Genomic DNA, 55,480 nt, shown 5'->3' with positions numbered 1-55,480 from the left:
ACGTACCCGATGTGTCGCGCGAACGCGACGGCGTGGTCGCACATCCGTTGCCGCAGAGCGGGATCGAGGTTCGGTGCCGGTGCGATCTCGACCACCTTCTGGTGGCGGCGCTGCACCGAGCAGTCGCGCTCGTAGAGGTGGACGACGTCGCCCTGGCCGTCGGCGAGCACCTGCACCTCGATGTGCCGCGGCGACACCACGGCCTGCTCGAGGAACACGGTGGCGTCGCCGAACGCGCTCTCGGCCTCGCGCATGGCGGCCTCGATCGACTCGCGCAGGTCCTCGGCGCGCTCGACCCGCCGCATGCCGCGACCGCCACCGCCGGCGACCGCCTTGACGAAGATCGGGAAGCCGACCTGCTCGGCCGACGCCACCAGCTGCTCGACGTCCGTGCTGGGCGGCACGCTGCTCAGCACCGGCAGGCCGGCCTCGCGGGCGGCGGCGATGGCACGGGCCTTGTTGCCGGTGAGCTCGAGCACGGAGGCGGGCGGCCCGACGAAGGTCAGCCCGGCGTCCGCGCAGGCCTCGGCCAGCCCGGGGTTCTCGGACAGGAAGCCGTAGCCGGGGTAGACCGCGTCGGCGCCGGACTCGCGGGCGACGCGCACGATCTCGTCGACGTCCAGGTACGCGCGCACGGGATGGCCGGGCTCGCCGATGCGGTACGCCTCGTCGGCCTTGGAGCGGTGCTCGCTGCGGCGGTCCTCGTGCGCGAAGACCGCGACGGTCTGCGCCCCCAGCTCGGTGGCGGCGCGGAACGCGCGGACGGCGATCTCACCTCGGTTGGCGACCAGCACCTTGCGGAACACGCGGGACCTCCGTCAGACGGGCGCGGCGGAACGGCACCGAGCCTATCGAGGCGTCCACGAGCCGGGACAGCGGTCTCTCCCAGCGAGACGGCGCGACGGCGGGCCGCGCAGGGTGGAGGCTGGGGGCATGCCACGCACCATCGCCACGAACACCGGGGTCGACCGCGACGCGCTGCTGGACTTCGTGCGGCCGCGCCACCACTTCCTGCTGGTCACCCGACGCGCCGACGGCTCGCCCCAGGCCTCGCCGGTCACCGGCGGCATCGACGACGAGGGCCGGCTGGTCGTCTCGACGTATCCCGAGCGGGCCAAGGTCACCAACGCCCGGCGCGACGAGCGGGTCAGCGTGCTCGTGCTGTCGGACGACTTCGACGGGCCGTGGGTGCAGGTCGACGGCACCTGCGAGGTGATCGACCTGCCCGAGGCGCTCGAGCCGCTCGTCGACTACTACCGCTCGATCTCGGGGGAGCACCCCGACTGGGACGAGTACCGCGAGGCGATGACGCAGCAGGGCAAGAGCCTGCTGCGGATCACGCCCACCCGCTGGGGGCCGGTGGCCACCGGCGGCTTCCCGGCCCGCCTCGCCGACGGGTAGGCCTTGCGGGTGACGCGGGCGGTGCGGGCTTCGGGCTCGGGCCTGCGCTGACGATGCCTCGGGGTGGACGCAGGAGGCGTCCGCTGAACGAGGAGCACGGATGCCCGCCCGCACCACGTCGTCCCGCCCTGCCCGCCGGTCCACCGCGTCCGTCGCGGCCGCTGCGGGTGGGCTGCTGCTCGCCGTCCTGCTGACGGCGCCGGGTGCCGGGGCGGCGGGGCTGGGCCGGACGTCGTCCGGGCCGGTGGCGGTCGCCGACCACCACGACGAGGCCGCGGACGGTCACCACCACGACCACGGCGAGGGCTCGCCGGAGTGCGGCGGCGACGGCCAGCGGGTCGTGGTGCCGGGCGAGATCGGGCCGGTGCGCTGCGGCCACCTCGACGAGCCCCCGCCCGGGGTCGACGTCGGCGAGCGGGTCAGCACGGCCGAGCTGCGCGACCGCGACGGCGCCTCGGCCCAGGCCGCGCTCGCGGCGCAGGAGGTCGGCATCCCGTCGGCAGCGGCGAGCGGCGCGGTCGACCCGGCCGTGCCGTGCGACGGCGACGGGACGACGGGCTACCGCGTGCAGGCGATGTACGTGGTCGAGGCGGGCGTCACCAACCGCTACGCCGACCTGCTGCCCTCGATCCGGGTCTGGGCGGCCGGCGTGGACGACGTCGTGAACCGCTCCGCGGCGCTGACCAGCGGCGTCCGCCACGTCCGCTACGTGACCCGGCCGTCCGGCGGCGGGTGCGTCGCCGACGTCCTCAACGTGACCGTGCCGGTCGGCGCCACCAAGGACTTCGGCAGCACCATCTCGGCCGTGCAGGCGCTGGGGTACAGCGACCCGCACCGCAAGTACCTGATGTGGACCGACGCCAACAAGCTCTGCGGCATCGGGCTGCTCTACCGCGCCGACAACCCGGGGCAGGACAACGCCAACAACGGCAGCTACGCCCAGTACGCGCGGGTCGACAACGGCTGCTGGGGCTTCGGCGACGGCAGCACCGGCCACTCGGTCGAGGCGCACGAGCTGGTGCACACGCTGGGGTCGGTGTTCGCCGGGGCACCGCACGCCACGGCGAACGGCCACTGCTGGGACGAGTCCGACACCATGTGCTACTCCGACGGCACCTCGCACCCGATGGTCCAGGTCTGCTCGTCGGCGCTGGAGTACTTGCTGGACTGCGGTTCTGACGACTACTTCTCGACCTACCCCGACCCGGGCTCGTGGCTCGCGCTGCACTGGAACACGGCCAGCTCGCGGTTCCTGATCGGCGGCGGCGACGGCACCGGCGGCGGGTCGTCCGGCGCGCCGGTGCGGCTGGGCGCCACCATCGCCGTCAACAACCCCGCCGTCGCGGGGCTGCCGACCCAGGCCGAGGTGACACCGGCGCTGCCCACCGGCGTCACCGTCGCCAAGGTCGCGTGGAAGTCGGCACGCACCGACTGCAGCTTCGACGACCCCACTGCCCTCCAGGCCCAGGTCACCTGCGGCGCAACGGCTGCAGCGGCCACGACCGTGACGGCGACGATCACCGACAGCACCGGCGCGGTGAAGACCGTGACGAGCCCGCTGACGTTCAGCACCGCCAGCGGCCCGCGCGCGGTCACCGTGGTGACCACGCTCGTCGGCCAGTCGGGCGCGGCCCAGGACGTGTGCACCGGCACCACCACGCCGGTGCTCACCACGGTGCTGGACGTCGCCACCGGCCTGCCGGTCAAGGGTCTGCGCACCACCGTGGCCAAGAAGACCGCCTCGGGTGCCACGACCACGGTCGGTGCGCTCACCGACGCCTCGGGCGTCGCTCGGACCACGACCTCGACCTCGGCTCCCGTGAGCCTGCTCGGCGTCGCCGGCGTGACGGGCGCCTTCGCCACCGCCAGCGCCTCGGCCGTGCAGGTCACCCCGATCCGTTGCGCGGCAACGGTGTCGGCCGAGGCCAGCGCTGACGCGACCTACTACGGCGACCCGGTCGTGCTGTCCGGCTCCGTCGTCCGCGCCCGGGGCAACGGGTCGGTGCCGCTCGCCGGTGCGACCGTGCAGCTGCAGGAGGTCCTCGCCAGCGGTGCGGCGCAGACCCTCGGCACCGCCAAGGTCGCCGACGACGGCACGTTCAGCGGGACGGTCAAGCCGACGACGTCCGGGCTGCTGCGGGTGACGCTGCCGGCCACCACCGGCTGGCCGGCGGCCTACGACGTCGTGGGCTCGCTCGCGGTGAGCCTGCCGTCGACCGAGGTCACCGGCGCGGCCGACGCCCTCGACGTCGGCTACGCCTCCCCGCTGCCGGTGCACGGCACGCTCACGCGCGTCGCGGGCCAGGCCACGCGGCCGGTGGCAGGCGCCACGGTCACCGTGCGCGTGACGCCCTCAACCGGGCCGGCGGTGTCGCTCGGCACCGCGAAGACCGCGGCCGACGGCACCTGGCGGCTCACGACCGCGCCGAAGGTGGCCGGTCGCCTCTCGGCGGTGTTCGCCGGCGTCTCGGGCCAGCCCGCCGCGTCGGCCGACCTCGGCGCCCTGGTCGTCGGCACGTGGACCCCGACCGTCACCGTCACCTCGGCGCCGACGGCGCTGGTGTCGGGCAGCGGCGCCAAGGCGACCGGCCGCGTCGACCGCGCGTACGGCGGGATATCCGGCCCGGCGCCCGGCGTGGCGGTCAAGCTGGTGCTTCAGACCACGCTCGGCACCGAGGTGCTGCTGGGTACCGCGACGACGTCCAGCACGGGTACCTGGTCGCTGACCGTCGCGCCCAAGGAGTCCGGGACCCTCGTGGCGCGCGTGGCGGTGCCGGGGTACGTCGCCACCGACGCGGACGGCGTCGACGTCGCCGTCTCGACCCGGCTCTCGGTGTCGTACACGCGCACCGTGGCGGCCGGAGCGACGGTGCTGGTGACGGTCACCGTCGCCGTGCCGCGGGCGGTGGGGGTCGTGGTCGAGCAGCTCGTGAACGGCAGCTGGACCACGGTCGCCAGCGCGACGACGTCCGTCACCGGGACGACGAAGCTGGTCGTGCCCGCGGCGAGCTGGTCCCGCACGCTGCGGGTGCGCACGGACGGCGACGCGCGCGGCGGCGCGGCCACCAGCGCGAGCTTCGTGGTCACGGCGCCGTAGCGGGAAGGATGCGCGGCCCGCGCCTGTTGCGGCGGGCATGAAGGCCATCACCATCTCGTCCTACGGCGGTCCCGAGCGGCTGGAGCTCACCGAGCAGCCCGACCCGGTCGTCGGTCCCGACTACGTCCTGGTGCGGGTGCGCGCGTCGAGCGTCAACCCCGTGGACTGGAAGATCCGCGAGGGCTACCTGCAGGGCGGCTTCCCGCACCACCTGCCGGCCGTGCTGGGGTGGGACGTCGCGGGCGTCGTCGAGCGCGTCGGGCCCGCCGTCACCGACCTGGCGCCGGGTGACGAGGTGTTCGGCTACGTGCGCAAGGACTCCGTCGAGCACGGCACCTACGCCGAGCTCGTCGCGGCCCACGTGCGCCACGTGACCCGCAAGCCCGCGTCGGCGACGTTCGAGGAGTCCGGAGCGCTGCCGCTCGTGGGCCTGACCGCGCTGCAGAGCCTCGGCGCGGTCGGCGTGGGGGAGGGCGACACCGTGCTGGTCAACGCGGCCGCAGGGGGCGTCGGACACGTGGCGGCGCAGGTCGCGGTGGCCCGCGGTGCGCGGGTCATCGGCACCGCGAGCGCCGTGAACCACGAGTTCGTGCGGTCCCTCGGCGCCGAGCCGGTCGAGTACGGCGACGGGCTGGTCGAGCGGGTGCGCGAGCTGGCACCGGACGGCGTCACCGCAGCGGTCGACTACGTCGGCGGCGACGCGCTCGACGCGAGCTTCGCGGTGGTGGCCGACCCGTCGAGGGTGGCGTCGATCGTGGACGCCGAGGGCGTGCTCGGCCGTGGCGGCCGCTACGTGTTCGTGCGCCCGGACGTCGACGGGCTGGCCGAGCTCGCGGCGCTCGTCGACGCGGGGGAGCTGCGGGTCGAGGTCGCCGAGACGTTCCCGCTGGAGCGCACCGCGGACGCCATGACGCGGTCGCAGGACGGCCACGTCCGCGGCAAGGTCGTCATCACCGTCGGCTGACCGCGACCCCCACCCCGACCGGCCCGACCGTCAGGCGCCGGCGGCGTTGGGGTCGCGCCAGGCGCGCTCGAACGGCAGCCGCCACGCGGTCGGCGCCACCAGCTGGTGGATCTGGTTGGGACCCCACGAGCCCGGCGCGTACGGCCGCACCGGCGGCGGGTTGTCGAGCAGCGGCTGCGAGACCTCCCACAGCCGCTCGATGCCGTCGGCGGTGTTGAAGAGCGTGTGGTCGCCGCGCATGGCGTCGTAGATCAGCCGCTCGTACGCCTCGAGCGCGGCGCCGGCCCAGTTCGTCTCCTGCATCGCGAACTGCATGCTCAGCTTGTCGAGCTTCATGCCGGGCCCGGGTCGCTTGCCGTAGAACGACAACGACATCCGCGACTTGTCGGCGAGGTCGAAGGTCAGGTGGTCGGGGCCGAGCTGGCCGACGCCCGAGCCGGCGGGGAACATCGAGCGGGGCGGCTCCTTGAAGGCGATCGAGATGATCCGCGCGCCCTCGGCCATGCGCTTGCCGGTGCGCAAGTAGAACGGCACGCCGGCCCAGCGCCAGTTGTCGATCTCGCACTTCAGCGCCACGAACGTCTCGGTCTCGGACTCCGGCGCGACGCCGGGCTCCTCGCGGTACCCCGAGTACTGCCCGCGGACGACGTTGGAGGGGTCGATCATCGCCATCGACCGGAAGACCTTGTTCTTCTCCTCGCTGATGGCGAAGGGCTCCAGCGCGGTCGGGGGCTCCATCGCGGTGAACGCGAGCACCTGGAAGAGATGGGTCACGACCATGTCGCGGAACGCGCCGGTGGCCTCGTAGAAGGCGGCTCGCTCGTTGAGCCCCAACGCCTCTGGCACGTCGATCTGGATGTGGTCGATGTTGTTGCGGTGCCAGATCGGCTCGAACAGCCCGTTGGCGAACCGGAACGCCAGGATGTTCTGCGCCGCCTCCTTGCCCAGGAAGTGGTCGATCCGGAAGATCTGCTCCTCGCGGAACACCTCGTGCAGCGCCGCGTTCAGCGCGACCGCCGACGCGAGGTCGGTGCCGAAGGGCTTCTCCATGATGATCCGGCTGCGCTCGACGAGCCGGGCCTCCTCGAGCATGCCGACGACGGCGAGCGCCGCCTTGGGCGGTACCGAGAGGTAGTGCAGCCGCTGCACGCCCGGTCCGAAGCCGGCCTCGGCCTTCTCGACCGCGGCTCGCAGCCCGTCCGGCCCGTCGGCGCCGGGCACGAACTGCAGGCAGTCCGCGAACGCGTCCCACTGCTCGTCCGAGAGAGGGTGGTCGCTGAACTCCTCGACCGCGCCGCGGGTGAACTCCACGAAGGAGTCGCGGTCGTGCTCCTCCAGCGAGGTGCCGACGACGCACATCTGCGGCACCAGCCCGGACTGGAACAGGTGCAGCAGCCCGGGCAGCAGCTTGCGCTTGGACAGGTCGCCGGTCGCGCCGAACAGCACGACGACGTAGGGGTCGGCCATGCCCGCAGCGTAGGGACGTCGGGTGCACGGCGGCACCCCCTGACCTGCTCACGGGCACAAATCGGTGGTCGGCGACGTTAGGATGGGTGCCACAACTGCACAGCGGAGACTGGACGCACGGGACGCCACGGTCAGCTGGTCCACCCCCTCGGGGGCGATCGGTTTCGACGTTGGTCGTACTCCCAGGAGAAGCGGGTCGAGGACGCACGGTCATCTCGTCAACGCTCCGTGCAAACCCATAGGTGCCGATTCCAAGCGCACCGACTTCGCCCTCGCCGCCTGAGCGAGTCGCGTAAGTCCGTCAGCCCGGGAGTGCTCTCGGCCCGGTAGCTGGCGTCATCCAGAGAGCCACTGCTCGTCACCTGCGCCGCAGGGGTGACGGGGACTCCTTCTGCGGCTGGGCCTGGCGGCGACTTGCCTGCGTGATCGCCGGGGCCGAGAAACACCACAGCAGGCTGCACCCGGAGAAGTCCTGGTTCTGCGTCAGCGGACGCGGGTTCGATTCCCGCCGCCTCCACCACCGCGCCGTCCCGGCGTCCAGCTCCCCAGCAGTTGTGCGGCAACGGCGGTCACCTCGGTGACCGCCGTTGCCACGTACCCTCGGGTCGATGACGTCTCGCTCGACCGCCGCCGCGGTGGCCCTGCTGCTGCTCGCCGCCGCGTGCAGCAGCGACCACCCGGCGTCCGCACCGCCGCGGTTGGGGACGCCGTCGGGCACCTCGAACCCCAGCCCCTCGTCGTCCGCACCGGGACGCACCGTCGCCCCGCTCACCGGGCTGCCGGTCACGGCCGTCGCCCGCCGTCCGGCCCTGGTGGTCAAGGTCGAGAACTCCTCGGCCGCCCGCCCGCAGTCCGGGCTCGACCGCGCGGACGTCGTCGTCGAGGAGCTCGTCGAGGGCGGCATCACCCGCTTCGCCGCGGTGTTCCAGTCGCGCGACCCCGGCACGGTCGGGCCCGTGCGCAGCCTGCGGGACGTCGACGCCGCGCTCGCGAGCCCCACCCGCGGGCTGCTCGCGTCGTCCGGCGCCGCGGGCGTCGTGCTGCGCCGGCTGAGGAAGGCGCCGGTGCAGCTGCTGACGCCCTCCGACCCGTCGTCGGCGTACTTCCGGTCCGGCGCTCGCGACGCACCGCACAACCTCTACGCCCGCGCCGACCGGCTCTGGGCGGCAGCCGCCAGCGGCCACCGCAGCCCGCCGCGCGCCTACCTGCCCTTCGCGGCCGACGGCGCGTACGCCAGCACCACGCGGGGCGCGGGCGTCAGCGCCGCGACCCGGCTGGACCTGCGCTTCTCGCCCGCCGCCACACCGCGCTGGACCTACGACCGGCGCTCGCAGCGCTGGCTGCGGTCCGAGGGCTCGACGCCTTCGACCACCGCGGGCGGCAGCCGGCTCGGGGCCGCCAACGTGCTGGTGCTGCGCGTGCGCACGCGCGACGCCGGGTACCGCGACCCGGTGGGCAACCCGGTGCCCGAGACCGTGCTGACCGGCTCGGGGTCGCTGGCGCTGCTGAGCGGCGGCCGCCGGGTGGACGGCACCTGGCACAAGGCCGGCCGGGGCGCCGCGTTCGTGCTGCGGACGTCGTCCGGCCGGCCCCTGCTGCTCGCGCCGGGCACCACGTGGGTCGAGCTGGTGCCGTCGTCCGCGACCGTGCGGACCTCCTAGGAGCCCGACGGCCCCTGCTCGCGCACGGTGCGCACCTTCTCCATGGCCTCGCGCAGCTCGCCCAGCCACGCGTCGGCGTTGTCGCCGACCAGCCGCACGCACCACGCCAGCGCGTGGGCGCGCGAGCGGGCGACGCCGGCCTCGACGAGGGTGTCGAGCACCTGGCGCTCGGGCTGGCGCAGCCGCGTCATCACCGGCACGGCCAGGTGGGTGAAGAGCGTCGTCCCCTCGTCGGTGCGCACGCCCCAGGCGACCTTGCGGTCGAAGCGGTGCTCGGTCTCGCGGGCGACCGCGATGCGGCGCTCGCGGGTGTCCTCGCGCCAGCCCTGCACGCGGCCGGCGAGGGCCTGGGCGCGCTCGGCGTCCGTGGCGTCGTCGGCGAGCGCGGGAGCGGCCAGGGGGAGGACGACGGTGATCTCCTCGCGGTCGACGGTGACGGCGGTCTCGCCGTCGGCGGTCCAGTCCTGCGGCAGGCGCCCGGACAGCCAGGCGCGGACCTCTGCGGTGATGTCGTGGCTCATGCAACGATGATTACTCGCTTGCACGCGTAACACCAGCTCCGTTCGCCGAGGGCGGACGCCGATCGGGGGGACGGCCGGGCCCCCGGCTGGTGATCCGACACCGACGGCTGGCAGAGTCGCCGGATGATCCTGCGCCGCAAGCCAGCGCCGGTCCTGTCGCTCTGGTGCGTCGTGGGCCCGCGCGAGCTGCAGGCCCTGATCGAGGTGGGGTGGACCTCGTGGCCGCAGCTCGACCCTGCCGACCACCACGTCGAGGCCTTCAGCGTCCGGGCCGAGGCCGTGCACGTCGTCCGCGACGAGCTCGTGCTCGTCGAGGGCGAGGGCTCGGTGGTGGTGTTCGACGTCCCGGACGACGTCGCGAGCTGGCCCGGGGTCGAGCAGCGCGGCGACCGGCTGCTCATCCCCAAGGGGCGCCGGCTGACCAAGGCGATCGTCGGCGACATCAGCGAGGAGGCCCAGTACCAGCGCGGGGCCTCGGCGCCCGAGGTCGACGCCGTGCGCGACGCCTTCGGCGAGCTGGTGCCCGAGGCCTGGCGCGACATGGTGCAGGCGCCCGGCTGGCTGCGTCGGGGCTGGATGGCCACCGGCGCCTACGTCGACCTGCACCCGCCGGCCGACGCGATCCGGGTCACCCAGGACTGGACGCGGGAGATGCTCTACCACCCCGGCGTGCTGCTCATCGGCTCCGACGGCGCCGACCGCCGCCTCGCGATCGACCTGCGCGAGGACGACCCCCCGGTGCGCTCGCTCGACCCCGCGAGCACGGGCTGGGACGACACCGTGGTGCAGTCGGGCTCGGTGCGGGCCTTCGCCGACCAGCTCGAGGTCGGCGACTTCGCCTACGTGGGCTGACTGGCACGGGTCTCACAGGCGCGCCGCAGGGCCGCCCCAGGCGACCGCCGCACGCTCGTCGGGAGCGGCTCGACCGAGCCGCACGACGAGGAGGAGCCATGGACGACGACGACCAGCGGACGACGAGGCAGCGGCCGCGGTGGTACGCGCCGGCGGCGATCGGCGCGGCCGGCCTGGTGATGGGCGCGGTGCTCGCGGGCACGCTCAGCGCCAACGCGGCCGACACGACGACGCCGACGCCGGGCGCGAGCAGCAGCGCGTCGGGCGAGGGAGCGCCGCCCGGTGGTGGCGCGCGCGACGAGTCGAAGAGCCAGCGCCCGGACGAGACGCTGCTCACCGGCACGACCGCCGACAAGGTGCGGGCGGCGGCGCTCGCGAAGTACCCCGGGGCGACCGTGCTGCGGGTCGAGACCGACTCGGACGGCGTCTACGAGGCGCACCTGACGACGTCCGACGGGCAGCGCGTGACGGTGGAGGTCGACAAGAGCTTCGCGGTCACTGGCACCGAGCAGGGCGGCGGTCAGGGCGGCGGCGCACCCGGCGGCGGGGCGGCGCCGAGCGGGACCGCGACCTCGGGCACCTGAGCGCGGCGCGTCGGGGGACGGCGGCTGCGGCGTCCCCCGACGTGCGGCAGGATCACCGCATGGCCAGGGGGCTGCGGGTGGTCACGAACGGCGACCCCGCACGCCTGGACGCTGTCGCCGGCCCGTACCTGAGAGCACGGCCGGCGGTGCACAGCGTGCTGCTGACCAACCTGGCCAGGGCCCTGGTGCGGGCCGACCGGCCCGTCGAGCTGCCGGCCGACCTGTGGTGGTGGGTCGAGACGGCGGACGGCGAGGTCGTGGCCGTGCTGATGCACACACCGCCGCACGGCGCGTACCTCTCCGACGGCCCGGACGACGCGGTGGCGCTGCTGGCCCGCGAGCTGCACGCACGACGTCCCGACCTGCCGGGGCTCGGCGGGCCGGGCCTGGTGGCCGCGGTCTTCGCCCGGGCCTGGCAGGACGACGGCGGGGCGCCGGCGCAGGTCGGGATGCGGCAGGGGCTGTGGGCGGTCGAGCGGGTGGTGCCGCCGCCGGCCGCGCCAGGTCGCCACCGCCTCGCCACGGCGGGCGACGCAGACACGTTGCGGCAGTGGGCTTCCGCGTTCGTGCGCGAGGCCACCCCGCTGGGCACCCGCGGCGGCGGCCCGGACGTCGACCACGTGACCGACCGCCTGGCAGCCGGGTTGCTGCACGTCTGGGACGTCGACGGCGCGCCGGTCTCGATGTGCGCCGTCACCGTGGCGGTGGCCGACGTGGTGCGGGTGCAGATCGTGTACACGCCGCCTTCCTTGCGCGGCAAAGGATTCGCAGCGGCGTGCGTCGCGGCGGTGAGCGCCGAGCAGCTGGCGCACCCCGGCCGCACGTGCATGCTCTACACCGACCTCGCCAACCCGACGTCCAACGCGCTGTACCAACGGATCGGCTACCGGCGGATCGGCGAGGCGCTCGACCTGGTCTTCCCGGCGGCACGGACCGCTACCCTGGACCCGTGACCTGCACCGTGGAGCGCGCGTGGTGGCTGCCCTGACCGGCGGCCCCTGACGCATCCCTCCTGGCCGCCGTTCGGCGGCCCCGGTCTCTCGCAGGACCTCTCCCGGCTCGTCGTGCGGCGGCTCGACCCCTCGAACCGCACCGCACCAGACCGGAGAAGACCATGACCGTCCTGACCCAGAGCCCTCGCCCGACGTCCGTGCTCGCCGACCGCGACGACGTGCTCGCCCACCCCGAGCGGTACCGCGTGCTCACCGGCGACCGTCCCACCGGGGCGCTGCACCTCGGCCACTACCTCGGCACGCTGCGCGAGCGGATCCGCTTGCAGGACAGGGGAGTCGAGACGTTCGTGGTGGTCGCCGACTACCAGGTGGTGACCGACCGGGTCGACACCAGCCGGGTGGTCGAGCACGTGCACGAGCTGGTGCTCGACCACCTCGCCGTCGGGCTCGACCCGCAGCGCTCGACGATGTTCGCCCACAGCACCGTGCCCGAGCTCGGCCAGCTGATGCTGCCGCTGCTGTCGGCCACGACCCTGTCGGAGCTGCGCCGCAACCCGACGGTCAAGGCCGAGGCGGCCGAGCTGGGCAGCAGCGCCGTGGGCGGGTTGATGCTCACCTACCCGGTGCACCAGGCGGCCGACATCCTGTCGGTGGGCGGGACGCTCGTGCCGGTGGGCGACGACCAGCTGCCGCACCTCGAGCAGACTCGCGCCGTCGCGCGGCGGATCAACGAGCGGTACGGCGCGGGGCAGACGTTGCTGCAGCCGCCGCAGGCGCTCCTGACCGAGGCGCCGCGGCTGCTCGGCACCGACGGCCGCAAGATGTCGAAGAGCCGCGGCAACACCGTCGAGCTGCGCGCCACCGCGGACGAGACCGCGCGGCTGGTGCGCTCGGCCGTCACCGACGCCGAGCGGGTCATCACCTACGAGCCCGAGCGCCGGCCGCAGGTGGCGAGCCTGCTGCTCGTCGCCGCTCTGTGCACCGACCGACGTCCCGAGGACGTCGCCGCGGAGGTGGGTGCTGGCGGCGCGGCCCGGCTCAAGGCCGTCGTGACGGAGGCGGTCAACGACCACCTGGCACCGGTGCGGGCGCGGCGGGTGCAGCTGGCGCGCGACCCGCACCTGGTGCGCGAGGTGCTGGCCGAGGGAGCCCGCCGCGTGCAGCCGCTGGCCGCCGCGACGCTCGCCCGGGTGCACCGGGCGATGGGGCTGGACTACCTCTCGCAGTAGGGGAGCGAGCGCTCGAACCAGCGCACGTCCCAGTACCGGCCGAACTTGCGCCCGACCTCGCGGTAGGTGCCGAGCACGGTGAAGCCCATCGCCTCGTGCAGCGCCACCGACGCGTCGTTGGGCAGCGCGATCCCGGCGTACGCGCGGTGCAGGTCCTCGCCGTCCAGCGCGGTGAGCAGTGCGTCGTACAGCTGCCGGCCCAGTCCCAGCCCGACGACGTCCTCGCGGCAGTAGATCGTCGTCTCGACCGAGGTGTCGTAGGCGGGCTTGGGCCGCAGCGGGCTGCTGGTGGCGTAGCCGACGACCTCGCCGGACCGCTCGGCGACGAGCAGCCGGTGCCGGCCACTGGGGGAGTAGTGGTCGAACCACGTCCGGCGCTGCTCGACGCTGAACGGCGCCACGTCGAACGTCGCGTTGCTCGTCTCGACGTAGTGGTTGTAGATCGCGGTCAGCGCCGGCAGGTCGTCGAGGACGCCGGGCCGGACCGTCACGGAGGTCACCCGGGCATCATGCCGGGCGAGAACCGGTCTCGGCATGCGAGAACCTTCGTCTCGCGCCTTGGGTGGTCGACGGAGGTGCCGATACCGTCCTCGAAGGTCATGAGCGCCAGCGCCAAGCCCCGGCTCGCTGGCCGGCAACCCTCCTCCGCGGTGGGGTGCCCCGGGTGAGGACCTGGCGTCGGCGAGGTGTCGGCGCAAGCGCGGACCCGTGACGGGCTCGGCCGGCGACGGCGTGCCCGGGGTCCATGACCCACCGGAGAGCACCGTGCCCGTGCACCCCTTCAGCACCACCGAGATCCGTACCGCCGACGAGTTGTTCCCCGGCGCCGAGCCCCTGCTGCCCGTCGTCGGCGCCGAGCAGCAGGTGCCGCTCGTGCAGGGCGGCAGCGTCCGCTACGCCAACCTCGACCAGGCCGCCAGCGCCCCGGCGCTGGCGTCGGTCGCCGCCCACGTCGCCGAGGTGCTGCCGCTGTACGCCAGCGTGCACCGCGGCGCCGGCTACGCGTCCCAGGTGTCGACCGCGCTGCTCGAGCGCTCGCGCCGCACGATCGGCGAGTTCGTCGGCGCGCGACGCGGCGACGTCGTCGTCCTGACCCGCAACACCACCGACGCCCTGAACCTCCTCGCCGGCTGCCTGCCCGGCTGGGGCGACGTGGTGGTGCTCGACCTCGAGCACCACGCCAACCTGCTGCCGTGGCAGCGCGGTGCGCACCGGTACGTGCCGGCGCAGCGCTCGCTGAACGCCACGCTGCAGGCGCTCGAGGGCGCGCTGCGCGAGCGGCCCGCCGCCCTGGTGGCGATCACCGGGGCCTCCAACGTCACGGGCGAGGAGATCCCCGTCGACCGCGTGGTGCAGCTGTGCCACCGCAACGGCGCGCGGGTCGTCGTGGACGCGGCGCAGCTCGCCCCCCACCGTCGGATCGACCTCGACGCCACCGGTGTCGACTACGTCGCCTTCAGCGGCCACAAGCTGTACGCGCCCCACGGTGCCGGCGCGCTGGTCGGGCGCCGCGACTGGCTGGACCGCGGGACGCCGTACCTGGCCGGCGGTGGGGCGGTGCAGCACGTGACGCTCGAGCGCACCACGTGGGCCTGCGCCCCGGCCCGCCACGAGGGCGGCACGCCCAACGTCGTCGGCGCCGCCGCGCTGGCCGCGGCCTGCTCCGCGCTGGCCGCGCTGCCGGAGGCGGCGCTCGAGGTGCACGAGGCCGCTCTGCGCGACCGGCTGGTGCACGGGCTCGGCCAGCTGCCCGGCGTCCGGGTGCACCGCGTGTTCGACGACGCGCCGTCGTCCATCGGTGTCGTGACGTTCACGGTCGAGGACGTCGACCCCGGGCTGGTCGCGGCGTACCTGTCGGCCGAGCACGGGATCGGCGTGCGGGACGGGAAGTTCTGCGCCCACCCGCTGCTCGAGCGGCTGGGCCTGCCCGGTGGCGCCGTGCGGGCCAGCGTCGGCGTGGGCTCGCGCACCGAGGACGTCGACCGGCTGGTGGACGCGGTGGCCGCGCTGGTCGCCGACGGCCCGGCCTGGGACTACGCCCTGGTCGAGGGCCGGTGGACGCCGACGCCCGACCCGCGACCGCTCCCGGGGTGGGCCACCGGTGCGCCCGCCGGCGGCACCTCCCCCTGCGTGGAGGCCGACTTGTGAAGGGTTACCAACCCTTCAGGGGTGCCGGAGGGGTTGGAAACCCTTCACCAGTGGGCCGGCGCGAGCAGCGAGCGGACGGCGTCGACGACCACGTCCGGGTGCTCGTCGACGATCCAGTGCGTCGCGCCGGCCAGGTCGACGTGCCGGTAAAGCCCGCGGCACCAGTCGGCGCACCCGGCCGCGGCCGCGCGCCCGACGCCGAGGTCGTGCTCGGCCGAGACGTAGACCGTCGGGACGTCGACGGGCCCGACCGCGGCGAACTCCGGCCCGGTCATGGCGCGGTACCAGGCGAGGGCGCCCCGCAGCCGCTCGACGTCGCGCAGCGGGGCCACGTACCGCTCGACCTCGTCGTCGGCGAGGGCGCTGCCGCGGAAGAAGCCGCGCAGCCGCCGGGCGTCGTCGTCGAGCAGGACGCGCTCGGCCGTGTCCTCCTCGCGCAGCAGCCGCAGGTAGCGGGAGAGCTCGGCCTGCTGCGCGTCGTGCTTCAGCGCGTGGCCGTACGCCCGTGGGTGCGGCACCGAGAGCGCCGCCAGGCCGTGCACGCGTCCCGGGTGCGCGGCGGCGAGCGCCCACGCGACAGCCGCGCCCCAGTCGTGGCCCACCACCACCGCTCCCGGCGCGCCGACGTCGTCCAGCACCGCGACCGCGTCGGCGACGAGCTCGGGCAGCACGTAGGCCGCGACGTCGTCCGGCTGAGGGGTGGCTGAGTAGCCGCGCTGGTCGACCGCGAGCGTGCGCAGCCCGAGGTCGTGCAGCGCTGGCAGCACGCCGTCGAAGATGCCGTGGTGCTGCGGGAAACCGTGCAGCAGCACCGCGATCGGGCCGTCGGAGGGTCCGGAGTCGTGCACCTCGAGCGCGAAGGGCGTGCCCTGCCACGAACGGTCCAGGCGTCGGGTCGGCACGGGTGAGGTCTACCACGTCGCGGGCCGGGTTTAGGCTGCGGACGTGGCCTCCTCGACGGCTCACGAACGCTCCGCGGCCAGGACCCTGCGCGAGACGCACGGGTACCCGGCCGCTGTCGAGCGCCTGCGCGACGACTACCGCGCGCTGCCGCCCGGTCAGCCGGTGCGCCTCGCCAAGACGACGAGCAACCTGTTCCGCCCGCGCGAGCGAGGTGGGCGGGCCGGCCTCGACGTCACCGGGCTCGACCGGGTCTTCGCGATCGACGCGCGCGCCCGCACCGCGTACGTCGGCGGCATGACGACGTTCGAGGACCTGGTCGACGCGACGCTGCCGCACGGCCTGATGCCGTTCGTCGTGCCGCAGCTGAAGACCATCACCATCGGCGGCGCGCTGACCGGGCTCGGCATCGAGTCGTCGTCCTGGCGCGCCGGGCTGCCGCACGAGTCGGCGCTCTCGATCGACGTGCTCACCGGCGGCGGCGACCTCGTGCGCGCCACGCCGGACGGCCTGGACGCCGCGCTGTTCCAGGCCTTCCCCAACTCCTACGGCACCCTCGGCTACGCGGCGGCCGCCACGATCGAGCTGGCCCCGGTGAAGCCCTTCGTGCACCTGCGGCACGTGCGGTTCGACGACCTCGACGCGCTGGCCGACGCGATCGCCCGGCTGGTCGACGCGCGCGAGGGCGACCGCACCACCTGGGACGGCGAGCCCGTGGACTTCGTCGACGGCACGGTCTTCCCGCCGCGCGAGGACGAGCCGCACGCCCGGCTCGAGGGGTTCATCACCCTCGGCACGTTCACCGACGAGGCGCCCTACACCTCCGACTACACCGGCCAGCAGGTCTACTACCGCTCGATCCGCGAGCGCCGCGAGGACTGGCTGACGGTGCGCGACTACCTCTGGCGCTGGGACACCGACTGGTTCTGGTGCTCGCGCGCGCTGGGCGTGCAGAACCCGCGGATCCGCCGGTTCGTGCCGAAGCGCTACCTGCGCAGCGACGTCTACCAGAAGGTCATCGGCCTGGAGAACCGCTTCCACGTCAAGGCCCGCCTCGACGCGCGCAAGGGCCTGCCCGCCCGCGAGCGCGTCGTGCAGGACGTCGAGATCCCGGTCGAGCGCACGGCGGAGTTCCTGCGGTGGTTCGTCGACACCGTGCCGATCGAGCCGATCTGGTTGTGCCCGTTGCGGTTGCGGCGTCCGGCGCCGACGGACGACGGGCGCTGGCCGCTGTACCCGCTCGGCCCCGGGCAGACCTACGTCAACGTCGGTTTCTGGTCGACCGTCGCGATCGCCGACGGCGACGAGGACGGCGACGTCAACCGCCGGGTCGAGGCGAAGGTCGACGAGCTGGACGGCCACAAGTCGCTGTACTCCGACGCGTACTACGGGCCGGAGGAGTTCTGGGAGCTGTACGGGCACGCCGCGTACGACGAGGTCAAGCAGCAGTACGACCCCGACCGCCGGCTGCTCGACCTGTACGAGAAGGCGGTGGGACGACGATGACGGTGCTCGGGGGTTTCAAGACCGATCCCGGTCGGCACGGCATGACGATCGGCGAGGCGTTCGAGCTGCTGCTCGGGCCGGGCACGCCGCTCGCGTTCAGCGCGTACGACGGCTCCAGCGTCGGGCCGTCCGACGCGCCGCTGCGGCTGCGGCTGCTGAACCCGCGCGGCCTGGCCTACGTCGCGGGCGCGCCGTCGTCCCTCGGCTTCGCCCGCGCGTACCTGATGGGCGACCTCGAGGTCGAGGGCGTGCACCCCGGCGACCCGTACGAGCTGCTGCGGGTGGCCGAGACCCTGCTCGAGCCGCGGCGTCCGCACCCGGCCGACGCCGTGCGCGCGCTGCGGACGTTCGGCCGCGCCGCGCTGACCCTGCCGCCGCCCCCGCCCAACGAGGTGCCGAGCGGCTGGCACCGTGCGCTGCACGGCCTGCGCCACTCGCGCCGCCGTGACGCCGACGCGATCCACCACCACTACGACGTGAGCAACCGCTTCTACGAGATGGTGCTCGGCCCGTCGATGGCCTACACCTGCGCCTGCTACCCGGACGACGGCGCGAGCCTCGAGCAGGCCCAGACCCACAAGTTCGACCTGGTGGCGCGCAAGCTCGGCCTGAAGCCCGGCATGCGGCTGCTGGACGTCGGCTGCGGCTGGGGCTCGATGGTGCGGCACGCGGTCAAGGAGTACGGGGTCACCGCCCTCGGCGTGACGCTCTCGCGCGACCAGGCGCGCTGGGCGCAGGAGGCGATCGAGCGCGACGGCATCGCCGACCGCGCGCAGGTGCGCTTCCAGGACTACCGGGAGGTCACCGAGCAGGGCTTCGACGCCGTGAGCTCGATCGGTCTCACCGAGCACATCGGCGTCAAGAACTACCCGTCGTACTTCCGGTTCCTGCGCTCGCGGCTGGTGCCCGGCGGACGGCTGCTCAACCACTCGATCACCCGGCACGACAACCTGCACCCGGGCATCAAGCGGCGCGGGTTCATCGACCGCTACGTCTTCCCCGACGGCGAGCTCACCGGCGCCGGCACCATCATCACCACGATGCAGGACGCCGGGTTCGAGGTGCAGCACGAGGAGAACCTGCGCCGGCACTACGCGCGCACCCTCGCCGGCTGGTGCGCCAACCTGGTCGAGCACTGGGACGAGGCCGTGGCCGAGACCGACCTGTCGACCGCCAAGGTCTGGGGCCTGTACATGGCGGGGTCGCGGCTGGCGTTCGAGCGCGGCCAGATCGAGCTGCACCAGGTGCTGGGCACGCGCACCGACGAGGGCGGCGACCCGCACCTGCCGATGCGACCCGACTGGGGGGTGTAGTCCGGCGATCTTCGTGCCGACAACTGGGAGAGCCGGGAGCAGACCGGTCGACCCTGCCCGAGGAGCGCAGATGCCGCTGGACGACGCCGAGGACCTCCTCGGTGCCCGCGACGTGCTCGTGTTCCGTCGCGTGGGCGCCCGCTGGACCCACCTCGGCGGCCTCGGCCGCGGGGCCAGCTGGGCGGGCTGCATCGAGCTGCACGACCAGTCCGACGCGCGCCTCGGCACCGCGCTGACCCGCGGTCGTCCGGTGCGCCGTCATGGCCAGCGCCCGCACCACGTGATCGGCCCGTACTGGGCAGCCACCTCGGCCGTCGTCCGGGTCGACGACACCCACGCCGTCGTGCTCGGCGCGCCCGACCCGACCCCTGCCCTGCTGCGCGCGGACGACGACGAGCTGGTCGCCATCGCCGCGCGCGCTGCCGCCGAGGTCACCGCGGTCTCGCCGGCCAAGCACCTGGCCGACGAGCTCGAGGTCCTCACCGCCCTGCGCGAGCTGACGACCGGCGCGCCCGCCACGGTCGACGCCCTGCTGCTGCACCTCGCCGAGAACGCGGCCGCCGCGCTCTCGGCCGACCTGGTCGCGGTCTGGCTGGACGACGAGCACCACGCCGTCGTCGAGCCGGGCTGGCGCCCGCGCGGGGGAGCCCACCGCGCCGTCGTCGCGGCGCGCCAGCTCGCCCCGACCCTCGGTGCCGACGCGAGCGGGCCGGACTGGGTCGTCGTCCAGGACGCCGCGTCCCAGCCGTTGCCCGAGCCGGTCGGCGCCGACGACGAGGTCGCCTCCTGGCTGGCCGTGCCGCTCGACGTCGACGGCGAGCGCGGGTGCCTGCTGCTCGTGCACGCGGCGCACGCGGCCCGCGGCTTCACGGCCCTGTGCCAGAGCCTCGGCGTGCAGCTCGCCCAGACCGGTGCCCGGCTGCTCGAGGGCGCCTCGACCCACGACGAGCTGGTGCGCCAGCTCGACTCCACGCGGGTGCACGCGCTGAGCGACTCCTTGACCGGCGCGGCCAACCGCCGCGGCTGGGACGAGGCCGTCACGCGCGCCCGCGACCACGTGGCCGCCGGCGGCACGGTCACCGTCGTCACGGTCGACCTCGACGACCTCAAGGCCGTCAACGACACGCACGGGCACGGCGCGGGCGACGAGCTGATCATCGAGTGCGCGCAGGCCCTGCGCCGCAGCGTGCGCGGTGAGCCCGACGTCATCGCGCGGCTGGGCGGCGACGAGTTCGCGCTGCTGCTGCGCGGGCACGAGATCGACGCGGTCGAGATCAGCGACCGGCTGCGCACCTCGCTCGAGCGCACCCTGACCGCCCGGGGGCTGCCGCTGCGCACCAGCGTGGGGGCGGCCACCTGCGCACCTCGGGGCTCGATCGACGACGCCGTGCGGCGCGCCGACGCCAACATGTACCGCGACAAGCGGGCCCGCCGCCGGGCTGAGTGACGCGCCGCTGCGCTTGAATGGGTGCCGAACCCGAGGAGAGGCAGCCATGGCGTCCGCACCCAGCGTGTCCTACTCGATCACGGTCCGGCTCGAGCTCCCGGCGCGGCCGACGGCCGTCAGCGAGCTCACCACCGTGATCGAGCGCGGCGGTGGGCTGGTGACCGCCCTCGACGTCACGGCGTCCGGCGCCGACCGCGTGCGCGTCGACGTCACGTGCGCCGCCCGTGGCGTCGACCACGCGAACAGCCTGGTGGACGAGATGCGGGCCGTGCCCGGCGTCGAGATCGGCAAGGTCAGCGACCGCACGTTCCTCGCCCACCTCGGCGGCAAGCTCACCATCGAGTCCAAGGTGCCGATCCGCAACCGCGACGACCTCTCGCTCGTGTACACGCCCGGCGTCGCGCGGGTCTGCCTGGCGATCGCGAAGGACCCGGCCGACGCGCGCCGCCTGACCATCAAGCGCAACACCGTCGCCGTCGTCACGGACGGCTCGGCGGTGCTGGGCCTGGGCAACCTCGGCCCGCTCGCCGCGCTGCCGGTGATGGAGGGCAAGGCCGCGCTGTTCAAGCGGTTCGCCGGCATCGACGCCTTCCCGATCTGCCTCGACACCCAGGACGTCGACGAGATCGTCGCGGCGGTCAAGGCCGTCGCGCCGGTGTTCGCCGGCATCAACCTCGAGGACATCAGCGCGCCGCGCTGCTTCGAGGTCGAGATGCGGCTGCGCGACGAGCTCGACATCCCGGTGTTCCACGACGACCAGCACGGCACGGCCATCGTCACCCTGGCCGCCCTCACCAACGCCCTGCGCGTCGTCGGGAAGGCGCTCGCCGACGTCCGGGTCGTGATGTCCGGGGCCGGTGCCGCGGGGACGGCGATCCTCACCCTGCTGCAGCACGCCGGCGCGCGGGACGTCGTGGTGTGCGACGTCGAGGGCGTCGTCCAGCCCGAGCGCCCGGACGTCGCGGCCAACCCGACGAGCGCCCTGGCCGGGGTGGCGGCGTGCACCAACCCGCGCGGGGTCACGGGCAGCCTGCGGGACGCCCTCGTCGGCGCCGACGTCTTCATCGGCGTCTCGGCCCCGGGCATCCTCACCGGCGACGACATGGCGACCATGGCCGACGACGCCGTGGTCTTCGCGATGGCCAACCCCGACCCCGAGGTCGACCCGGTCGAGGCCGCGCAGCACGCGGCCGTGGTGGCCACGGGGCGCAGCGACTTCGCCAACCAGATCAACAACGTGCTGGCGTTCCCCGGCGTCTTCCGCGGCCTGCTGGACGCGCAGTCGAGCACCATCACCGAGGACGTCCTGCTCGCGGCGGCCGCGGCCCTCGCCGGGGTGGTCACCGACGACGAGCTCAACGCCACCTACATCGTGCCGAGCGTCTTCCACCCCGACGTCACGAAGGTCGTGGCGGCGGCGGTGCACGACGTCGCGGTGCCGGCCGGTGCGACCGCGCGCGGGGCCGACCGACCATGAACCTCACCGGGCAGCTGCTCGTCGCGACGCCGACGCTGCGCGACCCGACGTTCCACAAGACCGTCGTCCTGCTGCTCGACCACGGCGACGACGGCGGGCTGGGGGTGGTGCTCAACCGCCCGCTGGAGGTGCAGGTCGACGTCGTGCTGCCGCCGTGGCAGCCGCACGTGACCGCGCCGTCGGTGCTGTTCCAGGGCGGGCCGGTCGCGCTCGACTCGGCGCTCGGCTTGGTCGGCGTGCCCGGCGGCGGCTCGGAGCCGGCCGGCGTGCGGCGGATCAACGGCTCCCTCGGCCTCGTCGACCTGGACGTCGACCCGGTGGACGTCGTCCCCGAGCTGAGCGGGCTGCGGGTCTTCGCGGGCTACGCGGGCTGGTCGCCGGGGCAGCTCGAGCGCGAGGTCGAGGAGGGGTCCTGGTACGTCGTCGACGCCGAGCCGCGGGACGCCTTCACCGACACGCCGGACCTGCTGTGGCGCACGGTGCTGCGCCGCCAGCCCGGTGACCTCGCCCTGGTCTCGACGTTCCCCGACGACCCCGACCTGAACTAGGGCGCCGGGGGCGTAGAGGTGGTAGCACGGTGGTAGCACTGCGGTAGCATCACGGTATGAAGATCAGCGTCAGCCTGCCCGAGGAGGACGTCGCGACGCTCGACGAGTTCGCGCGGACGACGGGTCTGCGGTCGCGTTCGGCCGCGCTGCACCACGCCGTCCGGCTGCTGCGGGCGCCGGAGCTCGAGAGCGACTACGACGCCGCGTGGCAGGAGTGGGAGTCGTCGGGCGACGAGGCGGCCTGGGGTGTCACGGCGGCCGACGGGGCGGCCGATGCTGCGCGGTGAGATCTGGCTCGTGGACCTGGAACCGGTGCGCGGCAACGAGGCTGACAAGCGCCGTCCGGCGGTCGTGGTGAGCAACGACCGGGCGAACGCCGCTGCCGCGCGCCTCGGTCGTGGCGTGGTCACGGTCGTGCCGGTCACGAGCAACGTCGAGCGCGTCTTCCCCTTCCAGACGTTCCTGCCCGCGGCAGCGACCGGTCTGCGGCGCGACTCCAAGGCCCAGGCCGAGCAGGTCCGGTCGATCTCGGTCGAGCGGTTGGGCGTGGCGGTCGGGCGGGTGGCGGCCGCCGAGCTGACGCAGCTGGAGGCCGCCCTGCGTCTCCACCTGCAGCTGTAGTCGCCGGGTCCCGCCGACCCAGCATCGACCTAGGATGGCGTCCATGAGCACCGACGACCCGTTCGCCGACCCGGGACGGCCGCAGCCGTCGTCCGAGCCCTCGCACCAGCGCACGGCCGTGCTCGAGCGCGAGCTGGTCGAGGAGCAGCAGGTCGAGGCCGGCGACCACGAGCGCTTCGCGCACTACGTGCGCAAGGAGAAGATCCTCGAGAGCGCGCTGTCCGGCGAGCCGGTGATCGCGCTGTGCGGCAAGGTCTGGGTGCCCGGCCGCGACCCGAACCGCTTCCCGGTGTGCCCGGCGTGCAAGGAGATCTACGAGGGCCTGCGGGCCCCGGACGACGAGTGAGGGCGCCGCGTTCGCCCCGCTTCGTCGGTTTTACCAACATTTGACCCGTTCTCGGGCCTCAGCAGGGGCGGCGCAGACGTAGGTTCACCCTCACCGGTCCGGCAACCTCGCCGGTCCGAGCAGCTGCCGTGCTCACCCCAGCACGGCCGAGCTCCAGGGAGTCCCATGAGGTCCGCGTCCCGCTCCGTCCTCGCCCTCGCCGTGGCCGCCGGCCTGGCCGCCGTCCCGCTGTCGGCCGCCTCCGCCAGCGCGTCGGCCGCCCCCGCGGCCGGCGCCCGCCAGTGCGAGACCCACTCCGGTGCCGTGGGCGCGCGTGCCACGCACGGCCGGGCCGACGGCAACGAGCTCACCGCCGCGCAGGCCGCGCAGCTGGAGAAGCAGCTCACCGCGACCCTCGCCGCCAAGGGCAAGGACCGCTTCTCGACCCTCGCGGCCAAGAAGCCGGGTGGCTCCGGCACCTTCGCCGCCACCACCGTGCCCGTGTACTTCCACGTCATCACCGACGGCACGCGCGGCAAGATCACCAGCAGCCAGATCAGCTCGCAGATGTCGGTGCTCAACAACGCCTACAGCGGCAGCGGCCTGTCGTTCTCGCTCGCCGGCACCGACACCACGACCAACTCGTCCTGGTACAACGTCGGTCAGGGCAGCTCGGCCGAGAAGGCCATGAAGACCGCGCTGCGCAAGGGCGGCAAGAACGCGCTGAACATCTACACCGCCAACCTCGGCGGCGGCCTGCTCGGCTGGGCGACCTTCCCCTCGTCCTACCGCAGCCAGCCCTCGATGGACGGCGTCGTGATCCTCGACCAGTCGCTCCCGGGCGGCACCGCCACCAACTACAACCTGGGCGACACCGCGACGCACGAGGTCGGTCACTGGGCCGGGCTCTACCACACGTTCCAGGGCGGCTGCTCCGGCAACGGCGACTACGTCTCGGACACCCCGGCCGAGGCCTCGCCCGCGTACGAGTGCCCGACCGGCCGCGACACCTGCAGCGCGTCCGGCCTCGACCCGATCAAGAACTTCATGGACTACACGTACGACTCCTGCATGAACACCTTCACCGCGGGCCAGGTCGCGCGGATGCAGTCGCAGTGGACGGCCTACCGGGCCTGAGCCCGGCCGCTCGTCGTCCGACCCCTCAGGACGGGCGGACGGCGGCCCTCTCCCGGCCGTCGTCCGCCGCTCCTGCGGGTGTCGTCGGCCCGGCTCGAGAGCCCACCGACGACACGCCATAGCACGCCACCGAGGCCCCGCGTGACATCGCGGGGCCTCGGCATGTCGTTGCGCGCCAACGGTTAGGCTCGCCGGGCCGATGAGTACCTCCGCCGCCTCCCACCTCCCCCCCGCGTTCCCCGACCGCGCTCCGTGGGGCACCGCGGCGAAGCTGCGTGCCTGGCAGGCGGCCGCGCTCGAGCAGTACCTGCGCGAGCGTCCGCGCGACTTCCTCGCGGTGGCCACGCCGGGGGCCGGCAAGACGACGTTCGCGCTGCGGGTGGCCACCGAGCTGCTCGACCGCGGCGAGATCACCCGGGTCACAGTGGTGGCGCCCACCGAGCACCTGAAGCGGCAGTGGGCCGACGCCGCGCACCGCGTCGGCATCCGCATCGACCCCGAGTTCCGCAACGCGCACGGCACGCACGGCCGTGACTTCGACGGCGTGGCCGTCACCTACGCGCAGGTGGCGAGCCGCCCGATGCTGCACCGCGCCCGCACCGAGGCGGCGCGCACGCTGGTGATCCTCGACGAGGTGCACCACGGCGGCGACGCGCTCTCGTGGGGCGACGCCGTGCGCGAGGCGTTCGAGCCCGCGCAGCGCCGGCTGGCGCTCACCGGCACGCCGTTCCGGTCCGACACCGCGGCCATCCCGTTCGTCACCTACGTCGAGGACGGCGCGGGCGTGCGGCGCTCGCGCGCCGACTTCACCTACGGCTACGGCGACGCGCTGCGCGACGGCGTCGTGCGCCCGGTGATCTTCCTGGCCTACTCGGGCCAGATGCGCTGGCGGACCCGCGCCGGCGACGAGGTCAGCGCCCGGCTGGGCGAGCCGCTCACGAACGACATGACCGCCCACGCCTGGCGCACCGCGCTCGACCCCAAGGGCGAGTGGATCGGCTCGGTGCTCAAGGCCGCCGACACCCGCCTGCAGGAGGTGCGGCGCGGCGTCCCGGACGCCGGCGGCCTGGTGATCGCCACCGACCAGACCCAGGCCCGGGCGTACGCGTCGGTGCTGCGCGGCCTCACCGGTGAGCCGCCCGTCGTGGTGCTCTCGGACGACGCCGGGGCCTCGCGCCGGATCGAGGAGTTCGCCGAGGGCGAGCAGCGCTGGATGGTGGCGGTGCGCATGGTGTCCGAGGGCGTCGACGTCCCGCGGCTCGCCGTGGGGGTCTACGCGACGTCCACGGCGACGCCGTTGTTCTTCGCCCAGGCGGTGGGGCGGTTCGTGCGGGCCCGGCGGCGCGGCGAGACCGCGTCGGTCTTCCTGCCGAGCGTGCCGACGTTGATGCTGCACGCCGGGGAGCTCGAGGTCGAGCGCGACCACGCGCTCGACCGTCCGCGGACGTCGGACGACGGCGACCTGTGGTCGCCCGAGGATGCGCTCGTCGCGGCGGCCAACCGGCCCGAGCAGGCCTCCGGCGAGCAGGACCTGCTGCCGTTCGAGGCGCTGGAGGCCCAGGCCGAGTTCGACCGCGTGCTCTTCGACGGCGGCGAGTTCGGCACCGCCGCGCTGGTCGGCAGCGACGAGGAGCAGGACTACCTCGGCCTGCCCGGCCTGCTCGAGCCCGAGCAGGTGGCGGTGCTGCTGCGCCAGCGCCAGGACGCGCAGGCCAAGGGCCGCCGCTCGCGCGGCGAGGCGCCCGAGGCCGACCGGGCGACGCACCGCGAGGTCGCCGCTCTGCGCAAGGAGCTGCACCAGCTGGTCGGAGCGTGGTCGAAGCGCACGGGGCAGCCGCACGGCACCGTGCACGCCGAGCTGCGCCGCAGCTGCGGCGGGCCGGCGGTGCCGCAGGCGGGGGCCGAGCAGGTGCGCGAGCGGATCGAGACGCTGCGCCGCTGGTTCGTCGGCAAGCGCTAGCTAGCCGACGTACCACCAGCCGTCGCCCAGGTCGACGCCGTCGGCCACGCGGGTCGGGTCGCCCTCGAGGTCGTACAGGCCGTCGGGCGGGCGGTCAGGTCCGACGTACGTGAAGCCGGCCATGCCGTCGGGAATCCCGTAGGCCACGGGCAGCACCGGCAGGGCGTGCCCGCGCGCGTCGAAGACCGTCGTCACGCGGCCGGTGCTCGACAGCAGCGACCAGGGCAGCGGCAGAGCCGACCCGGCGACGTCCTGCGTGGCCCGTCCGCCCACGTGGGCGCCGGCAGCGGCGAAGGCCCAGCGGTGCGTGGCGTGGTAGGCCCGGGGCGACAGAGCAGCCCACGGCACGAGCGTGACGCCCAGCGCCAGGACGACGACCGCGGCCAGTGCGCGCCACGCGGCCCGGCGGCGGGCGGGGCGCACCAGCGCGAGCGTCCACACCAGCCCCACCAGCCACAGCAGCACGTGCACCGGGCCGGCGAGCAGCAGCCCGGACGTCGACCCGCGCCCGGGCAGCCGCAGCAGCGTCAGGGCCAGCACGACGACCCAGTAGGCGCCCAGGACGACGGACGCGGCGGACACCTGGCGCGGTGCGGTACGGGTCACGCCCCAGATCCTGGCTCACCCGCCGTCCGGACGTGGCGTGGACGCGGTGGGCGGCGGGTGGAGATCTGGTGCGGAACATCGGCGGCGGGGCCGGCGTTGGACCCTGCATGGCGACCACTGCACTGACCCCCGAGACCCATGACGCGACCGTCGAGGACGGCATCGTCCTGATCGACTTCTGGGCCGAGTGGTGCGGCCCGTGCCGCCAGTTCGGCCCGGTCTTCGAGACGGTGAGCGAGGCCAACCCGGACGCGACCTTCGTCAAGGTCGACACCGAGGCCGAGCCCGAGCTCGCCGCCCGCTACGGCGTCTCGTCGATCCCGATGCTCGTCATCTACCGCGACGGCATCCCGGTCTTCGGCCAGCCCGGCGCGCTGCCGCAGCCCGCGCTGGAGGACCTGCTCAAGCAGGTGCGCGACCTGGACATGGACCAGGTGCGCACGCAGTACGAGCAGCAGGTGGCCCAGCACGAGGCGCAGCACCAGGCCCAGCAGGCGTCGGCCGGCCGCAAGCCGAGCTCGGACCCGACGTCCTTCTGAGGCGTCCCTGACGTACCCCTGAGCGCCCCCGTCCGGATCGGACGGGGGCGCTCAGCGCGTCCGGCGGACGCTACCGCTCCGGTGGGGGAGTTCCGGTGCGGCGTCGGTGGTGCGCCGGCGTCGTCACCCGACCCCCCGGACTAGGGGGTCCCGAGGGGTCGGGCGGTCTGGCGGCGGTCGTGCGCAGCGTCACCGGCTGCTGCCGGCGTAGCGGACGACGCGCGACCCGATGTAGAGGACGACGAACAGCGCGCTGATCCAGTTGACCACCGGCTGGTCGAACAGCAGGGGGCTGATGGCCGCCACGACCACGACGGCGACGAGCATGAGCGCCTCGCGCGGCAGCTCTTGGCGGGTCGGTGTGCGCATCGGTCCCCCTCAGGAGCTGCAGGTGACGTAGTAGGAGTCGTACGCGGGGAGGCCGACCGCTCCCAAGGTGGACGGTAGCCGCATCTTCAGACACTTCTTGTGGGCGATCGCCGCGTCGGTGGTCGCGCGCACGTCGTTGACGAACAGCGCCCCGTAGTAGGCGCAGTACGGAGCGGCAGGTCCGGTGCGCGAGCAGAGCAGGGCGGTCGCGATCGCGCTCTGCGGGATGTGGTTCTTGATGTACCAGGTCTCGGACCACGTGTACTGGACGTACAGCACCGGGACGATGTGGAAGCCACCCTTGACGCTCGGGTCGGCGACGACCGGGAACGTCGCGCCGGTGGTGTCGACGTCCTGGACGACGGTGGTGCCCTCGATCCGGTAGCGGGTCGCGAGGTCCTTGCCCTCGGCGTCCTTGGCCCAGGGAGCGTCGACGGTCTTGACCACGGCGTCTCCCTGCACGACGACCAGACCGCCGTCGGCTGCAGGCTCCAGGCGCTGCCCGGCCTCGAGCAGCCCGTCGAAGCTCGCCGACGTCTGACCCTCGCGCAGCACCGCGATCACGGAGAAGCCGTCGCTGCGGTCCTGCAGGTACGTCTCGAGTGGTCGGCCGCCGGAGGTCGCCCGGCCGATCGTGACGCCGTCCACCTGCCGAGTGGCGACCAGCTCGCTGGCCGTGTCATGCGTCGCGTCGACGATGGTTGCCTGGACGGCGTCGCGGTGCGACGGCGACGCCTCCGCGGTCGCGGCCGGCGTGACGGCGAGAACCCCCAGCGCTGCGAGCGTCGCGGCGGCGAACCGCGTGCGTCGCCGGTTCGATGTGCTCCTGCGGTGTGCCCGACGTGCCATGAGCTGTCTCATCCGTGCCCCTCCGAGAGACCGCGGGGACGCCGTTCGTCCCTGCCGAGGTCGGGGACGCTAGGCGACAAGCTGGGCGGCCAGCAAGGGACTGGCGTGTCGCGTGTCATGCGAGTTCGTGATGGGTGCCGGCCCGCCGTTCCTGCGGTCTGCGCCGGTTAGGCTCCTGGGCTGTGACCGAGACCGTGAGCCCGCGCCCCGTCGACGAACGGGCCCGTCCTGACGTCGACCTCGACGTCCTCGACGCCGTCCAGCGGCGGGTGCTGTGGCTCGCCACGCGGGTCGTCGACAGCGCCAACCGCGAGCGTCCGGGCGGCGACGGCGTCAAGGTCGGCGGCCACCAGGCGTCCAGCGCCTCGCTGGTGTCGGCGCTCACCGCCCTGTACTTCGCGCACCTCGATGCCCCTGACCGGGTGAGCGTCAAGCCGCACGCGAGCCCGGTGTTCCACGCCATCCAGTACCTGCTCGGCAACCTCGACGCCTCGTACCTCACCCGCCTGCGCGACCGCGGGGGGCTGCAGTCCTACCCCAGCCGCACCAAGGACCCCGACGAGGTCGACTTCTCGACCGGCTCGGTCGGGCTCGGCCCGGTGGCGCCGCTGTTCGCGGCCGCCACCCGCCGCTACGTCGACGCGCACTTCGGCGAGCGACCGCGCAGCCGGTTCGTCGCGCTGCTGGGCGACGCCGAGCTCGACGAGGGCAACATCTGGGAGGCGGTCGCCGACTCGGCGACCAGCGGCCTCGGCGACGTCATGTGGGTCGTCGACTTCAACCGCCAGTCCCTCGACCGCGTCGTGCCCGGCATCCGCATCGACCAGTGGCGCTCGGCGTTCGAGGCCGCGGGCTGGCACGTGCTCGAGGTGAAGTACGGCCGCCGCCTGCAGCAGTTCTTCACCCGGCCGGGCGGCGAGGCGCTGCGCTCGTGGATCGACGCCATGCCCAACGAGCAGTACCAGTCGCTGTTCGGGCTGGCCGGCCCGGCGCTGCGCGAGCGGTTCCTCGACGGCGCGCCGGCCGAGGTCGCGCCGCTGGTGGCCGACGTCGCGGACGACGACCTCGCCGTCCTCGTCACCGACCTCGGCGGCCACGACCTGGGGGCCCTGCTCGAGGCGTTCACGGCGTGCGACGACGAGCGCAGCCGGCCCAGCGTCGTCTTCGCCTACACCGTCAAGGGCTGGGGCCTGCCGCTCGCCGGCAACCCGCGCAACCACTCGGCGCTGCTGTCCGGCGACCAGGTCGACGCGCTGCGCGCCGAGACCGGCCTGACGCCCGAGACCGAGTGGGACCCGCTCGACCCCACCACCGCGGCCGGGCAGTGGGTGGCCCAGCGCGCGCAGCACCTGCGTCGTCCGCCGCGCTCGCCCCACCTGGACGTCGTCGTGCCCGAGAGCACCGGCGTGCGGGCCGGCAAGCCGGTCTCGACCCAGGAGGTCTTCGGGCGCGTGCTGGTCGACCTCTCGCGCGACCCGGCCGTGGCGCCCTACCTCGTCACCACCGCGCCCGACGTCGCGACGTCCACCAACCTGGCCGGCTTCATCAACCGGCTCGGCGTCTTCGCCCCCGAGGACCTGCGCTCGTGGAACGAGGACCCGCTGCTGAAGTGGGCGCAGGGCCCCACCGGCCAGCACATCGAGCTCGGCATCAGCGAGATGAACCTCTTCCTGCTGCTCGGCCAGCTCGGCCTGTCGTGGGACCTGTCCGGCCAGCCGCTGCTGCCGGTCGGCACCGTCTACGACCCGTTCGTCTGCCGTGGTCTCGACGCCTTCCTCTACGGCACCTACTCGGGCTCGCGGTTCCTCGTGGCGGGCACGCCGTCCGGCATCACGCTCGCGCCCGAGGGCGGCGCGCACCAGTCGACCATCACGGCCTCGATCGGGCTCGAGCTGCCGGGCGTGACGTTCATGGAGCCCGCCTACGCGACGGCGCTCGACTGGTTGATGTGCCACGCGGTCGGTCGGATGGCGGCGGGCCAGGCCCCGACGACGTCCGCGGCACCGCTCGACGACGGCGCCTACTACCTGCGGCTCTCGACCCGCCCGCTCGACCAGGCGCCGTTCGAGGCGGCCCGACGCCGGCTCGGCGACGCGGTGCTGCGACGCCAGGTGCTGGCCGGTGCCTACCGGCTGCTCGACGCGCACCACGAGCACCCGGAGCTGGCCGAGCAGGGCGCGCCCGTCGTCCAGCTCGTCGGGTCGGGCGCGGTGCTGCCCGAGGTGCTGCAAGCCGCCCACGAGCTGGCCGACGAGGGCGTCGCGGCGCACGTCGTGGACGTCACCAGCCTCGACCGGCTCTACTCGGCCTGGCAGCGCACGCTGCGCCAGGGCGTCCGCACGGCCACCGCGCCGAGCGTCGCCGGGGCGCTGCGGACGGCGTTCGGCACCGACCGCGCGCCCGTCGTCACCGTGCACGACGCCGCCAGCCACGCCATGGCCTGGATCGGCTCGGCGCTCGGCGTCCCCGCGGTGCCGCTCGGCGTCGACGAGTTCGGGCAGTCCGGCAACGTGGCGCAGCTGTACGAGCTGCACGACCTGACGCCCGGCAGCGTCGTCAACGCGGCGCTGGCCGCCCTGAGCCTGCGATGACCGCCCGATGACCAACGGCCACCCGGAGACCTCGCAGACGCTCGACCGCGGGCTCCAGCTGCTCCTTCTGCTGAGCGAGGACGACAACGGCTGCACCGTCACCGAGCTGGCCGGTGCACTCGGCGTCGCGCGGCCGGTGGTCTACCGGCTGCTGACGACGCTCGAGCAGCGCCACCTCGCCACCCGTGGGCGCGACGGGCGCGTGCGGCTCGGTCTCGGCGTCCTGGCGCTCGCGGCCCGGGTGCAGCCGTTGCTGCGCGAGGTCGCCACCCCGCTGCTGCGCCAGCTCGCCGACGAGGTCGGCGCCACCGCCCACCTGTCGGTGGCGGACGGCGACGAGGCGCTCGCGGTGGTGGTGGTCGAGCCGCAGTGGACCCAGTTCCACGTGGCCTACCGCGTCGGCAGCCGGCACCCGTTGGAGCGCGGCGCCGCGGGTCGGGCCATCCTCGCCCTGCGCGCCGGCCGCGACGAGCCCGCCACGAGCGACGGCGAGCTGCAGCAGGGCGCCCACGGCGTCGCGGTCGGCTGGACGGTCGGCTCGCTGCAGGGCTCCGTCGGCGTCGTCTCCCTCACGCCGCTCGAGCTCGACGACGTCGGCCCCGCCGTCCGTGCCACCTGCGACCAGCTCGTCGCCCGCCTCGCACCCTGACCACCCCGTCGGGCGAGCCGGGTCGCACGGTCACGGCGGGGGGAGGGTGGCCTCGACGAGAGGCAGCACCCGGTGCTCAAGCACCTGCGCGAGGGCCACGACGGTCGAGGTGCGGGTGATGTCGTCGTCCGCGACGAGGTCGTCGATCACCCGCTGCAGGTCGTCGTTGTCGCGCGCCACCAGCCGGCAGAACAGGTCGCCCTGCCCGGTGATCGTGTGCACCTCCAGCACCTCGGGGATCGCCGCGAGGTGCGCGGTGACCCGGTCGCGCGCCCCCTGGCGGATCTCGAGGTTGGCGAACGCGGTCACCTGGTAGCCCAGCGCGCGCGGGTCGACGACCGGGGCGAACGAGCGGATCACGCCGCGCTCGACCAGCCGGTCCAGCCGGGCCTGCACGGTGCCGCGGGCCACGCCGAGCCGTCGCGACGCCTCGAGCACGCCGATGCGCGGCTCGGCGGTCAGCAGGGCGATGAGGCGCTGATCCAGGACGTCGATGGGCATGGTGCACAGTACCGCGGCCCGATCGCTGGGCAGGCTGCACAACCTGTGCACCCCGGCGAGGGCGACTTGATGGGCCGCGCGGACCTGCGGGAGGCTCGTCGCGACGTCCACCCACCGACCGGAGGTGCGCATGACCACCCAGGCCGACCCGAGCACCGGCGCCGAGCACATCAGCCTGACCGAGCAGGAGACCGACGCGGGCCTCGACCTGCACCAGCTCCAGCAGCTCGTCGGGCTCGTCGACTACGACGAGGCCAAGGACCCGTTCCCGGTCACCGGGTGGGACGCGATCGTCTTCGTCGTGGGCAACGCGACCCAGGCGGCGCACTACTACCAGACCGCGTACGGCATGGAGCTGATCGCCTACAGCGGTCCCGAGACGGGCAACCGCGACCACAAGGCGTTCGTCCTCAAGAGCGGCTCGATCAAGTTCGTGCTCAAGGGCGGCGTCACGCCCGACAGCCCCCTGCACGACCACCACCGCAAGCACGGCGACGGCGTCGTCGACATCTCGCTCGAGGTGCCGGACGTCGACAAGTGCGTCGCGCAGGCCCGCGCGGCCGGTGCCACGGTGCTGCAGGAGCCGACCGACGTCAGCGACGAGCACGGCACCGTGCGCGTCGCCGCCATCGGCGCCTACGGCGACACCCGGCACAGCCTGGTGCAGCGCGGCACCTACACGGGTCCGTACCTGCCCGGCTACGTCGCCCGCACCAGCGGCTACGTCAAGCGCCCGGGCGCGCCGAAGCGCATGTTCCAGGCGCTCGACCACGTCGTCGGCAACGTCGAGCTCGGCCGCATGGACGAATGGGTCACCTTCTACAACAAGGTCATGGGCTTCGTGAACATGGCCGAGTTCATCGGTGACGACATCGCCACCGACTACTCGGCCCTGATGAGCAAGGTCGTGGCCAACGGCAACCACCGGGTCAAGTTCCCCCTGAACGAGCCGGCCATCGCCAAGAAGAAGAGCCAGATCGACGAGTACCTCGAGTTCTACGACGGCCCAGGCGCCCAGCACCTGGCCCTGGCGACGAACGACATCATCGCCACCGTCGACGCCATGCGCGCCGAGGGTGTCGAGTTCCTCGACACGCCGGACTCGTACTACGAGGACCCCGAGCTGCGCGCCCGCATCGGCGAGGTGCGCGCGCCGATCGAGGAGCTGCAGAGCCGCGGCATCCTCGTCGACCGCGACGAGGACGGCTACCTGCTGCAGATCTTCACCAAGCCGGTCGGCGACCGGCCCACCGTGTTCTTCGAGCTGATCGAGCGGCACGGCTCTCTCGGCTTCGGCAAGGGCAACTTCAAGGCGCTGTTCGAGGCGATCGAGCGCGAGCAGGACCGCCGCGGCAACCTCTAGCCGCCACCCGCACGACCCAGCGCGCCCCCGGCCCATGCCGGGCCGGGGGCGCGTCCGCACCGACGAGGGGGAGACATGGCGAAGCAAGCCGACACCACGCCTGCGCTGCAGCGGGCGCTGGCAGCGGCCGGCAGCTTGAAGGCCGGCACCTGGGAGAGCGTCGAGGCGCTCGCCCTGCTGGCCGTGGAGGCGCAGGGACGCGCGGAGGGTGCCGGCCTGCTGGCCTCGGCCCGCGCCACGGCGTCCGGGCTGAAGCCGGGCACCTGGGACAGCGTGCGGGCCCTGGCGCTGCTGGCGCGCGCCGAGCGCGAGATCGCCGCGCAGGAGGACCCCCCGGCCTGAGTCAGCGCGCGAGACGCGCGTGCCGCCGGCCGTACCCGAGGTACACCACCAGCCCGACGACCATCCACACCAGGAACCGCAGCCAGGTCTCGACGCTGAGGTTCGTCATCAGGTACAGGCAGGCGAGCGCCGACACCACCGGCAGCACCGGCGACAGCGGCGTGCGGAACGGCCGCTCGAGGTCGGGCTTGGTGCGCCGCAGCACCGGGACGGCGATCGAGACCACCACGAAGGCGAACAGCGTCCCGATCGAGACCAGGTCGGCCAGCTCGGCCAGCGGGACGAGCGCGGCCAGCACCGCCACGAACAGCGTCGTCCCGATCGAGATGCGGTACGGCGTCCCGAAGCGCGGGTGCACCTGGCTGATCGACTTCGGCAGCAGCCCGTCACGGCCCATGGCGAACCCGATCCGGCCCATGGCGACGATGTCGACGAGGATCACCGACGTCAGCCCGGCCACCGCCGCGACCGACACCAGCGTCGAGGCCCAGCCGGCGCCCACGGCGTCGAACGCCTTGGCGATCGGCGCGCCCTCGTCGAGCTGGTCGTAGCGCACCATCCCCGTGACGACGAACGAGACGCCGACGTACAGCACCGTGGCGATGCCGAGGGTGCCGAGCAGGCCGAGCGGCAGGTCGCGCTTCGGCCGGCGGGTCTCCTCGCCGAGGTTCGCCACGGCCTCGAAACCGGTGTAGGCGAAGAAGACCACGGCCGCCGCGGTCAGCACGCCGCCGACGCCGAACGCCGTCGGCTCGATGCCGAAGAGGGCTCCGCTCAGGGTCTGCTTCACGCCGCTGCCGCCGCCCGCGCCCTGGGCCGGCGGCACGAAGGGCGTCAGGTTGCGACGGCTGACGAAGAAGGCGCCGGCCACCACGACGAACAGGCAGATCGCCACCTTGATGAACACCAGCACGTTGGTCACGCGGGCCGACTCGCGGATGCCGACCGTCGCGATCGTGCCGAGCACCAGGACGATCGCCGCCGCTCCGAGGTTGACGTGGGACGTCTCGCCGAAGGCCCACGTGGGCAGGCCGAACAGGTCCTGCAGGTACCCCGACCAGCCGCGCGCCACCACCGACGCGCCGAGGGCGAACTCGAGCACGAGGTCCCAGCCGATGATCCAGGCGAAGACCTCGCCGATCGTGGCGTACGCGTAGGTGTACGCGCTGCCGGCCGTGGGCACCGACGACGCGAGCTCGGCGTAGCAGAGAGCCGCGAGCAGGCTCACCACCCCGGCGACCACGAACGAGACGACGATCGCCGGGCCCGCGTGGTTCTTCGCCTCGACGCCGGTCAGGGTGAAGATGCCGGTGCCGATGACGATGCCGACCCCGAAGCCCATCAGGTCGACCGGGCCGAGGCGCTTGCGGAGCTTCCCGCTGGTGGCGCCGTGCTCGTCGCCGCTGCCCTCGTCGTCCGACTGCGCCAGCACGTCCTCAACCGGCTTGGTACGGGTGATGTCCATGTGCCGAACCTAGGGCCGGGCGGTCGGGGTGGCACGTCGAGCCTGGGACACTGACCGCGTGACGTCTCCCACCCCCGGCTGGTACCCCGATCCCTACGTGCAGCAGCAGATGCGCTGGTGGGACGGTGCCCGGTGGACCGAGGACACCTACGAGCGCACCGAGCCGGTCGGCTGGCCGGCGCCGGCCACGACCGCTGCGGCGTCCGGCGCCGACCGCCCCACCACGGACGACGGTGCCGCCCTCGCCGGCTGGTGGTCGCGCGCCGCGGCGCGGCTGCTCGACCTCGCCGTCACCGGGGTGCTGGCCTGGCTGGTCGGCTTCTCGCAGTCACGGGTCTTCCTCGGCTCGGTGGCCGACCAGCTCGACGCCGGCATGCGCGCGGCCGAGCAGGGCACCGACGCCCCGGCGTTCCAGTACGACCCCGCCACCATCAAGGCGCTCGCGATCCTGTCGCTGGTCTGGCTGGGCGTCACGCTCGTCTACGACCTGGTGTTCCTGCTCTGGCGGGCGGCCACGCCGGGCAAGCTGCTGCTGGGGCTCGTCGTCCGGCCGTGGGTGCCCGGACAACGGCTCACGGTGGGCGCCGTGCTGCTGCGCTGGCTCGGTTTCGAGGTCGGCACGTCGCTGCCGTACGTCGGCACGTTCTACCTGCTCGTCGACCTGCTGTGGCCGGTGCGCGACGCCCGGCGGCAGGCGTTGCACGACAAGTACGCCGGCACCTGCGTCGTCCGCAGGCGCTCGCCCGACGACAGGCGCTAGGGTCCGAGCGTCCGCTGTCCGTCGGGGGCGGCGACGGGACGCGAGGAGACGCACGTGCGGTTCGTGGGCAGGGGCAGGGGCGGGGTGCTCGCCGGGGGTGTCGCGACGGTCTCGGCGGTGGCGCTGGCCACGACGAGCGCGTGGGCGGCGGGTGCCACGGCGGGTTCGACCGGTGTCGGCGACCCGTACTACCCGACCTACGGCAACGGCGGGTACGACGTCGAGCAGTACGACATCTCGGTGCAGTACGAGCCGCGCACCGACGCGCTCAAGGGCCAGACCCGGGTCCTCGCCCGGACGACGCAGGCGCTCTCGCGCTTCGACCTCGACCTCGCGCTGCCCGCCAGCAAGGTGCTCGTCAACGGCGTGCCGGCGACGACGTCGACCAAGAACGGCACCGAGCTCGTCGTCACGCCGGCCCAGCCGCTGCGCAAGGGCGTCTACCTCACGGTCGACGTCACCTACGCCGGCCACCCGGGCTCGGTCGTGGCCGGCGGCTACGCGCCGTGGGTCAAGACCGCCGACGGCGCGGTGGCGGTCGGCGAGCCGCAGATCGCGGCCTGGTGGTTCCCGAGCAGCGACCACCCGCGCGACAAGGCGACCTACGACGTCCGGGTCGACGTGCCCAAGGGCGTCGAGGCGCTGAGCAACGGCTTCCTGCGCTCGCACACCAGCGGTCGTACCCGCGACGTCTGGTCGTGGCAGGAGACCAAGCCGATGGCGAGCTACCTGGCCTTCATGGCGGTCGGGCAGTTCGACATCACCAGCACCACCACCGCCTCGGGGCTGCCGGTCGTCACGGCCGTCGCGTCGCACGGCGGCAGCGAGGGCACGTACGCCAAGGGCGACCTCGCGCGCACCGGCGAGGTCATCGACTGGCACGCCAGCCAGTGGGGTCCCTACCCGTTCGACATCACCGGCGGCGTCGCCCCGGCCGCGGACTTCGGCTTCGCGCTCGAGAACCAGACCCGGCCGGTCTACACGCGCGGCTTCTGGCACGACGGCCCGAACATCTACGTGATCGTCCACGAGCAGGCGCACCAGTGGTACGGCGACTCGGTGTCGGTCGACGCGTGGAAGAACATCTGGCTGAACGAGGGGTTCGCCAGCTTCGCCGAGTGGCGCTGGTCCGAGACGCACGGCGACGGCTCGGCGGCCTCGCTGTTCGCGTCGTACTACGCCAGCAACCCGGCGTCCTCGTCCTTCTGGACCGTGAAGATCGGCGACCCCGGCCGCGACAACGAGTTCGACGGCGCCGTCTACGACCGCGGCGCCATGGCGCTGCAGGCGCTGCGCACCCGCCTCGGCGACACCGACTTCTTCCAGGTCATGCGCGACTGGCCGGTGCAGCACCGCTACAGCACCGGCACCATCGCGCAGTTCCAGGACCTCGCCGAGCAGGTGTCGGGCCAGGACCTCGCGTCGTTCTTCGACCACTGGCTGTACCAGCCGACGCGCCCCGCGGCCACGGCCGAGAACGGTTTCCCGTCGGCGCTGCAGGCCGCAGCGGCCCAGCGCTCCGACCGCTCGGTCGCGGCCCGCGCGCCGCGGTCGCGCGCGAAGATCGACGCCGTGCACCGCGAGCTGGTGCGCCAGGCGCGCGCCGCGGGCGTCGCGCGCTGATCGAGGACTAGCCGGCGCTGGCGGCCGGCCGGATCGTCCCGGTGACCTCACCGAGGGCGATCCGGCCGCCGCCGGTGCCCGGGGCGGTGGCCCGCAGGACGACGGTGTCGCCGTCCTCGAGGAACCCGCGGGTCGAGCCGTCGGCCAGGGTGATCGGCTCGGTGCCGTTCCAGGTCAGCTCGAGCAGCGAACCGCGCTGGTCGACGTCCGGGCCCGACACCGTGCCGCTCGCGAACAGGTCGCCCGTGCGCAGGCTGGCGCCGTTGACGGTCAGGTGGGCGAGCATCTGCGCGGGCGACCAGTACATCGTCGAGAACGGCGGGCGGCTGACCACCTGACCGCCGAACTCGACCTCGATCGCGAGGTCGTAGCCGGGCAGGTCGTCGCCGCGCAGGTAGGGCAGCGGCGGCGGCTGCTGCTCGGGCAGCGCCGTGCGGGCCGCGGCGAGCGCGTCGAGCGGCGTGACCCAGGCCGAGACGCTCGTGGCGAACGACTTGCCGAGGAACGGGCCGAGCGGCACGTACTCCCAGGCCTGCACGTCGCGCGCGCTCCAGTCGTTGAGCAGGACGACGCCGAAGACGTGGTCGGCGAACGCGTCGGCCGTCACCGGTGTGCCCAGCTCGCTCGGCGTCCCGACGACGAACCCGACCTCGGCCTCGATGTCGAGGCGCACGCTCGGGCCGAAGACCGGCGCGGCGTCGGACGGCGCCTTGCGCTGCCCGCTCGGCCGGACGACGTCCGTGCCCGAGACGACGACCGTGCCCGCGCGGCCGTGGTACCCGATCGGCAGGTGCTTCCAGTTCGGCGTCAGCGCGTCGCCGTCCGGGCGGAAGATGCGGCCGACGTTGGTGGCGTGGTGCTCGCTGGCGTAGAAGTCGACGTAGTCGGCGACCTCGAAGGGCAGGTGCAGCCGGACGTCGTCGAGCGGCAGCAGGTGGGTGCCGACGAGGTCGGCGTTGGCCTCCTGGCCGAGCAGGTCGACCAGCCAGGTGCGCACGGCGGTCCAGCGCGCGCGGCCCAGCGCCAGGAACGAGTTCAGCGTCGGCTGCGCGAAGACCGGCGCCTCCTCGAGCCCGTCGGCAGCGGCGACCGTCGCGACGTCCAGCACCTGGTCGCCGACGCGCACGCCGACCCGCGGCTCCTCGTCGCCGGTGGAGAAGACGCCGAACGGCAGGTGGTCGACGCCGTAGGGGGAGTCGGCGGGCAGGTCGACAGCGCTCACGGGGTGGCCTCCTGGTGCTGGTCGCGCGGGTGCGGGTCGTCGAGCAGGGCCTCGAGCTCGGTGATCGGGTCTGTGACGCCGCAGCAGCCGAACGACACGAAGGTCGCGCGCAGCGCGTCGACCTGGCCGGCGTCCAGCGCCCTCAGACCGCGACGCAGCACGTCGGCGTCGCGCTCGGCGAGCATCGCCGCGACGGCCTCTGGCGAGCCGCCGGACGTCGCCACCGACGTCGCCAGCGACGTCGCCAGCAGGACGCCCGCCAGCCCGTGCTGCAGCATCACGCCCTCGCCCGGCACGTCGACCTCGGTGCGCAGCGCGTGGTGCAGCCCGGCGGTCAGCTTGACCCGCAGCGCCCGCTCGCGCGCGCCCACGAGGAACCGCGCCAGGACGTCGTCGGCGGGCACGTCGTCCGGGGACAGGCCGCCGGTGCGCAGCTTGGCCCGGCAGCCCGCGGCCAGCACCGCGTCGAGGTCGTCGTCGAGGTGCTCGCGGCGCACCTCCAGCCAGACCGGCACGCCGACCTCGACGACGGGCCGCAGCGTGATCGGGTCGCTGACCGGCAGCTCGAGGCCGACCACCTCGGCGCGCTCGTCGCGACCGAGCTGCTCGACGGCGGTCGGCAGGGACGACGGGTCGCTGCCGGGGCGCACCACGAGCGCCACCCGCAGGCGCTCGCCCGGGCTCAGCAGCGCGGCGGCCGCGGCCGCGTCGGTCGAGCGCAGCAGCAGCGGTCCGACGCAGGGCGCGTACGGTGCGGCGCGGTGCTCGCGGTGCTCGGCGACCGCCTGCGGGAGCGGGGCGTTGCCCGGTGGGAACACCGCGGCGTCGTCGACCAGCGCGCGCAGCAGACCGGCGGCGGTTGACATGCCCGCACGGTAGCGCAACCGTGACGGGTGACAGGACGCCGACGTCCGGTTATCGGACGCGCGTGACCGGTGGGCCGGGTGCCCGCCGCAGAGAGGAGCCGGTCGTGGCGCACTACCGCAGCGTGGGCGAGATCCCGCCCAAGCGGCACACGCAGTTCCGTCGTCCCGACGGCCAGCTGTACGCCGAGGAGCTGATGGGCGAGGAGGGCTTCTCGTCCGACTCGTCGCTGCTGTACCACCGCGAGATCCCGTCGGCGATCGTCGACTCGCGGCCGTGGGACATGGCCGAGCTGAAGACGCACGCGAACTTCCCGCTGCGCCCGTTCCACTTCAAGCTCCACGACCTGTTCCCCGGCGAGGACGAGGAGGCGGCCTGGCGCGGCGTCGACGTCGTCCGCGGTCGCCGGCTGGTGCTCGGCAACGGCGACGTGCGGATCTCGTACGCGGTCAGCGACACGCCGTCCCCCTACTACCGCAACGCGATCGGCGACGAGTGCGTCTACGTCGAGTCGGGCGAGGGCGTGCTCGAGACGATGTTCGGCGAGCTGCCGTTCCGCGGCGGCGACTACGTGATGATCCCGCGCGCCACGGTGCACCGCTGGGTGCCGGGCGACGTCGCGCAGCACGGCCCGGTGCGCGCGTACTGCATCGAGGGCAACAGCCACATCGCGCCGCCCAAGCGGTACCTGTCCAAGTACGGCCAGTTCCTCGAGCACAGCCCGTACTGCGAGCGCGACCTGCACCCGCCGACCGCGCCGCTGCTCGTCGAGGGCACGGACGTCGAGGTCTACACCAAGCACCGCGGCCACGGCGCTCACGGCATCGTCGGCAGCGTCGTCGTCCACGCCACCCACCCGTTCGACGTCGTGGGCTGGGACGGCTGCATGTACCCGTACACGTTCAACGTCGAGGACTACGAGCCCATCACCGGCCGCATCCACCAGCCGCCGCCGGTGCACCAGGTCTTCGAGGGCTGGAACTTCGTCATCTGCAACTTCGTGCCGCGCAAGGTCGACTACCACCCGCTCGCGGTGCCGGTGCCGTACTACCACTCCAACGTCGACAGCGACGAGGTGATGTTCTACTGCGGCGGCGACTACGAGGCCCGCAAGGGCAGCGGCATCGGGCAGGGCTCGATCTCGTTGCACCCCGGGGGTCACAGCCACGGACCGCAGCCCGGCGCGGTGGAGCGCGCGCTCGGCAAGGAGTACTTCGACGAGCTGGCCGTGATGGTCGACACCTTCCGTCCGCTCGAGCTCGGCGAGGGGGCCATGGCGAGCGACGACGGCGCCTACGCGTGGAGCTGGTCCGGCGGCCGGCGCGACGGCTGATGATCGAGGTCCTCGACCGCTCGCAGCTCGCCCGCGCCCGCGAGACCGGTGCGCTGGTCGGCCGCATCCTGCACACCCTGCGCGGGCGCGTGACGGTCGGCACGAACCTGCTGGACGTCGACCGCTGGGCCCGCGAGATGATCGACGACGCGGGGGCGGACTCCTGCTACGTCGACTACGCCCCGGCGTTCGGCCGCGGCCCGTTCGGCCACCACATCTGCACGTCGGTCAACGACGCGGTGCTGCACGGCCTCCCGCACGACTACGCCCTCGCCGACGGCGACCTGCTCAGCCTCGACCTCGCGGTGTCGACCGGCGGGGTGGCGGCCGACGCGGCGATCAGCTTCGTGGTGGGCCCGACGCAGCCGGCCGAGAGCCTGCGGCTCGTCGAGACCACCGAGCGCGCGCTGGCGGCGGGCATCGCGGCCGCGCGGCCGGGCGCGCGGGTCGGCGACCTCTCGCACGCCATCGGCGGCGTGCTCGGCGCGGCCGGGTACCGCATCAACACGCAGTTCGGCGGTCACGGCATCGGCTCGACGATGCACCAGGACCCGCACGTCTCGAACACCGGCCGACCGGGTCGCGGCTACCCGCTGCGCCCGGGCCTGCTCCTGGCGCTCGAGCCGTGGGTCATGGCCGACACCGACCAGCTCGTCACGGACCGCGACGGGTGGACGCTGCGCAGCGCCACCGGCTGCCGCACGGCGCACACCGAGCACACCGTCGCGATCACGGACGACGGCGCCGAGGTGCTCACCCTGCCGCCGTCCGGCGACCCACAGAGCTGACGGACGCCGTTCACCGGTTCGTCGGTCGCTGCCAGGTCCGGACGTCGGCGGGCTGTTGTACGGTGCGTGCCGTCCTGGTGTGATCCGCCGGTTTCGCCCCTGTTCGTGGAGGTCCTCGTGTCGTCGTCACCGTCCCCGCAGACCCCGACCGAGAGCACCGGTGACGCCCTGCGTCGGCGCACCGTCCTGGGCGGCGCCACCGCCGCAGGGGTGCTCGCCGCCGCCGGCTGGACGGCGGCCCCGGCCTCCGCGCACGGCCGCGGCCACGGTCACCAGCACCCGTCCCGCACCGCGCGGCTGACGATCATGGGCACCACCGACCTGCACGGCAACGGCCTGAACTGGGACTACTTCAAGGACGCCGAGTACGACGACGCGGCGCACAACGACATCGGCCTGGCCAAGATCTCGACGCTCGTCACCGCGCAGCGCCGGATGGCACGGGGGCGGCAGACCCTGCTGCTCGACGCGGGGGACACGATCCAGGGCACGCCGCTGGCCTACTACTTCGCCAAGATCGACCCGATCACCCAGGGCCACGTGCACCCGATGGCCGCCGCCATGAACCGCATCGGCTACGACGCAGCTGCCCTGGGCAACCACGAGTTCAACTACGGGCTCGACGTCCTGCACGCCTTCCAGCGCCAGCTGCGCTTCCCGCTGCTCGGCGCCAACGCGGTCGACGCGCGCACCCACCAGCCGGCGTTCCCGCCCTACGCGATCAAGAAGGTCGACGTCGGGCACGGCCGGGCGGTCAAGGTCGGCATCCTCGGCCTGACCAACCCCGGCATCGCGATCTGGGACAAGGCCAACGTCGAGGGCAAGCTCGCCTTCCCCGGTCTGGTCGAGCAGGCGAAGATCTACGTCCCCAAGCTGCGCAAGCTCGGCGCTGAGGTGGTCGTCGTGGCGGCGCACTCCGGCGCCGACACCTCGTCGTCCTACGGCGACGCGCTGCCCTACCCCGAGAACGCCGCCACCCTGGTCGCCGAGCAGGTGCCGGGCATCGACGCGATCCTGGTCGGCCACGCGCACGTCGAGATCCCCGAGCGCCGGGTGAAGAACAAGACCACCGGGCAGGAGGTGGTCCTCACCGAGCCGCTGCGCTGGGGCATGCGGCTCAGCGTCATCGACATCGACCTGGCGTGGGAGCACGGCCGCTGGACCGTGGTCGGCCGCCACTCGCAGGTGCTCAACAGCAACACGGTCGAGGCCGACCCGGCCGTGGTGGCGCTGCTGAAGAAGGACCACGAGACCGTGCGCACGTACGTCAACTCGGTGGTCGCGCAGAACGTCACGGCCATGTCGGCCGCCACGGCGCGGTACGAGGACGTCGCCGCCATCGACCTGATCAACCTGGTGCAGGCCGAGACGGTCAAGACCGCGCTGGCGGGCACGCCGCAGGCCGACCTGCCGGTGCTATCCATCGCGGCGCCGTTCAACCGCGAGGCCGCCATCCCGGCCGGCGACGTCACCGTGCGCGACGTCGCCGGGCTGTACATCTACGACAACACCCTGCTGGGCGTCACGATGAGCGGTTCCGAGATCAAGGACTACCTCGAGTTCTCGGCGCAGTACTTCAAGGCCCAGACCAGCCCCGGGCCGGTCGCGGCCGATGCCGTGACGAACGCGCCCACGGCCACGGCGCCGAACGGCACGCCCGACTACAACTACGACATCATGGGCGGCCTCGACGCCTCGCTGACGTACGACCTCGACCTCGCGAAGCCGGTCGGCTCGCGAGTCGTCGGGCTGGCGTACGACGGCACGCCGGTCGCGGCCGGCCAGCAGTTCGTGGTGGCGATCAACAACTACCGGCAGTCCGGCGGCGGCAACTTCCCGCACACGACCACCGCGCCGGTCGTCTACAACCGGCAGGTCGAGATCCGCCAGCTGCTCATCGACTGGGCCACGGCCAAGGGCACGATCGACGCCTCGACGTTCGCCTCGGTCGACTGGCGCCTCGTGGTGGACGGCACGCCGATGACCATCACGGCCTGACGGTCGCCTCGCCCTCCAGCACGACCCCGGCCGCGCGCAGCTCGTCCAGCGCGCGGCCGGTCGTCTGCTCGGCCACGCCGGCCGTGAGGTCCAGCAGCACGCGCGTCGTGAAGCCCTCGCGGACGGCGTCCAGCGCGGTCGCCCGCACGCAGTGGTCGGTGGCGATGCCGACGACGTCCACGGTGCCGACGGCGCGCTCGCGCAGCCACACCGCCAGCGGGACGTCGACCCCGCCCTCGGTCGTGCTGCCCTCGAAGCCCGAGTAGGCCGCGGCGTGTGCGCCCTTGCGGAACACCGCGGCCAGCGCCTCGCGCGGCACCGCCGCGTGCAGGTCGGCGCCGTGGGTGTCGGCCGTGCAGTGCCGCGGCCAGCTGTCGACGAAGTCGGGGTCGTCGCTGAAGTGCGCGCCCGGGTCGACGTGCCAGTCCTGCGTCGCGACGACGTGCCGGTAGGCGTTGTCGCGCAGCAGGTCTGCGATCGCGTTGGCCACGTCGGCGCCACCGGCGACGGCGAGCGAACCGCCCTCGCAGAAGTCGTTCTGGACGTCGACGACCACCAGGGCGTCGGCCGGCTCGAGGGTGCTCACGGCTGCTCCTGCTCGTAGCGGGTGGGGATCGCGGGCTCGCCGCGCGAGAGCTGCAGGGCCACGGGTGGGAGGGCGGCGCGCGAGGTGGCGTGCCGCTCGCGCGCGGTCTCGAGCGGCTCGCGGCCCACGACCTCGCCGTCGCGCACCAGCGGCACCAGCAGCGCGCGGTCGTCGCCGTCGTCCACCGGCTGGCGGCCGATCCCGATCACCTCGGCCTGGTCGACGCCGTCCGGACCGCGGCGGCGCAGGGCCCACTTGCGACCGGCGATGCTCACCTTGTCCTTGCTGTTCTTGGCGACGCCGACCATCGTGCCGTCGGCGCTCTCGCGGGCGACGAGCTTGTAGACGAGGCCGGCGGTGGGCGCGCCCGAGCCGGTCACGAGCGAGGTGCCGACGCCATACACGTCGACGGGGGCGGCCGCCAGCGCCGCGATGGCGTGCTCGTCGAGGTCGCTGGTGACGACGATGCGGGTGCCGGTGGCGCCGAGGTCGTCGAGCTGGCGGCGCACCTCGCGCGCCTGCACGAGCAGGTCGCCCGAGTCGAGCCGGACGGCGCCGAGCCCGGGCCCGGCCACCTCGACCGCGGTGCGGACGGCGGACGTGACGTCGTAGGTGTCGACCAGCAGCGTGGTGCCGGCGCCCAGGCTCGCGACCTGCGCCGCGAACGCCGCGCGCTCGTCGTCGTGCAGCAGCGTGAAGGCGTGCGCGCTGGTGCCGGCGGTCGGGACGCCGTGCTCGCGCCCGGCCTCGAGGTTGCTGCTGGTCGCGAAGCCCGCGACGTACGCCGCTCGCGACGCGGCCACGGCGGCCCGCTCGTGCGTGCGCCGCGAGCCCATCTCGATGCACGGCCGGCCCGCGGCGGCGGCGGTCATGCGGCTCGCCGCGGCCGCCACGGCGCAGTCGTGGTTCAACACGCTCAGCACCAGCGTCTCGAGCAGGACCGCCTCGGCGAAGGTGCCCTCGACCACGAGCAGCGGCGACCCCGGGAAGAAGCACTCGCCCTCGGCGTACCCCCAGACCGACCCGGTGAACCTCCACTGCCGCAAGGTGTCCAGCGTCTCGGCGTCGACGACGTCCGCGAGCGCCTCGAGCTCGGGCTCGCCGAAGCGGAACTGCTCGAGCGCGTCGAGCAGGCGGCCGGTGCCGGCCACGACGCCGTAGCGGCGGCCGTCGGGGAGGCGGCGCGCGAAGACCTCGAAGACGCAGCGCCGGTGGGCGGTGCCGCTGCGCAGGGCGGCCTGCAGCATGGTGAGCTCGTAGTGGTCGGTCAGCAGGGCCGTGCTCGGCGACGTCACCCGCCCGAGCCTAGGAGCGCCGTGCCGGGTCTGCCAGCACTGCCTATCCTGGGGCCGTGGTCACGTCGCCGGTCGAGCTGGACGAACCGCGGCAGGCGCAGGACGCCGACGTCGCGCGTCCGTGGGTCACCCTCGTGTGGAACGACCCGGTCAACCTGATGTCGTACGTGACCTACGTGTTCCAGTCCTACTTTGGCTACACCCGCGCCAAGTCCGAGCGTCTGATGCTCGACGTGCACCAGAAGGGGCGTGCGGCCGTGGCGCACGGCGACCGCGAGGAGATGGAGCGGCACGTGGAGGCGCTGCAGGGCTTCGGGCTGTGGGCGACGATGCAGAAGGACGACTAGTGGCGCGCGGCTTCAAGCGGGCGCGGCACGGCGTGCGGGCCAAGCTCGACGACCACGAGCGCGCGCTGCTGGCGCACCTGCTGGTCGAGGTCCACGAGATGCTGGACGACGGGCCGGACGTCGAGACCGACCCGCTCGCGGTGATGGTGGGCATCGGCACGGCGGTCGACCCGCCGTCCGACCCCGCGGTCGCCCGGCTGCTGCCCGACGCGCACCGCGACGACCCGGACGCGTCGGCGGAGTTCCGGCGGTACACCGAGGCCGGGCTGCGGGCGCGCAAGCGCGAGGGGCTCGAGGTCGCGCGGCGCTCGCTCGGGCGCGACGGCACGCTGCACCTGGACGACGACGAGGCGCGCGCGTGGGTGGTGGCGCTGACCGACGTCCGGCTGGTGCTCGCGTCGCGCCTGGGGCTCGAGACGGACGACGACCACGAGCGGCTGCTCGCCGTGGCCGAGGCGGAGGCGGCCGAGCTCGCGGAGGCGGAGGAGGGCGAGCCGTCGTCCGTCGGCGGCGTGGCCTTCATGCTCGAGATCTACGACTTCCTGACCTGGCTCCAGGAGACCCTGGTCGAGGCCCTCATGGCCCCCCTCCCCACCGACTGACGCGCCCCCGCTCACCCAACCCCCGCGACTGCTAGGGCACCTTCTTGGGAGTTCGCCCCCACCGGGCGGCTGGAAGGGGCGAACTCTCAGGAAGGTGCCCTGACCAGGGTGCCGGGGATGCGCTGTTGCCACGATCACAGGGCGGTGGCGTGGGGTGGAGGCACCGCCGACCGTAGGCTCAGGGCCGTGGCAGACGCTCCGATCGGCATCTTCGACTCCGGCTACGGCGGGCTCACCGTCGCGCGCGCGGTGCTCGACCAGCTGCCGCACGAGCCGGTGCTCTACATGGGCGACACCGCCCGCCAGCCCTACGGCCCGCGCCCGATCGCGCAGGTGCGCGAGTACGCGATCGAGTGCCTCGACGAGCTGGTCGACCAGGGCGTCAAGCTGCTCGTCATCGCCTGCAACAGCGCGAGTGCCGCGGTGCTGGGCGACGCGCGGGAGCGGTACGACGTCCCGGTGGTCGAGGTGATCCGGCCGGCCGTGCGCCGTGCCGCCGCTGCCAGCCGTACCGGGCACGTCGGCGTCGTCTGCACCCAGGCCACGAAGACCTCCGGTGCGTACGAGGACGCCTTCGCCGCCGCCCCTCACCTCAAGGTCACCACCCGCGCCTGCCCGCGGTTCGTCGAGTTCGTCGAGGCCGGAGTCACCGGCGGTCCCGAGCTGCTCGCCGTCGCGCACGAGTACCTCGACCCGGTGGTGGCGGCCGGCGTCGACACCCTGATCCTCGGCTGCACGCACTACCCGCTGCTCACCGGCGTCATCTCCTACGTGGTGGGCGACCTCGTCACCCTCGTCAGCAGCGCCGAGGAGACCGCCAAGGACGTGTACCGCCAGCTCGTCGCGCACGACCTGGCCCGTCCCGACGACCTGCCGCCGCCGGTGCACCGGTTCGAGACGACGGGCGACCCCGAGCGGTTCGCCGAGCTCGGACGACGGTTCCTCGGCCCGGAGATCTCGCCGGCCCAGCTGGTGGGGGCGGTCCGATGAGGCTCACCGTCGTGGGCTGCTCCGGCTCGATGCCCGGCCCGCGGTCGGCCGCGTCGTGCTACCTGGTCGAGGTCGAGGGCGACGAGCGCACCTGGCGGGTGCTGCTCGACCTCGGCAGCGGCTCGCTCGGGCCGCTGCAGCAGCACGTCGACCCGATGCAGCTCGACGCCGTGCTGCTCAGCCACCTGCACGCCGACCACTGCCTCGACCTGTGCGGGCTCTACGTAATGCTGAAGCACTCGCCGGTCGGCCCGCAGCCTCGGCCTCGGATCCCGGTCTACGGGCCGCAGGGCACGGGGGAGCGGCTGGCCCGGGCCTACGACCTGCCGGCCGACCCCGGCATGAGCGGCGAGCTCGACGTCCGGTGCTGGCACGACGGCGAGGCGGTGCAGGTCGGCCCGCTGACGATCACACCGGTGCGGGTCAACCACCCGGTCGAGGCGTACGGCCTGCGGCTCGAGCACGAGGGCACGGTGCTGGCCTACACCGGTGACACCGACGCGTGCTCGGCGCTCGAGCCGCTGTGCCGCGACGCCGACGTCGTGCTGGCCGACTCGGCGTTCGTCGACGGCCGGGACGACGTCGAGGGCGTGCACCTGAGCGGACGACGGGCGGCCGAGGCCGCGGTCGCCGCCGGCGGGGTCAAGCGTCTGGTGCTCACGCACCTGCCGCCCTGGAACGACCCGGAGGTCGTCGTCGCCCAGGCCCGGGAGGCGTGGGACGGCCCGCTGGACGTCGCGCGTCCGGGGCTCGTGCTCGACCTCTAGCCTGAGGCCATGGTTCCCGATCCCCAGTCCGCTGCCGCGCGCGTCGACGGCCGCCAGCCCGACGAGCTGCGGCCCGTCACCATCACCCGCGGGTGGCTCGACCACGCCGAGGGCAGCGTGCTCGTCGAGTTCGGCAAGACCCGCGTGCTGTGCGCGGCGTCGTTCACGGCGGGTGTGCCGCGCTGGCGCAAGGGCAGCGGCCTGGGCTGGGTGACGGCCGAGTACGCGATGCTGCCGCGCTCGACGAACACCCGCAGCGACCGTGAGTCGGTCAAGGGGCGCATCGGCGGCCGCACCCACGAGATCAGCCGCCTCGTCGGGCGCAGCCTGCGGGCCGTGATCGACACCAAGGCGTTGGGGGAGAACACGATCGTCCTCGACTGCGACGTGCTGCAGGCGGACGGCGGGACCCGCACCGCCGCCATCACCGGCGCCTTCGTGGCGCTGGCCGACGCCGTCGAGGACGCCCGCGCCAAGGGACTGGTCGCCAAGAACGCCCAGCCGCTCAGCGGTTCGGTCGCGGCCGTGAGCGTCGGCGTCGTGCAGGGCCGCCCGGTGCTCGACCTCTGCTACGAGGAGGACGTCACCGCCGACACCGACATGAACATCGTCATGACCGGCGAGGGCGGCTACGTCGAGGTGCAGGGCACGGCCGAGGGCGCGACCTTCGACCGCGCGCTGCTCGACGGCCTGCTCGACCTGGGCGCCGTCGGCTGCGCCGAGCTCACCCGCCTGCAGCGCGCCGCGCTCGAGGCGGCGCGGTGACCACGCAGCCGACCGCGCCCGAGGGCGCGCGCCTGGTGCTGGCGACGCACAACGAGCACAAGGTCGTCGAGCTGCGCGAGATCCTGGCCGACGTCGTCCGCGAGCGCGGGCTGGACGTCGACCTCGACCGCGCGGTCGTCGGCGTCGACGCGTTCCCCGGCGTCGAGGAACCGGTCGAGGACGGCACGACCTTCGCCGCCAACGCCCTGATCAAGGCGCACGCGGTGAGCCGGGCCACCGGGCTGCCGGCGCTCGCGGACGACTCGGGCCTCGCCGTCGACGTCCTGGGTGGCGCGCCGGGCAGCTTCTCGGCGCGCTGGTCGGGCCGCACCGACCTGCCGCGAGCGGAGAAGGACCGCGCCAACCTCGACCTGCTGCTGGCCCAGCTCTCCGACGTCCGTGACGAGGACCGCGCGGGCGGGTTCGTCTGCGCTGCAGCGCTCGTGACGCCCGACGGCACCGAGCACGTCGAGCACGGCGAGGTGCGCGGCACCATCGAGCGCGCACCCCGCGGCACCAACGGGTTCGGCTACGACCCGGTGCTGCTGGTCGACGGCGGGCGCACGCTGGCCGAGCACTCCAACGCCGAGAAGAACGCGATCAGCCACCGGGGCAACGCGTTGCGCGCCATCGCGCCGCGCGTGGTCGACGTCCTCGTCGAGGACGTCACCGCTCGGTAAGGTCGACCGACTCGGGTGGCCGCACCGCGCATGTGATGCTGGTGGGGTGAGCGAGCAACACCCCACCGGACGACGGCAGCTGGCCTGGTCGGCCCTGCTGGGCGTCGTCGCGGGCGCGCTGACCGTCGGCGTGGCCGAGCTGGTCGCGGCGCTCCTCGAGCGGGCCGGTCGCGCGGGCGGCACGCCGTCGCCGGTGATCGCCCTCGGCGGGGCGTTCATCGACCGCACGCCGCCGTGGCTCAAGGACCTCGCGGTCTCGACGTTCGGCACCCACGACAAGACCGCGCTGCTCACCGGCATCGCCGTCGTGGTGGTGCTGCTGGCCGCGCTGGCGGGCGTGCTGGCGGCGCGGCACCGGCTGGCCGGGCTGTTCGTCGTCGTCGTGCTCGCCGCCGTCGCCGGTGCGGCCGTGCTGAGCCGGCCGCACGCGTCGTCCCTCGACGTCGTGCCGACGGTGCTGGGCGCGATCGCCGGCCTCGCGCTGCTGACGCGGCTGCTCGACCGCTGGGAACGGGCCGAGGGCGAGCACGCCGCACCGATCGACGCGGCGTTCGACCGCCGCTCGTTCCTCAGCGTGCTGATCGGCTCGTCGGCGATCGCCGTCCTCGCCGGGGCCGGGTCGCAGCTGGTCGCCCACGCGGCGCGCGCGGTGCAGTCGAGCCGGGCCGCGCTGCAGCTGCCCGCGGCGACGGGCGCCGGGCCGACGGCGCAGGAGCTGGGCGACCTGGGGCTCGACGGGTTGAGCGCCTTCGTCACGCCGCCCGAGCAGTTCTACCGGATCGACACCGCGCTCTCGGTGCCCCAGGTCGAGCCCGGCACCTGGCGGCTGCGGATCCACGGCATGGTCGAGCAGGAGCTCGAGATCACCTTCGACGACCTGTTGGCGCTGCCGATGGTCGACCGCCTGACGACCCTCACCTGCGTCTCGAACGAGGTGGGCGGCGACCTGGTCGGCAACCAGGTGTGGCGCGGCCACCTGCTGCGCGAGCTGCTCGCCCGGGTGCGGCCGACGTCCGGCGCCGACATGGTGCTCTCGACCAGCGCGGACGGCTGGACCGCCGGCACCCCGCTCGAGGCGCTCACCGACCCCGACCGCGACGCGCTGCTGGCCGTCGCGATGGGCGGCCAGCCGCTGCCGGTCGAGCACGGCTTCCCGGTGCGGATGGTGGTGCCGGGGCTGTACGGCTACGTGTCGGCGACCAAGTGGGTGGTCGACCTCGAGGTGACGCGCTTTGACCAGGCCGAGGGCTACTGGACGCCGCGCGGCTGGTCGGCGCGCGGGCCGGTCAAGACCGAGTCGCGCATCGACGTCCCGCGCGACGGGTCGAAGGTGGCCGCGGGCAAGGTCGCCGTGGCGGGTGTCGCCTGGGCGCAGCACCGCGGGGTCGAGGCGGTCGAGGTGCGCGTCGACGAGGGCCCGTGGCAGCCGGCCCGGCTCGGCGACGGCGGCACCATCGACACCTGGAAGCAGTGGGTCTTCGAGTGGGAGGCGCCGCGCGGCGACCACACGCTGCAGGTGCGCGCCACCGACCGCACCGGCGCGGCGCAGACCGGAGAGCAGGCTCCGCCAGCACCGGACGGCGCCACCGGCTGGCACACGGTCGACGTCAGCGTGACCTGACACCCATCCGCCCGGACGACGGCGCCGAAGCACCAGCACACGGAGCCCCGTCGTCCTCCCGCGGCGGGGCTCCGCGCTGCTCCGGCCCATCCGCGGGGCCCGCCGCGACGAACCCTGCGCATGACGTCCCTGCGAGAGCGACTCCTCCCCGAGACCCCCGCCGACCGTGCGCGCCCCGCGTGGTGGCTGGCGGCGCTGGCCGGGCTCGTCGCCGGCGCCGTGACCGTCGGCGTGGGCGAGCTGCTCGCCGCGCTGATGCTCGTCACCGGCTTCGGCAGCGGCCAGGGCAGCCCGGTGCTGGCGGTGGGCGACGCCTTCGTCGACCGCACCCCCGGCCCGCTCAAGGACTTCGCGGTGCGCACGTTCGGAGAGAACGACAAGCTCGTGCTGCTGGCCTCGATCGGCGCCGTGCTCGTCGTCCTGGCGCTCGCGGCCGGGCTGGTCGCGCGCCGCCGGCTCGAGGCGGGCCTCGCCGTCGTCGTGGTCCTCGGACTGGTGGCGCTGGGCGCGGTGGTCACGCGTCCGAGCGCGAGCCCGGTCGACGTCCTGCCGACGCTCGTCGGCACGGTGCTCGGGCTGCTGACCCTGCGCTCGCTGTTCGTCCGCCCGGCCACCCCGGACGGCGGGTGGAGCCGGCGCACGTTCCTGACCGGGGCGGGCGCAGCTGGTGCGGTCGCTGTCGTCGGCGGCGGTGGTTCGCGGCTGCTGCAGAGCACCTTGGGCGGCGTCGAGGACTCGCGGGCCGCGGTGAAGCTGCCGAAGCCGGCCGAGCCCCTGCAGCTGCCGAACGGCGTCCAGCTGCCGGTCGACGGCATCACGCCCTGGCGCACCGACCCCGCGCGCTTCTACCGTGTCGACACCGCGCTGCGCCTGCCGCAGATCCGCACGCAGGACTGGCGGCTGCGGGTGCACGGGCGGGTCGGCCGCGAGCTGACCATCAGCTACGACGAGCTGGTCCGCAAGCCGCTCGTCGAGCGCGCCATCACGCTGACCTGCGTCTCGAACGAGGTCGGCGGCAAGCTGGCCGGCAACGCCGTCTGGCTCGGCTACCCCGTGGCCGACCTGCTGAAGGACCTGGACGTCGACCCGTCGGCCGACATGGTGCTGTCGACCTCGGACGACGGCATGACGATCTCGACCCCTCTGACCAACCTGACGCAGGGGCGCGACGCGCTGCTGGCGATCGCGATGAACGGCGAGCCGCTGCCGGTGCAGCACGGCTTCCCGGTGCGCATGGTCGTCCCCGGCCTGTACGGCTACGTGTCGGCGACGAAGTGGGTCACGGACCTGAAGGTGACGCGCTTCGCCGACGACGAGGCGTACTGGACCCCGCGCGGGTACAGCGCGAAGGCGCCGATCAAGGCGTCGTCGCGCATCGACGTCCCGCGCTCGTTCGCGCAGCTCAAGGCCGGCAAGAACGCGGTCGCGGGCGTCGCGTGGGCGCAGACCAAGGGCGTCAAGACCGTGCAGGTGCGGGTCGACCGCGGCCAGTGGCAGGACGCCCGCCTGGCCGAGGTGCCGGGCAAGAACACCTGGGTGCAGTGGGTCTACGAGTGGGACGCGCCCGCCGGCAACCACACGCTGGAGTGCCGCCTGGTCGACGGCGAGGGCAACGCCCAGGTCGAGGAGCGCGCCTCCATCCGTCCGAACGGCACGAGCGGGCTGGACTCCAAGAACGTGACCGTCTCGTGACCACTCCTGCGGGGAAGTTGACCAATCCGCGGCGCGGTCGACCCCGAACCACCCTCAGCGGCGGGGAACACCCGCTGGCAGGACACACCCGAGGGAGAACGCTGACATGAAGCCCCGTCTCGCACTGACCGTCACCGCTGTGGGGGTCGCGCTCGCGGCGTCCGCGTGCGGCAGCAGCACCGACGACGCCGGGAGCTCGACGTCGTCCTCCACCTCCTCGAGCTCGAGCTCGTCGATGGCCTCCACGCCCTCCGACGACGCGATGGCGTCGGGCATGGTCGGCGCCGGCTGCGCCGACTACGCCAAGGCGGTGCCGTCCGGCGCCGGCTCGGTCGAGGGCATGTCCCAGGACCCGGTCGCGACCGCGGCGTCCAACAACCCGCTCCTCAAGACCCTCACCGCCGCCGTGAGCGGCAAGGTCAACAAGGACGTCGACCTGGTGAACACGCTCAACAACGGCGAGTTCACGGTCTTCGCGCCGGTCGACGACGCGTTCGCCAAGCTGCCCAAGGGCACGGTCGACACGCTGGCCAAGGAGAAGGGCGGCAAGACGCTGTCGACGATCCTGACCTACCACGTGATCCAGGGCCAGCTCTCGCCCGACCAGATCGCCGGCACGCACAAGACCGTCGAGGGCGACGACGTCGAGGTCAAGGGCTCCGGCGACGACCTGACCGTGGGCGCTGACGGCGCCAAGGTCATCTGCGGCGGCGTCAAGACCGCCAACGCCACCGTGTACCTCATCGACTCGGTGCTGATGCCGCCGAAGATGTGATCTGACCGCCCGACGGACGCACGTCGGGCAGCGAGAGGGCGGCGACCGCGCAGGGGCGGTCGCCGCCCTCTCGTGCGCCTGGACCTGGTGCGGGAGAAGGGACTCGAACCCTCACGCCCGAAGGCACAGGAACCTAAATCCTGCGTGGCTGCCAGTTACACCACTCCCGCCGGAGCGCGGCCAGCCTACGAGACCACGCTACCCGACGTGCTCGACCAGGCAGAACTCGTTGCCCTCCGGGTCGTTCATCACCAGCCAGCGCACGCCCGCGGTGTCGACGAGGTCGTCGACCCAGTCGCCGGCGCGGGTGGCGCCCAGCTGCTCGATCCGCGCGAGGTGCTCGTGCGGGTCGTCCGGGTGCAGGTCGAGGTGCACGCGGTTCTTGGTGACCTTCTCCTCGGGGACCTGCTGCAGCAGGACGACGGGACCCTCGCCGCGCACGAGCGGCACGAGGGCCGCGTAGCCCTCGGGGGCGTCGGCCTCCTGGTACTCCAGCGCTGCGGCCCAGAACGGCGCGAGGGCGCGCGGGTCGCGGCAGTCGACGACGACGGTGAGCCGCACGACGACGGCTCAGACGCCGAGCTGCTTGCGCAGCGACGCGACGTGACCGGTGGCCTTGACGTTGTAGCGCGCCAGCTCGACGTCGCCCTGCTCGTCGACGACCACGGTCGACCGGATGACGCCGGTGACCGTCTTGCCGTAGAGCTTCTTCTCGCCGTAGGCGCCCCAGGCGGTGAGCACGTCCTTGTCGGGGTCGGACAGCAGCGGGTAGCTCAGCGACTCCTTCTCGACGAACGTCGCGAGCTTGGCAGGGGAGTCGGGGCTGACGCCGAGCACCTCGTAGCCGGCCTCCTGCAACGGGGCCAGGCTGTCGCGGAAGTCGCAGGCCTCCTTGGTGCAGCCCGGCGTCATGGCGGCGGGGTAGAAGAAGACGACGACCTTGCGGCCGCGCAGGTCGTGCAGCGAGACCTGGGCGCCGGTGGAGTCGGTGAGCGTGAAGTCGGGCGCGGTCTCGCCGGCGGACAGCTGGGGCACGGTGGCCACCTCTCGGTCGGTGCAGCAGGTGGCTCCATCCTGCCCCGGCGGGCGATGGCCGGTAGTTTCGGGGGTGATCGACCGCAGCACGCAGCCGAGAGCGGGGAGACACCGTGAGCCAGGACGACCCGGCCACCATCGAGCACGACATCGAGGCCACCCGAGAGCGTCTGGCGGGCACGGTCGACGAGCTGGCCGTGCGCCTGCACCCCAAGGAGATCGGACGTCGGTCGGTGGCCGACGCCAAGGCCAAGGTGCGCGCCGCCACGACGACCCCGGACGGCTCGCCGCGCGTCGAGCGGATCGCGGCCGTCGCCGCGGCGGCCGCCGCGCTGGGCGGCCTGCTGGCGCT

Annotated in this window: 55 protein-coding genes, 1 tRNA gene, 1 other RNA gene and 1 riboswitch (1 of these 58 cut by a window edge); of the genes, 40 read left to right on the top strand and 17 right to left on the bottom strand. The window is 73.8% G+C overall.

Annotated elements, in window-relative coordinates:
* Window positions 1–806, bottom strand: the 5' end (the start) of a protein-coding gene (locus ACYVJ4_RS07880; RefSeq protein ID WP_460459561.1) for a pyruvate carboxylase. 2,575 nt of this gene lie to the left of the window's left edge; only the first 806 of its 3,381 coding nucleotides appear in the window; the start codon lies at window positions 804–806; its stop codon lies off the left edge, out of view.
* Window positions 807–933: 127 nt separating this feature from the next.
* Between ACYVJ4_RS07880 and ACYVJ4_RS07875 the strand changes: the two genes are divergently transcribed.
* From ACYVJ4_RS07875 to ACYVJ4_RS07865, 3 genes are all read left to right on the top strand, one after another.
* A complete protein-coding gene (locus ACYVJ4_RS07875; RefSeq protein ID WP_460459560.1) occupies window positions 934–1,401 on the top strand; it encodes a PPOX class F420-dependent oxidoreductase in 468 nt (155 codons plus the stop codon).
* Window positions 1,402–1,501: 100 nt separating this feature from the next.
* Window positions 1,502–4,498 (top strand): hypothetical protein, encoded by a 2,997-nt coding sequence (locus ACYVJ4_RS07870; protein ID WP_460459559.1) that lies wholly within the window; start codon window positions 1,502–1,504, stop codon window positions 4,496–4,498.
* 37 nt (window positions 4,499–4,535) lie between these two features.
* Window positions 4,536–5,462, top strand: coding sequence for an NADP-dependent oxidoreductase (locus ACYVJ4_RS07865; protein WP_460459558.1), 927 nt, complete (start codon window positions 4,536–4,538; stop codon window positions 5,460–5,462).
* 30 nt (window positions 5,463–5,492) lie between these two features.
* Here the strand turns inward: ACYVJ4_RS07865 and zwf are convergent, their stop codons facing one another.
* Window positions 5,493–6,929 (bottom strand): glucose-6-phosphate dehydrogenase, encoded by a 1,437-nt coding sequence (gene zwf / locus ACYVJ4_RS07860; RefSeq protein ID WP_460459557.1) that lies wholly within the window; start codon window positions 6,927–6,929, stop codon window positions 5,493–5,495.
* Window positions 6,930–7,079: 150 nt separating this feature from the next.
* Between zwf and ssrA the strand changes: the two genes are divergently transcribed.
* Both ssrA and ACYVJ4_RS07850 read left to right on the top strand, forming a co-directional pair.
* Window positions 7,080–7,449: a transfer-messenger RNA gene (ssrA, locus tag ACYVJ4_RS07855) on the top strand.
* Window positions 7,450–7,537: 88 nt separating this feature from the next.
* The gene (locus ACYVJ4_RS07850; RefSeq protein ID WP_460459556.1) at window positions 7,538–8,590 is read left to right on the top strand and encodes a DUF3048 domain-containing protein; all 1,053 of its coding nucleotides are present in this window, start codon (window positions 7,538–7,540) and stop codon (window positions 8,588–8,590) included.
* Here ACYVJ4_RS07850 and ACYVJ4_RS07845 read toward each other — a convergent pair.
* On the bottom strand, window positions 8,587–9,111 hold the full coding sequence (locus ACYVJ4_RS07845) for a hypothetical protein (protein WP_460459555.1): 525 nt from the start codon (window positions 9,109–9,111) through the stop codon (window positions 8,587–8,589). The two genes, ACYVJ4_RS07850 and ACYVJ4_RS07845, sit on opposite strands and share 4 nt — an antisense overlap.
* A 123-nt stretch (window positions 9,112–9,234) precedes the next feature.
* Between ACYVJ4_RS07845 and ACYVJ4_RS07840 the strand changes: the two genes are divergently transcribed.
* From ACYVJ4_RS07840 to trpS, 4 genes are all read left to right on the top strand, one after another.
* Window positions 9,235–9,963, top strand: coding sequence for a hypothetical protein (locus tag ACYVJ4_RS07840; RefSeq protein WP_460459554.1), 729 nt, complete (start codon window positions 9,235–9,237; stop codon window positions 9,961–9,963).
* A 98-nt stretch (window positions 9,964–10,061) separates the two neighbouring features.
* On the top strand, window positions 10,062–10,547 hold the full coding sequence (locus ACYVJ4_RS07835) for a PepSY domain-containing protein (RefSeq protein WP_460459553.1): 486 nt from the start codon (window positions 10,062–10,064) through the stop codon (window positions 10,545–10,547).
* A gap of 59 nt (window positions 10,548–10,606) precedes the next feature.
* Complete coding sequence (locus ACYVJ4_RS07830) at window positions 10,607–11,500, top strand: GNAT family N-acetyltransferase (RefSeq protein ID WP_460459552.1); 894 nt, start codon at window positions 10,607–10,609, stop codon at window positions 11,498–11,500.
* A 161-nt stretch (window positions 11,501–11,661) separates the two neighbouring features.
* Complete coding sequence (gene trpS, locus ACYVJ4_RS07825; protein ID WP_460459551.1) at window positions 11,662–12,729, top strand: tryptophan--tRNA ligase; 1,068 nt, start codon at window positions 11,662–11,664, stop codon at window positions 12,727–12,729.
* On the opposite strand, the gene ACYVJ4_RS07820 is transcribed toward trpS, so the two are convergent.
* On the bottom strand, window positions 12,714–13,229 hold the full coding sequence (locus ACYVJ4_RS07820; RefSeq protein WP_460459550.1) for a GNAT family N-acetyltransferase: 516 nt from the start codon (window positions 13,227–13,229) through the stop codon (window positions 12,714–12,716). The genes trpS and ACYVJ4_RS07820 overlap by 16 nt on opposite strands.
* Before the next feature lie 95 nt (window positions 13,230–13,324).
* Window positions 13,325–13,436: riboswitch (SAM riboswitch) on the top strand.
* Between the two features lie 58 nt (window positions 13,437–13,494).
* On the opposite strand from ACYVJ4_RS07820, the gene ACYVJ4_RS07815 reads away from it, so the two are divergent.
* Window positions 13,495–14,877: an aminotransferase class V-fold PLP-dependent enzyme gene (locus tag ACYVJ4_RS07815; protein ID WP_460459549.1), complete on the top strand. Its 1,383-nt coding sequence runs from the start codon at window positions 13,495–13,497 to the stop codon at window positions 14,875–14,877.
* Between the two features lie 44 nt (window positions 14,878–14,921).
* Here ACYVJ4_RS07815 and ACYVJ4_RS07810 read toward each other — a convergent pair whose 3' ends face one another.
* Window positions 14,922–15,779 (bottom strand): alpha/beta fold hydrolase, encoded by an 858-nt coding sequence (locus ACYVJ4_RS07810; RefSeq protein ID WP_460459548.1) that lies wholly within the window; start codon window positions 15,777–15,779, stop codon window positions 14,922–14,924.
* Between the two features lie 85 nt (window positions 15,780–15,864).
* On the opposite strand from ACYVJ4_RS07810, the gene ACYVJ4_RS07805 reads away from it, so the two are divergent.
* The 10 genes from ACYVJ4_RS07805 to ACYVJ4_RS07760 all read left to right on the top strand — a co-directional run bounded on the left by ACYVJ4_RS07805 (window position 15,865) and on the right by ACYVJ4_RS07760 (window position 26,111).
* Window positions 15,865–17,283, top strand: coding sequence for an FAD-binding oxidoreductase (locus tag ACYVJ4_RS07805; protein WP_460459607.1), 1,419 nt, complete (start codon window positions 15,865–15,867; stop codon window positions 17,281–17,283).
* Window positions 17,280–18,596, top strand: coding sequence for a class I SAM-dependent methyltransferase (locus ACYVJ4_RS07800; RefSeq protein ID WP_460459547.1), 1,317 nt, complete (start codon window positions 17,280–17,282; stop codon window positions 18,594–18,596). The genes ACYVJ4_RS07805 and ACYVJ4_RS07800 overlap by 4 nt, the downstream gene beginning before the upstream one ends.
* Before the next feature lie 70 nt (window positions 18,597–18,666).
* Window positions 18,667–20,043, top strand: coding sequence for a GGDEF domain-containing protein (locus ACYVJ4_RS07795; RefSeq protein ID WP_460459546.1), 1,377 nt, complete (start codon window positions 18,667–18,669; stop codon window positions 20,041–20,043).
* 46 nt (window positions 20,044–20,089) lie between these two features.
* Window positions 20,090–21,520, top strand: a complete 1,431-nt coding sequence (locus ACYVJ4_RS07790; protein WP_460459545.1) for a malic enzyme-like NAD(P)-binding protein — start codon at window positions 20,090–20,092, stop codon at window positions 21,518–21,520.
* Window positions 21,517–22,068: a YqgE/AlgH family protein gene (locus ACYVJ4_RS07785; protein WP_460459544.1), complete on the top strand. Its 552-nt coding sequence runs from the start codon at window positions 21,517–21,519 to the stop codon at window positions 22,066–22,068. The genes ACYVJ4_RS07790 and ACYVJ4_RS07785 overlap by 4 nt, the downstream gene beginning before the upstream one ends.
* Before the next feature lie 56 nt (window positions 22,069–22,124).
* A complete protein-coding gene (locus ACYVJ4_RS07780) occupies window positions 22,125–22,355 on the top strand; it encodes a ribbon-helix-helix domain-containing protein (protein ID WP_460459543.1) in 231 nt (76 codons plus the stop codon).
* Window positions 22,342–22,689, top strand: coding sequence for a type II toxin-antitoxin system PemK/MazF family toxin (locus tag ACYVJ4_RS07775; RefSeq protein ID WP_460459542.1), 348 nt, complete (start codon window positions 22,342–22,344; stop codon window positions 22,687–22,689). The genes ACYVJ4_RS07780 and ACYVJ4_RS07775 overlap by 14 nt, the downstream gene beginning before the upstream one ends.
* Window positions 22,690–22,732: 43 nt before the next feature.
* On the top strand, window positions 22,733–23,035 hold the full coding sequence (locus ACYVJ4_RS07770; protein ID WP_460459541.1) for a DUF3039 domain-containing protein: 303 nt from the start codon (window positions 22,733–22,735) through the stop codon (window positions 23,033–23,035).
* A gap of 165 nt (window positions 23,036–23,200) precedes the next feature.
* Entirely contained in the window at window positions 23,201–24,151 is a 951-nt protein-coding gene (locus ACYVJ4_RS07765; RefSeq protein WP_460459540.1) for a zinc metalloprotease, read from the top strand.
* A gap of 199 nt (window positions 24,152–24,350) precedes the next feature.
* Window positions 24,351–26,111, top strand: a complete 1,761-nt coding sequence (locus ACYVJ4_RS07760; RefSeq protein ID WP_460459539.1) for a DEAD/DEAH box helicase — start codon at window positions 24,351–24,353, stop codon at window positions 26,109–26,111.
* Here the strand turns inward: ACYVJ4_RS07760 and ACYVJ4_RS07755 are convergent, their stop codons facing one another.
* Window positions 26,112–26,717: a hypothetical protein gene (locus ACYVJ4_RS07755; RefSeq protein ID WP_460459538.1), complete on the bottom strand. Its 606-nt coding sequence runs from the start codon at window positions 26,715–26,717 to the stop codon at window positions 26,112–26,114.
* 107 nt (window positions 26,718–26,824) lie between these two features.
* Between ACYVJ4_RS07755 and ACYVJ4_RS07750 the strand changes: the two genes are divergently transcribed.
* On the top strand, window positions 26,825–27,256 hold the full coding sequence (locus tag ACYVJ4_RS07750) for a thioredoxin family protein (protein WP_460459537.1): 432 nt from the start codon (window positions 26,825–26,827) through the stop codon (window positions 27,254–27,256).
* A 189-nt stretch (window positions 27,257–27,445) separates the two neighbouring features.
* Here the strand turns inward: ACYVJ4_RS07750 and ACYVJ4_RS07745 are convergent, their stop codons facing one another.
* The gene (locus tag ACYVJ4_RS07745) at window positions 27,446–27,625 is read right to left on the bottom strand and encodes a hypothetical protein (RefSeq protein ID WP_460459536.1); all 180 of its coding nucleotides are present in this window, start codon (window positions 27,623–27,625) and stop codon (window positions 27,446–27,448) included.
* A gap of 9 nt (window positions 27,626–27,634) precedes the next feature.
* A complete protein-coding gene (locus ACYVJ4_RS07740) occupies window positions 27,635–28,474 on the bottom strand; it encodes a hypothetical protein (protein ID WP_460459535.1) in 840 nt (279 codons plus the stop codon).
* Window positions 28,475–28,668: 194 nt separating this feature from the next.
* On the opposite strand from ACYVJ4_RS07740, the gene ACYVJ4_RS07735 reads away from it, so the two are divergent.
* Both ACYVJ4_RS07735 and ACYVJ4_RS07730 read left to right on the top strand, forming a co-directional pair.
* A complete protein-coding gene (locus tag ACYVJ4_RS07735; protein WP_460459606.1) occupies window positions 28,669–31,065 on the top strand; it encodes a transketolase-like TK C-terminal-containing protein in 2,397 nt (798 codons plus the stop codon).
* A 7-nt stretch (window positions 31,066–31,072) separates the two neighbouring features.
* Window positions 31,073–31,714, top strand: a complete 642-nt coding sequence (locus ACYVJ4_RS07730; protein ID WP_460459534.1) for an IclR family transcriptional regulator — start codon at window positions 31,073–31,075, stop codon at window positions 31,712–31,714.
* A 30-nt stretch (window positions 31,715–31,744) separates the two neighbouring features.
* On the opposite strand, the gene ACYVJ4_RS07725 is transcribed toward ACYVJ4_RS07730, so the two are convergent.
* Window positions 31,745–32,215, bottom strand: a complete 471-nt coding sequence (locus ACYVJ4_RS07725) for an Lrp/AsnC family transcriptional regulator (RefSeq protein WP_460459533.1) — start codon at window positions 32,213–32,215, stop codon at window positions 31,745–31,747.
* Between the two features lie 130 nt (window positions 32,216–32,345).
* On the opposite strand from ACYVJ4_RS07725, the gene hppD reads away from it, so the two are divergent.
* Window positions 32,346–33,578, top strand: a complete 1,233-nt coding sequence (gene hppD / locus ACYVJ4_RS07720; RefSeq protein WP_460459532.1) for a 4-hydroxyphenylpyruvate dioxygenase — start codon at window positions 32,346–32,348, stop codon at window positions 33,576–33,578.
* A 75-nt stretch (window positions 33,579–33,653) separates the two neighbouring features.
* The gene (locus ACYVJ4_RS07715; RefSeq protein WP_460459531.1) at window positions 33,654–33,920 is read left to right on the top strand and encodes a hypothetical protein; all 267 of its coding nucleotides are present in this window, start codon (window positions 33,654–33,656) and stop codon (window positions 33,918–33,920) included.
* Between the two features lies 1 nt (window position 33,921).
* Here the strand turns inward: ACYVJ4_RS07715 and ACYVJ4_RS07710 are convergent, their stop codons facing one another.
* Window positions 33,922–35,385, bottom strand: a complete 1,464-nt coding sequence (locus ACYVJ4_RS07710) for an amino acid permease (protein ID WP_460459530.1) — start codon at window positions 35,383–35,385, stop codon at window positions 33,922–33,924.
* Between the two features lie 58 nt (window positions 35,386–35,443).
* On the opposite strand from ACYVJ4_RS07710, the gene ACYVJ4_RS07705 reads away from it, so the two are divergent.
* On the top strand, window positions 35,444–36,145 hold the full coding sequence (locus ACYVJ4_RS07705) for an RDD family protein (RefSeq protein WP_460459529.1): 702 nt from the start codon (window positions 35,444–35,446) through the stop codon (window positions 36,143–36,145).
* A 63-nt stretch (window positions 36,146–36,208) separates the two neighbouring features.
* Entirely contained in the window at window positions 36,209–37,768 is a 1,560-nt protein-coding gene (locus tag ACYVJ4_RS07700) for a M1 family metallopeptidase (protein ID WP_460459528.1), read from the top strand.
* 7 nt (window positions 37,769–37,775) lie between these two features.
* Here the strand turns inward: ACYVJ4_RS07700 and fahA are convergent, their stop codons facing one another.
* Together fahA and ACYVJ4_RS07690 are read right to left on the bottom strand one after the other, a co-directional pair.
* Window positions 37,776–38,990: a fumarylacetoacetase gene (fahA, locus tag ACYVJ4_RS07695; RefSeq protein ID WP_460459527.1), complete on the bottom strand. Its 1,215-nt coding sequence runs from the start codon at window positions 38,988–38,990 to the stop codon at window positions 37,776–37,778.
* Window positions 38,987–39,856 (bottom strand): hypothetical protein, encoded by an 870-nt coding sequence (locus tag ACYVJ4_RS07690; protein WP_460459526.1) that lies wholly within the window; start codon window positions 39,854–39,856, stop codon window positions 38,987–38,989. Before ACYVJ4_RS07690 ends, fahA begins: the two co-directional genes overlap by 4 nt.
* 104 nt (window positions 39,857–39,960) lie before the next feature.
* Between ACYVJ4_RS07690 and ACYVJ4_RS07685 the strand changes: the two genes are divergently transcribed.
* From ACYVJ4_RS07685 to ACYVJ4_RS07675, 3 genes are all read left to right on the top strand, one after another.
* Window positions 39,961–41,187, top strand: coding sequence for a homogentisate 1,2-dioxygenase domain-containing protein (locus tag ACYVJ4_RS07685; protein WP_460459525.1), 1,227 nt, complete (start codon window positions 39,961–39,963; stop codon window positions 41,185–41,187).
* Window positions 41,187–41,975 carry a type I methionyl aminopeptidase gene (map, locus tag ACYVJ4_RS07680; protein ID WP_460459605.1) on the top strand — a complete coding sequence of 263 codons (789 nt, stop codon included), beginning with the start codon at window positions 41,187–41,189 and terminating at the stop codon, window positions 41,973–41,975. Before ACYVJ4_RS07685 ends, map begins: the two co-directional genes overlap by 1 nt.
* Before the next feature lie 117 nt (window positions 41,976–42,092).
* Window positions 42,093–43,973: a bifunctional metallophosphatase/5'-nucleotidase gene (locus tag ACYVJ4_RS07675; RefSeq protein WP_460459524.1), complete on the top strand. Its 1,881-nt coding sequence runs from the start codon at window positions 42,093–42,095 to the stop codon at window positions 43,971–43,973.
* Here the strand turns inward: ACYVJ4_RS07675 and ACYVJ4_RS07670 are convergent.
* Both ACYVJ4_RS07670 and ACYVJ4_RS07665 read right to left on the bottom strand, forming a co-directional pair.
* Complete coding sequence (locus ACYVJ4_RS07670) at window positions 43,963–44,559, bottom strand: nicotinamidase (protein ID WP_460459523.1); 597 nt, start codon at window positions 44,557–44,559, stop codon at window positions 43,963–43,965. The genes ACYVJ4_RS07675 and ACYVJ4_RS07670 overlap by 11 nt on opposite strands.
* The gene (locus tag ACYVJ4_RS07665) at window positions 44,556–45,806 is read right to left on the bottom strand and encodes a nicotinate phosphoribosyltransferase (protein ID WP_460459604.1); all 1,251 of its coding nucleotides are present in this window, start codon (window positions 45,804–45,806) and stop codon (window positions 44,556–44,558) included. The genes ACYVJ4_RS07670 and ACYVJ4_RS07665 overlap by 4 nt, the downstream gene beginning before the upstream one ends.
* Before the next feature lie 104 nt (window positions 45,807–45,910).
* Between ACYVJ4_RS07665 and clpS the strand changes: the two genes are divergently transcribed.
* From clpS to ACYVJ4_RS07620, 9 genes are all read left to right on the top strand, one after another.
* Window positions 45,911–46,201 carry an ATP-dependent Clp protease adapter ClpS gene (gene clpS / locus ACYVJ4_RS07660; RefSeq protein ID WP_460459522.1) on the top strand — a complete coding sequence of 97 codons (291 nt, stop codon included), beginning with the start codon at window positions 45,911–45,913 and terminating at the stop codon, window positions 46,199–46,201.
* Window positions 46,174–46,803: a DUF2017 domain-containing protein gene (locus ACYVJ4_RS07655; RefSeq protein WP_460459521.1), complete on the top strand. Its 630-nt coding sequence runs from the start codon at window positions 46,174–46,176 to the stop codon at window positions 46,801–46,803. Before clpS ends, ACYVJ4_RS07655 begins: the two co-directional genes overlap by 28 nt.
* 186 nt (window positions 46,804–46,989) lie before the next feature.
* Window positions 46,990–47,793 (top strand): glutamate racemase, encoded by an 804-nt coding sequence (gene murI, locus ACYVJ4_RS07650; protein WP_460459520.1) that lies wholly within the window; start codon window positions 46,990–46,992, stop codon window positions 47,791–47,793.
* Window positions 47,790–48,560 carry an MBL fold metallo-hydrolase gene (locus tag ACYVJ4_RS07645; RefSeq protein ID WP_460459519.1) on the top strand — a complete coding sequence of 257 codons (771 nt, stop codon included), beginning with the start codon at window positions 47,790–47,792 and terminating at the stop codon, window positions 48,558–48,560. Before murI ends, ACYVJ4_RS07645 begins: the two co-directional genes overlap by 4 nt.
* A 9-nt stretch (window positions 48,561–48,569) precedes the next feature.
* A complete protein-coding gene (rph, locus tag ACYVJ4_RS07640; protein WP_460459518.1) occupies window positions 48,570–49,325 on the top strand; it encodes a ribonuclease PH in 756 nt (251 codons plus the stop codon).
* Window positions 49,322–50,005 (top strand): RdgB/HAM1 family non-canonical purine NTP pyrophosphatase, encoded by a 684-nt coding sequence (rdgB, locus tag ACYVJ4_RS07635; RefSeq protein ID WP_460459517.1) that lies wholly within the window; start codon window positions 49,322–49,324, stop codon window positions 50,003–50,005. Before rph ends, rdgB begins: the two co-directional genes overlap by 4 nt.
* Window positions 50,006–50,051: 46 nt before the next feature.
* Window positions 50,052–51,626: a molybdopterin-dependent oxidoreductase gene (locus ACYVJ4_RS07630; protein WP_460459516.1), complete on the top strand. Its 1,575-nt coding sequence runs from the start codon at window positions 50,052–50,054 to the stop codon at window positions 51,624–51,626.
* A 120-nt stretch (window positions 51,627–51,746) separates the two neighbouring features.
* Window positions 51,747–53,318: a molybdopterin-dependent oxidoreductase gene (locus ACYVJ4_RS07625; protein WP_460459515.1), complete on the top strand. Its 1,572-nt coding sequence runs from the start codon at window positions 51,747–51,749 to the stop codon at window positions 53,316–53,318.
* A 106-nt stretch (window positions 53,319–53,424) separates the two neighbouring features.
* Window positions 53,425–54,093 carry a fasciclin domain-containing protein gene (locus tag ACYVJ4_RS07620; protein WP_460459514.1) on the top strand — a complete coding sequence of 223 codons (669 nt, stop codon included), beginning with the start codon at window positions 53,425–53,427 and terminating at the stop codon, window positions 54,091–54,093.
* Window positions 54,094–54,178: 85 nt separating this feature from the next.
* Here the strand turns inward: ACYVJ4_RS07620 and ACYVJ4_RS07615 are convergent.
* The 3 genes from ACYVJ4_RS07615 to bcp all read right to left on the bottom strand — a co-directional run bounded on the left by ACYVJ4_RS07615 (window position 54,179) and on the right by bcp (window position 55,128).
* Window positions 54,179–54,263 (bottom strand) — tRNA-Leu (locus ACYVJ4_RS07615).
* A gap of 28 nt (window positions 54,264–54,291) precedes the next feature.
* Window positions 54,292–54,654: a VOC family protein gene (locus ACYVJ4_RS07610; RefSeq protein ID WP_460459513.1), complete on the bottom strand. Its 363-nt coding sequence runs from the start codon at window positions 54,652–54,654 to the stop codon at window positions 54,292–54,294.
* Window positions 54,655–54,663: 9 nt separating this feature from the next.
* Entirely contained in the window at window positions 54,664–55,128 is a 465-nt protein-coding gene (gene bcp / locus ACYVJ4_RS07605) for a thioredoxin-dependent thiol peroxidase (RefSeq protein WP_460459512.1), read from the bottom strand.
* 113 nt (window positions 55,129–55,241) lie between these two features.
* On the opposite strand from bcp, the gene ACYVJ4_RS07600 reads away from it, so the two are divergent.
* Window positions 55,242–55,480, top strand: a 239-nt coding sequence (locus ACYVJ4_RS07600; RefSeq protein WP_460459511.1) for a DUF3618 domain-containing protein, incomplete at its 3' end; no start/stop codon positions are given.

Source organism: Angustibacter peucedani, from assembly GCF_054779595.1.
This window is presented reverse-complemented; position numbering and strand designations above follow the sequence as displayed.

Excerpts from the sequence above, each read along its gene's own strand:
- ACYVJ4_RS07875 (WP_460459560.1), top strand. The coding sequence starts at position 934 with ATGCCACGCACCATCGCCACGAACACCGGGGTCGACCGCGACGCGCTG.
- ACYVJ4_RS07870 (WP_460459559.1), top strand. The coding sequence starts at position 1,502 with ATGCCCGCCCGCACCACGTCGTCCCGCCCTGCCCGCCGGTCCACCGCG.
- ACYVJ4_RS07865 (WP_460459558.1), top strand. The coding sequence starts at position 4,536 with ATGAAGGCCATCACCATCTCGTCCTACGGCGGTCCCGAGCGGCTGGAG.
- zwf (WP_460459557.1), bottom strand. The coding sequence starts at position 6,929 with ATGGCCGACCCCTACGTCGTCGTGCTGTTCGGCGCGACCGGCGACCTG.
- ACYVJ4_RS07850 (WP_460459556.1), top strand. The coding sequence starts at position 7,538 with ATGACGTCTCGCTCGACCGCCGCCGCGGTGGCCCTGCTGCTGCTCGCC.
- ACYVJ4_RS07845 (WP_460459555.1), bottom strand. The coding sequence starts at position 9,111 with ATGAGCCACGACATCACCGCAGAGGTCCGCGCCTGGCTGTCCGGGCGC.
- ACYVJ4_RS07840 (WP_460459554.1), top strand. The coding sequence starts at position 9,235 with ATGATCCTGCGCCGCAAGCCAGCGCCGGTCCTGTCGCTCTGGTGCGTC.
- ACYVJ4_RS07835 (WP_460459553.1), top strand. The coding sequence starts at position 10,062 with ATGGACGACGACGACCAGCGGACGACGAGGCAGCGGCCGCGGTGGTAC.
- ACYVJ4_RS07830 (WP_460459552.1), top strand. The coding sequence starts at position 10,607 with ATGGCCAGGGGGCTGCGGGTGGTCACGAACGGCGACCCCGCACGCCTG.
- trpS (WP_460459551.1), top strand. The coding sequence starts at position 11,662 with ATGACCGTCCTGACCCAGAGCCCTCGCCCGACGTCCGTGCTCGCCGAC.
- ACYVJ4_RS07800 (WP_460459547.1), top strand. The coding sequence starts at position 17,280 with ATGACGGTGCTCGGGGGTTTCAAGACCGATCCCGGTCGGCACGGCATG.
- ACYVJ4_RS07795 (WP_460459546.1), top strand. The coding sequence starts at position 18,667 with ATGCCGCTGGACGACGCCGAGGACCTCCTCGGTGCCCGCGACGTGCTC.
- ACYVJ4_RS07790 (WP_460459545.1), top strand. The coding sequence starts at position 20,090 with ATGGCGTCCGCACCCAGCGTGTCCTACTCGATCACGGTCCGGCTCGAG.
- ACYVJ4_RS07785 (WP_460459544.1), top strand. The coding sequence starts at position 21,517 with ATGAACCTCACCGGGCAGCTGCTCGTCGCGACGCCGACGCTGCGCGAC.
- ACYVJ4_RS07780 (WP_460459543.1), top strand. The coding sequence starts at position 22,125 with ATGAAGATCAGCGTCAGCCTGCCCGAGGAGGACGTCGCGACGCTCGAC.
- ACYVJ4_RS07775 (WP_460459542.1), top strand. The coding sequence starts at position 22,342 with ATGCTGCGCGGTGAGATCTGGCTCGTGGACCTGGAACCGGTGCGCGGC.
- ACYVJ4_RS07770 (WP_460459541.1), top strand. The coding sequence starts at position 22,733 with ATGAGCACCGACGACCCGTTCGCCGACCCGGGACGGCCGCAGCCGTCG.
- ACYVJ4_RS07765 (WP_460459540.1), top strand. The coding sequence starts at position 23,201 with ATGAGGTCCGCGTCCCGCTCCGTCCTCGCCCTCGCCGTGGCCGCCGGC.
- ACYVJ4_RS07760 (WP_460459539.1), top strand. The coding sequence starts at position 24,351 with ATGAGTACCTCCGCCGCCTCCCACCTCCCCCCCGCGTTCCCCGACCGC.
- ACYVJ4_RS07750 (WP_460459537.1), top strand. The coding sequence starts at position 26,825 with ATGGCGACCACTGCACTGACCCCCGAGACCCATGACGCGACCGTCGAG.
- ACYVJ4_RS07745 (WP_460459536.1), bottom strand. The coding sequence starts at position 27,625 with ATGCGCACACCGACCCGCCAAGAGCTGCCGCGCGAGGCGCTCATGCTC.
- ACYVJ4_RS07740 (WP_460459535.1), bottom strand. The coding sequence starts at position 28,474 with ATGGCACGTCGGGCACACCGCAGGAGCACATCGAACCGGCGACGCACG.
- ACYVJ4_RS07730 (WP_460459534.1), top strand. The coding sequence starts at position 31,073 with ATGACCAACGGCCACCCGGAGACCTCGCAGACGCTCGACCGCGGGCTC.
- ACYVJ4_RS07725 (WP_460459533.1), bottom strand. The coding sequence starts at position 32,215 with ATGCCCATCGACGTCCTGGATCAGCGCCTCATCGCCCTGCTGACCGCC.
- hppD (WP_460459532.1), top strand. The coding sequence starts at position 32,346 with ATGACCACCCAGGCCGACCCGAGCACCGGCGCCGAGCACATCAGCCTG.
- ACYVJ4_RS07715 (WP_460459531.1), top strand. The coding sequence starts at position 33,654 with ATGGCGAAGCAAGCCGACACCACGCCTGCGCTGCAGCGGGCGCTGGCA.
- ACYVJ4_RS07710 (WP_460459530.1), bottom strand. The coding sequence starts at position 35,385 with ATGGACATCACCCGTACCAAGCCGGTTGAGGACGTGCTGGCGCAGTCG.
- ACYVJ4_RS07690 (WP_460459526.1), bottom strand. The coding sequence starts at position 39,856 with ATGTCAACCGCCGCCGGTCTGCTGCGCGCGCTGGTCGACGACGCCGCG.
- map (WP_460459605.1), top strand. The coding sequence starts at position 41,187 with ATGATCGAGGTCCTCGACCGCTCGCAGCTCGCCCGCGCCCGCGAGACC.
- ACYVJ4_RS07665 (WP_460459604.1), bottom strand. The coding sequence starts at position 45,806 with ATGCTGCAGGCCGCCCTGCGCAGCGGCACCGCCCACCGGCGCTGCGTC.
- ACYVJ4_RS07645 (WP_460459519.1), top strand. The coding sequence starts at position 47,790 with ATGAGGCTCACCGTCGTGGGCTGCTCCGGCTCGATGCCCGGCCCGCGG.
- rph (WP_460459518.1), top strand. The coding sequence starts at position 48,570 with ATGGTTCCCGATCCCCAGTCCGCTGCCGCGCGCGTCGACGGCCGCCAG.
- ACYVJ4_RS07625 (WP_460459515.1), top strand. The coding sequence starts at position 51,747 with ATGACGTCCCTGCGAGAGCGACTCCTCCCCGAGACCCCCGCCGACCGT.
- ACYVJ4_RS07620 (WP_460459514.1), top strand. The coding sequence starts at position 53,425 with ATGAAGCCCCGTCTCGCACTGACCGTCACCGCTGTGGGGGTCGCGCTC.